The 54,968-nt window shown below is 72.0% G+C and carries 52 protein-coding genes, 1 tRNA gene and 2 pseudogenes (1 of these 55 running past the window's edge); 32 read left to right on the forward strand and 23 right to left on the reverse strand.

Features of this window, described 5'->3' with window-relative positions:
- Window positions 1-193 precede the first annotated feature (193 nt).
- The gene (locus MKK53_RS11305) at window positions 194-1,099 is read right to left on the reverse strand and encodes a helix-turn-helix domain-containing protein (protein ID WP_243928799.1); all 906 of its coding nucleotides are present in this window, start codon (window positions 1,097-1,099) and stop codon (window positions 194-196) included.
- A gap of 255 nt (window positions 1,100-1,354) precedes the next feature.
- On the opposite strand from MKK53_RS11305, the gene MKK53_RS11310 reads away from it, so the two are divergent.
- The 3 genes from MKK53_RS11310 to MKK53_RS11320 all read left to right on the forward strand — a co-directional run bounded on the left by MKK53_RS11310 (window position 1,355) and on the right by MKK53_RS11320 (window position 4,419).
- Complete coding sequence (locus MKK53_RS11310; RefSeq protein ID WP_243928800.1) at window positions 1,355-2,509, forward strand: NADH:flavin oxidoreductase/NADH oxidase; 1,155 nt, start codon at window positions 1,355-1,357, stop codon at window positions 2,507-2,509.
- 70 nt (window positions 2,510-2,579) lie between these two features.
- Entirely contained in the window at window positions 2,580-2,816 is a 237-nt protein-coding gene (locus MKK53_RS11315; RefSeq protein ID WP_243928801.1) for a DUF485 domain-containing protein, read from the forward strand.
- A 13-nt stretch (window positions 2,817-2,829) separates the two neighbouring features.
- Window positions 2,830-4,419 (forward strand): sodium:solute symporter family transporter, encoded by a 1,590-nt coding sequence (locus MKK53_RS11320; protein WP_243928802.1) that lies wholly within the window; start codon window positions 2,830-2,832, stop codon window positions 4,417-4,419.
- 239 nt (window positions 4,420-4,658) lie between these two features.
- On the opposite strand, the gene MKK53_RS11325 is transcribed toward MKK53_RS11320, so the two are convergent.
- Window positions 4,659-4,734, reverse strand: a tRNA-Phe gene (locus MKK53_RS11325).
- A 226-nt stretch (window positions 4,735-4,960) separates the two neighbouring features.
- Here MKK53_RS11325 and MKK53_RS11330 point away from each other — a divergent pair.
- From MKK53_RS11330 to MKK53_RS11340, 3 genes are all read left to right on the forward strand, one after another.
- Complete coding sequence (locus tag MKK53_RS11330; RefSeq protein ID WP_243928803.1) at window positions 4,961-6,283, forward strand: MFS transporter; 1,323 nt, start codon at window positions 4,961-4,963, stop codon at window positions 6,281-6,283.
- A 193-nt stretch (window positions 6,284-6,476) separates the two neighbouring features.
- The gene (locus MKK53_RS11335; RefSeq protein ID WP_243928987.1) at window positions 6,477-7,433 is read left to right on the forward strand and encodes a DUF6925 family protein; all 957 of its coding nucleotides are present in this window, start codon (window positions 6,477-6,479) and stop codon (window positions 7,431-7,433) included.
- 20 nt (window positions 7,434-7,453) lie between these two features.
- A complete protein-coding gene (locus MKK53_RS11340; RefSeq protein WP_243928804.1) occupies window positions 7,454-8,518 on the forward strand; it encodes a HoxN/HupN/NixA family nickel/cobalt transporter in 1,065 nt (354 codons plus the stop codon).
- Between the two features lie 100 nt (window positions 8,519-8,618).
- Here the strand turns inward: MKK53_RS11340 and MKK53_RS11345 are convergent, their stop codons facing one another.
- The 4 genes from MKK53_RS11345 to MKK53_RS11360 form a co-directional block, all read right to left on the reverse strand.
- Window positions 8,619-9,515 (reverse strand): hypothetical protein, encoded by an 897-nt coding sequence (locus MKK53_RS11345; protein ID WP_243928805.1) that lies wholly within the window; start codon window positions 9,513-9,515, stop codon window positions 8,619-8,621.
- Window positions 9,516-9,770: 255 nt separating this feature from the next.
- Window positions 9,771-10,277: a copper chaperone PCu(A)C gene (locus MKK53_RS11350; protein ID WP_243928806.1), complete on the reverse strand. Its 507-nt coding sequence runs from the start codon at window positions 10,275-10,277 to the stop codon at window positions 9,771-9,773.
- A 96-nt stretch (window positions 10,278-10,373) separates the two neighbouring features.
- A complete protein-coding gene (locus tag MKK53_RS11355; protein ID WP_243928807.1) occupies window positions 10,374-11,030 on the reverse strand; it encodes a CpaD family pilus assembly lipoprotein in 657 nt (218 codons plus the stop codon).
- Window positions 11,027-12,610, reverse strand: a complete 1,584-nt coding sequence (locus tag MKK53_RS11360) for a type II and III secretion system protein family protein (RefSeq protein ID WP_243928808.1) — start codon at window positions 12,608-12,610, stop codon at window positions 11,027-11,029. Before MKK53_RS11360 ends, MKK53_RS11355 begins: the two co-directional genes overlap by 4 nt.
- Before the next feature lie 1,751 nt (window positions 12,611-14,361).
- Here MKK53_RS11360 and MKK53_RS11365 point away from each other — a divergent pair.
- The 3 genes from MKK53_RS11365 to MKK53_RS11375 all read left to right on the forward strand — a co-directional run bounded on the left by MKK53_RS11365 (window position 14,362) and on the right by MKK53_RS11375 (window position 17,124).
- Window positions 14,362-14,595, forward strand: coding sequence for a hypothetical protein (locus MKK53_RS11365; RefSeq protein WP_243928809.1), 234 nt, complete (start codon window positions 14,362-14,364; stop codon window positions 14,593-14,595).
- 290 nt (window positions 14,596-14,885) lie between these two features.
- Window positions 14,886-15,908, forward strand: coding sequence for a DUF1521 domain-containing protein (locus MKK53_RS25570; RefSeq protein ID WP_243928810.1), 1,023 nt, complete (start codon window positions 14,886-14,888; stop codon window positions 15,906-15,908).
- Window positions 15,909-16,236: 328 nt separating this feature from the next.
- Window positions 16,237-17,124 (forward strand): response regulator transcription factor, encoded by an 888-nt coding sequence (locus MKK53_RS11375; protein ID WP_279598969.1) that lies wholly within the window; start codon window positions 16,237-16,239, stop codon window positions 17,122-17,124.
- 222 nt (window positions 17,125-17,346) lie between these two features.
- On the opposite strand, the gene sctV is transcribed toward MKK53_RS11375, so the two are convergent.
- From sctV to MKK53_RS11410, 7 genes are all read right to left on the reverse strand, one after another.
- Window positions 17,347-19,485: a type III secretion system export apparatus subunit SctV gene (sctV, locus tag MKK53_RS11380; RefSeq protein WP_243928812.1), complete on the reverse strand. Its 2,139-nt coding sequence runs from the start codon at window positions 19,483-19,485 to the stop codon at window positions 17,347-17,349.
- Window positions 19,482-19,913 carry a tetratricopeptide repeat protein gene (locus MKK53_RS11385; protein WP_243928813.1) on the reverse strand — a complete coding sequence of 144 codons (432 nt, stop codon included), beginning with the start codon at window positions 19,911-19,913 and terminating at the stop codon, window positions 19,482-19,484. Before MKK53_RS11385 ends, sctV begins: the two co-directional genes overlap by 4 nt.
- 4 nt (window positions 19,914-19,917) lie before the next feature.
- Window positions 19,918-20,457 (reverse strand): hypothetical protein, encoded by a 540-nt coding sequence (locus MKK53_RS11390; protein ID WP_243928814.1) that lies wholly within the window; start codon window positions 20,455-20,457, stop codon window positions 19,918-19,920.
- Window positions 20,458-20,497: 40 nt separating this feature from the next.
- Window positions 20,498-21,583 carry a hypothetical protein gene (locus MKK53_RS11395; RefSeq protein ID WP_243928815.1) on the reverse strand — a complete coding sequence of 362 codons (1,086 nt, stop codon included), beginning with the start codon at window positions 21,581-21,583 and terminating at the stop codon, window positions 20,498-20,500.
- A 132-nt stretch (window positions 21,584-21,715) separates the two neighbouring features.
- Complete coding sequence (locus tag MKK53_RS11400) at window positions 21,716-21,928, reverse strand: hypothetical protein (RefSeq protein WP_243928816.1); 213 nt, start codon at window positions 21,926-21,928, stop codon at window positions 21,716-21,718.
- Window positions 21,929-22,032: 104 nt separating this feature from the next.
- Window positions 22,033-22,230, reverse strand: a complete 198-nt coding sequence (locus MKK53_RS11405) for a hypothetical protein (RefSeq protein WP_243928817.1) — start codon at window positions 22,228-22,230, stop codon at window positions 22,033-22,035.
- Between the two features lie 261 nt (window positions 22,231-22,491).
- On the reverse strand, window positions 22,492-23,190 hold the full coding sequence (locus tag MKK53_RS11410) for a nodulation protein NolW (protein WP_243928818.1): 699 nt from the start codon (window positions 23,188-23,190) through the stop codon (window positions 22,492-22,494).
- 301 nt (window positions 23,191-23,491) lie between these two features.
- Between MKK53_RS11410 and MKK53_RS11415 the strand changes: the two genes are divergently transcribed.
- From MKK53_RS11415 to lexA, 12 genes are all read left to right on the forward strand, one after another.
- Window positions 23,492-24,076: a nodulation protein NolB gene (locus tag MKK53_RS11415; RefSeq protein ID WP_243928819.1), complete on the forward strand. Its 585-nt coding sequence runs from the start codon at window positions 23,492-23,494 to the stop codon at window positions 24,074-24,076.
- A 10-nt stretch (window positions 24,077-24,086) separates the two neighbouring features.
- Complete coding sequence (sctJ, locus tag MKK53_RS11420) at window positions 24,087-24,992, forward strand: type III secretion system inner membrane ring lipoprotein SctJ (RefSeq protein WP_409564312.1); 906 nt, start codon at window positions 24,087-24,089, stop codon at window positions 24,990-24,992.
- A gap of 7 nt (window positions 24,993-24,999) precedes the next feature.
- Window positions 25,000-25,563 carry a hypothetical protein gene (locus tag MKK53_RS11425; RefSeq protein ID WP_243928820.1) on the forward strand — a complete coding sequence of 188 codons (564 nt, stop codon included), beginning with the start codon at window positions 25,000-25,002 and terminating at the stop codon, window positions 25,561-25,563.
- Entirely contained in the window at window positions 25,556-26,158 is a 603-nt protein-coding gene (gene sctL / locus MKK53_RS11430; protein ID WP_243928821.1) for a type III secretion system stator protein SctL, read from the forward strand. The genes MKK53_RS11425 and sctL overlap by 8 nt, the downstream gene beginning before the upstream one ends.
- 13 nt (window positions 26,159-26,171) lie before the next feature.
- Window positions 26,172-27,536, forward strand: a complete 1,365-nt coding sequence (sctN, locus tag MKK53_RS11435; RefSeq protein WP_279598972.1) for a type III secretion system ATPase SctN — start codon at window positions 26,172-26,174, stop codon at window positions 27,534-27,536.
- Window positions 27,512-28,027, forward strand: a complete 516-nt coding sequence (locus MKK53_RS11440) for a hypothetical protein (RefSeq protein WP_243928822.1) — start codon at window positions 27,512-27,514, stop codon at window positions 28,025-28,027. The genes sctN and MKK53_RS11440 overlap by 25 nt, the downstream gene beginning before the upstream one ends.
- Window positions 28,024-29,091: a type III secretion system cytoplasmic ring protein SctQ gene (gene sctQ / locus MKK53_RS11445; protein ID WP_243928823.1), complete on the forward strand. Its 1,068-nt coding sequence runs from the start codon at window positions 28,024-28,026 to the stop codon at window positions 29,089-29,091. The genes MKK53_RS11440 and sctQ overlap by 4 nt, the downstream gene beginning before the upstream one ends.
- Window position 29,092: 1 nt before the next feature.
- Window positions 29,093-29,755 (forward strand): type III secretion system export apparatus subunit SctR, encoded by a 663-nt coding sequence (gene sctR / locus MKK53_RS11450; protein WP_243928824.1) that lies wholly within the window; start codon window positions 29,093-29,095, stop codon window positions 29,753-29,755.
- 26 nt (window positions 29,756-29,781) lie between these two features.
- Window positions 29,782-30,057: an EscS/YscS/HrcS family type III secretion system export apparatus protein gene (locus tag MKK53_RS11455; RefSeq protein WP_243928825.1), complete on the forward strand. Its 276-nt coding sequence runs from the start codon at window positions 29,782-29,784 to the stop codon at window positions 30,055-30,057.
- Window positions 30,058-30,065: 8 nt separating this feature from the next.
- Complete coding sequence (gene sctT, locus MKK53_RS11460) at window positions 30,066-30,893, forward strand: type III secretion system export apparatus subunit SctT (RefSeq protein WP_243928826.1); 828 nt, start codon at window positions 30,066-30,068, stop codon at window positions 30,891-30,893.
- A complete protein-coding gene (locus MKK53_RS11465; RefSeq protein WP_243928827.1) occupies window positions 30,890-31,933 on the forward strand; it encodes an EscU/YscU/HrcU family type III secretion system export apparatus switch protein in 1,044 nt (347 codons plus the stop codon). Before sctT ends, MKK53_RS11465 begins: the two co-directional genes overlap by 4 nt.
- Before the next feature lie 139 nt (window positions 31,934-32,072).
- The gene (lexA, locus tag MKK53_RS11470; RefSeq protein ID WP_243928828.1) at window positions 32,073-32,813 is read left to right on the forward strand and encodes a transcriptional repressor LexA; all 741 of its coding nucleotides are present in this window, start codon (window positions 32,073-32,075) and stop codon (window positions 32,811-32,813) included.
- Window positions 32,814-32,879: 66 nt separating this feature from the next.
- Here the strand turns inward: lexA and MKK53_RS11475 are convergent.
- Together MKK53_RS11475 and MKK53_RS11480 are read right to left on the reverse strand one after the other, a co-directional pair.
- Window positions 32,880-34,187, reverse strand: a pseudogene (locus tag MKK53_RS11475) (ComEC/Rec2 family competence protein); the annotation flags it as partial.
- Between the two features lie 266 nt (window positions 34,188-34,453).
- Window positions 34,454-34,816 (reverse strand): hypothetical protein, encoded by a 363-nt coding sequence (locus MKK53_RS11480; protein WP_243928829.1) that lies wholly within the window; start codon window positions 34,814-34,816, stop codon window positions 34,454-34,456.
- Window positions 34,817-34,955: 139 nt separating this feature from the next.
- On the opposite strand from MKK53_RS11480, the gene MKK53_RS11485 reads away from it, so the two are divergent.
- The 3 genes from MKK53_RS11485 to MKK53_RS11495 are packed head-to-tail and all read left to right on the forward strand — an operon-like array spanning window position 34,956 to window position 38,256.
- Entirely contained in the window at window positions 34,956-36,452 is a 1,497-nt protein-coding gene (locus MKK53_RS11485) for a recombinase family protein (RefSeq protein WP_409564313.1), read from the forward strand.
- Complete coding sequence (locus MKK53_RS11490) at window positions 36,449-37,351, forward strand: plasmid partitioning protein RepB C-terminal domain-containing protein (RefSeq protein ID WP_313901544.1); 903 nt, start codon at window positions 36,449-36,451, stop codon at window positions 37,349-37,351. The genes MKK53_RS11485 and MKK53_RS11490 overlap by 4 nt, the downstream gene beginning before the upstream one ends.
- On the forward strand, window positions 37,348-38,256 hold the full coding sequence (locus tag MKK53_RS11495; protein ID WP_243928831.1) for a plasmid partitioning protein RepB C-terminal domain-containing protein: 909 nt from the start codon (window positions 37,348-37,350) through the stop codon (window positions 38,254-38,256). Before MKK53_RS11490 ends, MKK53_RS11495 begins: the two co-directional genes overlap by 4 nt.
- Before the next feature lie 6 nt (window positions 38,257-38,262).
- On the opposite strand, the pseudogene MKK53_RS11500 reads toward MKK53_RS11495, so the two are convergent.
- Window positions 38,263-39,132 (reverse strand): annotated as a pseudogene (locus tag MKK53_RS11500) (ComEC/Rec2 family competence protein); the annotation flags it as partial.
- Window positions 39,133-39,398: 266 nt separating this feature from the next.
- Here MKK53_RS11500 and gltX point away from each other — a divergent pair.
- From gltX to MKK53_RS11520, 4 genes are all read left to right on the forward strand, one after another.
- Entirely contained in the window at window positions 39,399-40,826 is a 1,428-nt protein-coding gene (gene gltX / locus MKK53_RS11505; RefSeq protein ID WP_243928832.1) for a glutamate--tRNA ligase, read from the forward strand.
- A 204-nt stretch (window positions 40,827-41,030) separates the two neighbouring features.
- Window positions 41,031-42,320, forward strand: coding sequence for a citrate synthase (gene gltA, locus MKK53_RS11510; protein ID WP_243928833.1), 1,290 nt, complete (start codon window positions 41,031-41,033; stop codon window positions 42,318-42,320).
- 339 nt (window positions 42,321-42,659) lie between these two features.
- The gene (gene ccrA, locus MKK53_RS11515) at window positions 42,660-43,949 is read left to right on the forward strand and encodes a crotonyl-CoA carboxylase/reductase (protein ID WP_243928990.1); all 1,290 of its coding nucleotides are present in this window, start codon (window positions 42,660-42,662) and stop codon (window positions 43,947-43,949) included.
- Window positions 43,950-44,099: 150 nt separating this feature from the next.
- Complete coding sequence (locus MKK53_RS11520; RefSeq protein ID WP_243928834.1) at window positions 44,100-44,399, forward strand: alkylphosphonate utilization protein; 300 nt, start codon at window positions 44,100-44,102, stop codon at window positions 44,397-44,399.
- A gap of 261 nt (window positions 44,400-44,660) precedes the next feature.
- Here MKK53_RS11520 and MKK53_RS11525 read toward each other — a convergent pair whose 3' ends face one another.
- A complete protein-coding gene (locus MKK53_RS11525; RefSeq protein WP_243928835.1) occupies window positions 44,661-44,837 on the reverse strand; it encodes a hypothetical protein in 177 nt (58 codons plus the stop codon).
- Window positions 44,838-44,993: 156 nt separating this feature from the next.
- Here MKK53_RS11525 and MKK53_RS11530 point away from each other — a divergent pair, with 156 nt between their 5' ends.
- Window positions 44,994-46,283, forward strand: coding sequence for an ArgE/DapE family deacylase (locus MKK53_RS11530; RefSeq protein ID WP_243928836.1), 1,290 nt, complete (start codon window positions 44,994-44,996; stop codon window positions 46,281-46,283).
- A 39-nt stretch (window positions 46,284-46,322) separates the two neighbouring features.
- On the opposite strand, the gene MKK53_RS11535 is transcribed toward MKK53_RS11530, so the two are convergent.
- Both MKK53_RS11535 and MKK53_RS11540 read right to left on the reverse strand, forming a co-directional pair.
- Window positions 46,323-47,384 (reverse strand): SDR family oxidoreductase, encoded by a 1,062-nt coding sequence (locus MKK53_RS11535; RefSeq protein WP_243928837.1) that lies wholly within the window; start codon window positions 47,382-47,384, stop codon window positions 46,323-46,325.
- Between the two features lie 104 nt (window positions 47,385-47,488).
- Window positions 47,489-48,823 carry an aspartate aminotransferase family protein gene (locus MKK53_RS11540; protein WP_243928838.1) on the reverse strand — a complete coding sequence of 445 codons (1,335 nt, stop codon included), beginning with the start codon at window positions 48,821-48,823 and terminating at the stop codon, window positions 47,489-47,491.
- 177 nt (window positions 48,824-49,000) lie between these two features.
- Here MKK53_RS11540 and MKK53_RS11545 point away from each other — a divergent pair, with 177 nt between their 5' ends.
- On the forward strand, window positions 49,001-49,561 hold the full coding sequence (locus MKK53_RS11545; protein WP_243928839.1) for a cupin domain-containing protein: 561 nt from the start codon (window positions 49,001-49,003) through the stop codon (window positions 49,559-49,561).
- Between the two features lie 74 nt (window positions 49,562-49,635).
- Here the strand turns inward: MKK53_RS11545 and MKK53_RS11550 are convergent, their stop codons facing one another.
- From MKK53_RS11550 to MKK53_RS11560, 3 genes are all read right to left on the reverse strand, one after another.
- Window positions 49,636-50,502 (reverse strand): amidohydrolase family protein, encoded by an 867-nt coding sequence (locus tag MKK53_RS11550; protein ID WP_243928840.1) that lies wholly within the window; start codon window positions 50,500-50,502, stop codon window positions 49,636-49,638.
- A 2-nt stretch (window positions 50,503-50,504) separates the two neighbouring features.
- Window positions 50,505-51,812: an MFS transporter gene (locus MKK53_RS11555; protein ID WP_243928841.1), complete on the reverse strand. Its 1,308-nt coding sequence runs from the start codon at window positions 51,810-51,812 to the stop codon at window positions 50,505-50,507.
- A gap of 135 nt (window positions 51,813-51,947) precedes the next feature.
- Window positions 51,948-52,448 carry a hypothetical protein gene (locus tag MKK53_RS11560; protein WP_243928842.1) on the reverse strand — a complete coding sequence of 167 codons (501 nt, stop codon included), beginning with the start codon at window positions 52,446-52,448 and terminating at the stop codon, window positions 51,948-51,950.
- 205 nt (window positions 52,449-52,653) lie between these two features.
- Here MKK53_RS11560 and MKK53_RS11565 point away from each other — a divergent pair, with 205 nt between their 5' ends.
- A complete protein-coding gene (locus MKK53_RS11565; protein ID WP_243928991.1) occupies window positions 52,654-53,412 on the forward strand; it encodes a phosphodiester glycosidase family protein in 759 nt (252 codons plus the stop codon).
- An 86-nt stretch (window positions 53,413-53,498) separates the two neighbouring features.
- Here the strand turns inward: MKK53_RS11565 and MKK53_RS11570 are convergent, their stop codons facing one another.
- Entirely contained in the window at window positions 53,499-54,617 is a 1,119-nt protein-coding gene (locus MKK53_RS11570) for an NADH:flavin oxidoreductase/NADH oxidase (protein ID WP_243928843.1), read from the reverse strand.
- Window positions 54,618-54,817: 200 nt separating this feature from the next.
- On the opposite strand from MKK53_RS11570, the gene MKK53_RS11575 reads away from it, so the two are divergent.
- Window positions 54,818-54,968, forward strand: the 5' portion of a protein-coding gene (locus MKK53_RS11575) for a hypothetical protein (RefSeq protein WP_243928844.1). The gene runs 293 nt beyond the window's last position; 151 of the gene's 444 nt are visible here — the first part of the coding sequence; the start codon lies at window positions 54,818-54,820; its stop codon lies beyond the right edge, outside the window.

Here is a 54,968-nt window from a genome sequence, read left to right on the forward strand (position 1 = left end):
CGGCTCGCGGATGATCGAGCGCGCCCTGGCCCGGGAGATCGGCGGGACCGCCGAGATCGACTACCGCCCCCGGGGCGTGGTCTTCACCGCCGACGCGCCCCTGCTGGAAATCACCCGGGACTGACCCGGCCGCCGGGCGGCGCCCCGGTCCTCCGGCGGCCGGGCGCCCGGGATTGTGGGCGACTTCAGGCGCTCATGCCTGCCCGCCGAGCCGGTAGCCCTTGGGAGTGAGCCCGGTGAGGCGGCGAAACGCCGTCGCGAGGTGGCTCTGGCTCGAGAAGCCCGTATCCAGCGCGATCGAGGTGATGGCGAGGTCGGTCGAGAGCAGCATCGTCTTGGCCCGCTCCACCCGACGGGACAGCACGTATTGGTGGACCGTCGTGCCCCATTGCCGGAGGCAGGCACGGGACAGGGAGCGCGGGGATACGCCGACCTCGCGGGCGATGAGTTCGAGGGACAGGTCCTCCGCGAGCCGCGCCTCGATCAGGTCGCGGACGCGCCCCAACTCGCCCCGATCCAGCACCTCCCGGTCCGGCCCCATCCGCGATGAGCGGCCGTTGGCCGTGTAGCGGCGGACGAGGCGCACGACCATGGCGTGGACCAGCTCATCGACGTAGAGCGCCGAGGAGGGGTCGGGCTCCTCCCGCATGATCTCCAGGATCGACAGCGCCAGCTGCTCCAGGAGCGGGTCGGCCGTGCCCAGCGGAACGTCGAGTTCGACCCGCGGGGCGGCCGCGCTCCACATCTGGCCCGCGGTCTCGTCGATCAGTCCCTGGCGGAGGTGCATCGCCAGCATCTCGGAGCGCCCCCGCCTCTGCCACTCGCTCTCGTCGTGGGCCGGGATCAGGTGGAACTGGCGCGGGCGCAGGGTGCTCGTCTCGGTGGCGCCGCCCCGCCCGATGCGGCGGTGGATCTGCGCGGGACGGTTGACGCAGTAGCCGAGGCAGGGGTTGCCGACCGGGTCGAGCGTCCCCGTCCAGGGCTCCACGGCGACGTGCTGGGCATGGATGTCCCGCCAGCCGCGGCCCGTGCTGCGGGCCAGCGCGATGTTCTTCGGCCAGGAGCCGATGTCACGCGTCCGCATCGTCGTGCCCGTCATGTCCTCGGTCTCACTGACACGCCCCGGCGGCGCCTCCCCGCCCCACGATGTCCGGAATCTGTTCGAACCCGGCGTGAATCTGGAAGAAAGCTTTGAAAGGCTAACGGCAGTCTAGCGCTCGAACAAGTCATCGGCGGGAAACAGGCAGGCATTCAGCTGCCTGTTCCTCGACAGTATTGGCTGATTTTCGAGCACAGCGCTCGCGTCTCCGGCAGGATGCTTGGCGGGACGGGGCGGGTGGGGAGACCGCGGACCATGTCCTCACTGTTCAGCGAACTGCGGGTTCGCGACGTCACCCTGCGCAACCGCATCGCGGTCTCGCCGATGACGCAGTTCTCGTCGCCGGACGGCCTCGTGAACGATTGGCACCTCGCGCATCTCGGCTCGAAGGCGGCCGGCGGGGCCGCGCTCGTGGTGGTGGAGCAGGCGGCGGTGGCGCCGGAGGGCCGGATGTCCACGCAATGCGCCGGCATCTGGAACGACGCGCAGGGCGAGGCCCTGGCCCGCATCGCCCGCTTCGTCTCGTCCGTCGGGGCGGTCCCCGGCATCCAGCTCGGGCATACGGGCCGGCGGGGCTGCGTCGAGCCGCCGTGGAAGGGCGGCGGCCATCTGCCGGAGGACCATCCCGACGCGTGGGAGATGATCGGCCCCTCCGCCGAGGCCTTCGGCGGGGCCATGCCGCGGGTCCCCCGCGCCATGACCCACGAGGACATCGCGACGGTGACGCGCCAGTACGCCGAGGCCGCGCGCCGGGCGCGGGAGGCCGGCTTCGAGTGGCTGGAGATCCACTGTGCGCACGGCTTCCTGCTGTCGAGCTTCTTCTCGCCGCTCGCCAACCGGCGCACCGACGCATACGGCGGCGATTTCGCCGGGCGCAGCCGGTTGCTCGTCGAGGTCTTCGAGGCCGTGCGCGCGGAATGGCCCGAGCGGCTGCCCCTCTCCATGCGGTTCGGCGTCACCGAGTTCGCCCCCGGCGGCCAGACCATCGACGAATCGGTGGAGCTCGCCCGGCTGCTCGCCCCCCGGGGCCTCGACCTCGTGGACGTCTCCTTCGGCGGCAACTCGGGCCGCGCCCAGACCCCGTGGGACGAGGAGGGCTTCATGGTCCCGGCGGCGCAGCGCATCCGGGAGGAGGCGGGCGTCCTCACCGCCGCGAACTGGAACCTCGCCGACCCCGTCTTCGCCGAGGCGATCGTCAAGGAGGGGCAGGTCGACCTCGTGATGCTCGGCCGGCCGATGCTCGCCAACCCCCATTGGCCCGTCTACGCGGCGATGGTCCTGGGCGAGGCGCGCCCCTACGACATGCTGCCGGTCCAGTTCAGCACCTGGCTCAACAAGTATCAGCGCAGCCGCGTCAACAACGGCTTCGGCCGGGTGGTCGCCGATGCCGCCGCGAACGCCGCCGAGTGACCGGCAGGCCCGTGATTGTTCCCCCAGCGCCGGAGATCGACCGATGTCAGCCGACCGAATAGTCGCCGAAGTGGCGAAGAACGATCTGCCCCAAGCCCGCCTCGGCTGGACCATGGCCCTCGTCCAGACCCTGATCTACGGCACCTTCGTCGGCACCTTCATCGTGTCGCCCGCCACCATGACGCGGCCGCTCGCGCCCGGGATGGCCGTGACGGTCGGCACCGTCGGCGGGCTCGCCGCCATCCTGTCCACCATGGTCCTGACGGGGCTCTACGTCCTGCTCGCCAACCGTCTCACCGCGCGCTGAGGAGGCCGACACCATGCCAAGGTCCATACTCGCCACCCTGCTGCTCCTGGGCGCCACCGCCCCGGCGCTGGCCGGCGATTCCGGCGGCGGCGGCCTCAACGCCGCGGCGATCGGGATGTTCGTCGGCATCGTCCTCGTGACGCTGGGCATCACCTACTGGGCGGCGCGGCGCGCCCATTCGGCGGACCAGTTCTACGCGGCGGGGGGCCAGATCTCGGGCTTCCAGAACGGTATCGCGCTCGCGGGCGACATGATCTCGGCCGGCGCGCTGCTCGGCCTCGCCGGGCTGATCTGCTCCTCGGGGTTCGACGGGCTGATCTTCGCCGTCGGCTACGCCACCGGCCTGCCCTTCGTGGTGTTCCTGGTGGCGGAGCGGCTGCGGAAGCTCGGCCGCTACACGGTGGCCGACGTGCTGGCGACGCGCCTGTCGGAGACGCCGATCCGCATCTTCACCGCCATCGCGACGCTCATCATCGTGATGTTCTACCTCATCGCCCAGATGGTCGGGGCGGGGCAGCTGATCCGGCTGCTGTTCGGGCTCGACTACCTCTACGCGCAGATCCTCGTGGGCGCGCTGATGATCTGCTACGTGATGTTCGGCGGCATGGTGGCGACGACATGGGTGCAGATCGTCAAGGCGGCGCTGCTGCTCACGGCCGGCGTCGCGATCACCCTGCTCGTGCTGGCGCGGTTCGGCTTCGATTACGACAGCCTCGTCGCCCGGGCCATCGCGGTGCATCCGAAGCACGCCGCCATCATGATGCCCCAGGTCTATTCGGGCAGCGTCTGGCAGTCGATCTCGCTGGGCATGACCCTGATGCTCGGGGCGGCGGGCCTGCCGCACGTGCTGATGCGCTTCTTCACCGTCCCGGACACCCGTGCGGCCCGCGTGTCGGTGTTCTGGGCCGTGATGTGCCAGAGCGGCTTCTTCGCCCTCATCTTCGTGATCGGGTTCGGGGCGCTGGCCATCGTCGGCGGGGATCCGGCCTATCTCGACCCCAAGGGCGGCATCCGCGGCGGCGGCAACATGGCCACCGTCCACCTGTCCCACGCCCTGGGCGGCGACACGCTCATGGGCCTCGTCTCCGCGGTGGCCTTCGCCACGATCCTGGCGGTGGTCGCGGGGCTGACGCTGACCGGGGCCTCGGCGGTCTCGCACGACCTCTACGCCCGCATCCTCGGCCGGGGCCGGGCGAGCGAGCGCAGCGAGATCCGGGCCTCGCGGCTCGCCACCGTCGCCCTCGGCGTCCTGTCGGTGCTGCTCGGCATCGCCTTCCAGACCCAGAACGTCGCCTACATGATCAGCCTCGCCTACGCGGTGAGCTGCAGCTCGACCCTGCCGCTGCTGATCCTGGCCCTCTACTGGGGCGGGCTGACCACCCGCGGGGCGATCGCGGGGGGCGTGACGGGCCTCGTCGGCGCCGTCCTCCTGACGGTCCTCGGGCCGCCGGTCTGGGTGAAGGTGCTCGGCAACGCCGCGCCGATCTTCCCCCTCGATCCGCCCACCATCGTCACGATGCCGCTGGCGTTCCTGACCGCCTTCGTGGTCTCGGTGCTGGACCGGCGCCCCGCCTCGGCCTCGGTGATGTCCCCCGCCGTCTGAGACCCCGCCTCCGCGGCCTCGCGCTCCCCACGGAGGCGAGGCCGCTTCGTCGCGTGACCGTGAAGGGCGCCGGCCTCGACCGCGCCGGTCGGGGCGTGGCGATGGGCCGGCGGCCAGACGGGACGGGGCCGCAGACCGGCGGCGGGACGCGGGGCGAACAGCGCGCTGCGTGGCGCGGCCGCTTCAGCGTCATCGTGGAGGGGATTGGATTTCCGAGGCGAAAGCGCTGCTCAGAAGAATGGTGCCCAGGGGCGGAATCGAACCACCGACACTGCGATTTTCAGTCGCATGCTCTACCAACTGAGCTACCTGGGCATCCTCGCGTGCCGAGTGCGGCGGCGGCGGACGGCGGGGGTATAGTGAGTGCCGAGGCGCCTGTCCAGCCTCACCGTGCGCTTCTTGTCGGCCATCGCGAAGGGCCGGGATCGGGGCCGCCCTCCCCTTCTCCCGCACGCGCGCTAAGTCGGGCCGACCCCGGTCGTCGGGGGGCCGGTCGCAGCGGCCTCGCGCGGCACGGGCCGGAGCCTCGAACGGAATGGACATGGCCAAGCCCGCCGCCCCGGCGCTTCACGCCCTCGACCGGAAATCGGTCGGCGCGGTCGTCCTCGGCAACGCCCTCGAATTCTATGATTTCACCGTCTACGCCTTCTTCGCGAAGCCGATCGGCGAGGCGTTCTTCCCCTCCTCGGACGCCAGCCACAGCCTGCTCGCCTCCCTGGCCCTGTTCGGGGTCGGCTACGTCATGCGCCCCATCGGCGGGGCGGTGATCGGCGCCCTCGCCGACCGCGCCGGGCGCAAGCCCGCCATGCTCCTCACCATCGCCCTGATGGCGATCGGCATGCTGATCCTGGCCGTGTGCCCCGGCTACGCGCAGATCGGGGGCTGGGCGCAGGCCATCGTCATCGCCGGGCGGTTGATCCAGGGCCTCGCCCTGGGGGGCGAGGTCGGCCCCTCGACGGCCTATCTCCTCGAGGCCGCGCCGCCGCGCCACCGCGGCTTCGTGGCGAGCTGGCAGATCGCCAGCCAGGGCTGCGCCGCCCTGCTGGCGGGGCTGATCTCCACCCTCCTCGCCCTCACCCTCGGGGAGGCCGCCATGGCGGCCTGGGGCTGGCGGGTCATGTTCCTCCTCGGCCTCACCGTCGTCCCGGTCGGCCTCATCATCCGCAGCCACCTCCCCGAGACGGCGGGCGAGGGCGAGGATCCGAAGGCCGCGGGCTCCGCCCGGGCGGTCGTCGGCCGGCTCCTGCGGGAGCACGGGCGGCTGCTCGGCGTGACCTTCCTCGTCATCGCCGCCTCCACCGTCTCGAACGCCGTGGGGACCAACATGCCGGTCTATGCCGGGGCGACGCTGGGCCTCAGCGAGACGGCCGCCACCGCCGTCCCGATCGCCCTGGGCCTCGCCTCGGTGGTCTTCCCCCTCCTCGGCGGCTGGCTCGCCGACCGCTACGGCCGCCGTCCGGTGATGATCTGGCCGCGGGCGGCGATCCTCGTCCTGGCGGTGCCGGCCTTCGTGTGGCTGCTCCGGGCGCCGGGGCCGGCCGCCGTCTACGCGGTGACCTTTCTGCTCTCGGCCCTGTCCTCCATCAACGCCGCCGCCATCATCGTCGGCATCCCGGAGGCCCTGCCGCGCTCGGTGCGCAGCACCGGCCTCGCCCTGGTCTACGCCCTCTCCGTCTCGGTCTTCGGCGGCAGCACCAACTTCGTGATCAACTGGCTGGTCACCACCACCGGGGACCGCCTCGCGCCGGCCTACTACCTCGCCGCCTTCAGCCTCGTGGGCACCCTGGCGGCCCTGCTCCTGCCGGAGACCAAGGACCGCGACCTCGACGCCGAGACCGCCGCCCCGGGCGGCGCCGTGGCCTAGAGGCGGACCTCGGCCCGACCGCCCCGGGCCGGCGGCTCCCGCCGTGTGTGGTATCCTGCCGCCCGGCGGGGCCGGCGTCCCCGTCCGCGCCCGGGGGATCGTGACCGAGCGGGGATCCGCCCCCGGCCGGGGCGGGCCGCGCCCGGCATCCGTCCGGCGCCAGGATGCCCCGGCGGGCGTGACGGGGGTGGCGATGGGCGGGGCTGAGACGGGTTTCGGCGACGGGGCCGTCGGCTCCCTCCTGCGGGCCGCCCTGGGGGATCCCGAGGCCGCCTGGAGCCTCGGCAGCTTCGGCGCCCTCGCCACGTTCCGCCGGGACCGGGACGAGGCCGTCGCCCCGCCGGAGGGCGGGCGGTGCGGGGCCGTGACGGGGCGCGGGGCGATCGCCCTGGCGCCGCCCCCTGGCCTTCGCCCCCTCGCCTATGAAACGGCGTTCGCCACCGGCTGGAGCCACGCCGTCGCCCTGTGCCTGCCGGAGGCGGACTGCGCCATGGCGGGCCGGGGCGTCCTCACGGAACTCGGGCCCGACGGTGGGGCCGCCCGGGGGCGGGATCGCGGGGGGATCCTGTTCGATCTCGGGCTCGGCCTGCGGGCGGCCGATGCCTGCATCCGCACCGCCGACCCGGCCCTGCTGGCCGCCCTGCGCGCCGGGGTCGGCCGGGCGCTCTTCGCCGCCGGCAATCCCCTCGGGGACCTCCTGGCCGCGGCCGGTCCGCACCGGGTCTTCGTCACGCGCGTCGGACGGATCGAGGTGTTCGGCCCGGTGGCGGAGCCGGACCCCACCGCCCCCCGGACCCATATCCTGCCGCAGATCCTGCGCGCCCGCCGCACGCACGCCGCCACGGCGCCGATCCCGGCGGGCCTGGTGCCCTGCGGCGCCCTGCACCCGCCCCATCCCTGCAAGGATGCCCTGGGGCGGACGATCCCCTTCCGGCGGGTGCGGCACGACGCCTTCCAGCGCCTCCTGGACGCCTTCGGTGACCCGGCGCTGGTGGCGGCCAAGCGCGCGGCGGAGGCGGGGCGGGACTTCTCCCCTGGACCCGGCACGAACCGCCGCTACCTTCGGGCGGCGCAGAGGGCCGCCGCGGTCCAGGCGCCCCACCTGCACGGCGCCGATGCCGGGGCCGCCTCCCTCAGCCACGACGCGTGACAGTGGAACACATCCCCCCCGTGACGACCGCCGCCCCGAGCGACGCGCCTGCGCCCCGCCGCGTCCGGCGGCGGCTGGGCCTGCTGGCGGTGCTGCTGGTCGCCGGCAATGCCGGGGCGTGGCTCTGGGCCTGGAGCGCCTTCGCCGGCCGCCCCGCCCTCCTCTCGACGGCCCTGCTCGCCTACGTCTTCGGCCTGCGCCACGCGGTCGATCCCGACCACATCGCCGCCATCGACAACGTCACCCGCAAGCTGATGCAGGCCGGGCAGCGCCCGGTCTCGGTGGGGCTGTGGTTCGCCCTCGGGCACTCCACCGTCGTGGTGGCCGCCGCCGCGGCGGTGGCCCTGGCCACGACGAGCCTGCTCACCGCCTCCGAGGAGTTCCGGCAGATCGGCAACCTGATCGGTACCGGCGTCTCGGCCGGGTTCCTCGTGCTGATCGGCCTCGTGAACCTCGTGGTGCTGGCCGGCGTCTGGCGCAGCCTCCGGCAGGTGCGCCGCACCGGGCGCTACGTGGAGGCAGACCTCGACGGCGTGCTCGCCGGCCAGGGCTTCCTCGCCCGCCTGCTGCGCCCGCTGTTCCGCCTCGTCACCCGCTCCTGGCACATGTACCCGCTGGGCTTCCTCTTCGCCTTGGGCTTCGACACCGCCACGGAGGTGAGCCTGTTCGGCCTTTCGGCGGCCGAGGCGAGCCGGGGGGCCGACCCGTGGTCGATCCTCGTCTTCCCGGCCCTGTTCACCGCGGGCATGGCGTTGATCGACACCGCCGACGGCGTGCTAATGCTCGGCGCCTACAGCTGGGCCTATGTCCGGCCGATGCGGCGGCTGTTCTACAACCTCACCATCACGGCGATCTCGGTGGTGGTCGCCCTGGGGGTGGGGACGCTGGAGGCCCTGAACCTCATCGGCGACAAGCTCGGCCTGGAGGGACGCTTCTGGAGCGGGATCGGTGCCGTGAACGACCATTTCGGCATGCTCGGCTTCGGCATCGTCGGCCTGTTCGCGGGCGCGTGGCTCCTCTCCGCCCTCGTCTACCGCTTCGGCGGCTTCGACCGCGCCGACGTCGTCCCCGTCGAGCCCCGCTAGTCCTTCTTCTGTCATCCAAGGATCACAGAAAATGGTCTAATCCCTTGCCTTTCCCGCATTTTCTTACGCCGAACCGGCATCCACTTCGGCGGAAAATGCTCTAGCGGCCGGCGGCGGGTCCACGCTCCGCGGCGACCCGCCCTGCCCCCTCCCCCGGCACGGGGGCCGGGACGACGGGCTCCGGCGCCGCCTCACCGGCGGCCGGGGAACTCGCGGACCGGTTCGCCGAGAGGAGCAAGGGCAACTCGCCCCGGAAGTAGAACGGGCCGACATGGGTCGCCCGCACCCAGGGCGCCGCGTAGATCCGGCCGCCGATCTCCCGCCACCGCTTGCAGAAGGTCAGGTCCTCCGACAGCAGCCGCCCGTCGGGCTCCCGGTCGAAGGCGAAGTACTCGACCATGATGTCGACGTTCGGCACGAGGTGCCCGTAAGGGGCGGGGAGCGTGGATCGGGCCGCCGGATAGGCCTCCTCCAGCGCCGCGAGCGCCGTGCGGGAGAGCAGCATCAGCCCCGCGCCGCCGGCGTGGATCTCATTGAGCCCGTCCGCGACGAAGGCCTCCCGGCCGTCCAGCCCGTAGAAGATCGCGCTGTAATCGGCCATGTACAGGGCGACCTCGTGGGGCGCGAGATCCGGCTGCCGGCGGGCCGCGTCGACCACCGCCTGCCAGTTGATGTGCTTGGCCGGATAGGGGCCGAGGACCACATCCTGCTGCGCGGCGAACATGCGCACGATGTCGGCCCCCTCGAAGCCGAGATCGGCATCCAGGAACAGCAGGTGCGACAGGTCGCTGTGGTGCATGAAGGCCGCCGCCGCCACGTTGCGCTGCTCGTGCAGCAGGGCCGTGCCGCTCACGTAGAAATAGTCGAAGCCGATCCCGGCCTCGGTGCAGGCCTTCTGCAGGGAGAGCAGGCCGGAGACGTAGGGCATGTAGCAGGCGGCGCCGTAGGCCGGCGTGGCGACGAAGATGCCGGGGCGGACGGAGTCCGGTTCGACCATCGCTGCGAATGCTCCGAATCGGCGGGGTGGCGAGGGGCTGACCGCGCTCTACCGCAGCGCTCTGCCGGCGCCAACACCATATTCGGACAATCGTTTCGAGACTATTCCCACAGATAGATTGTATATCTTGGTATGACTATACTGTAGGTTGCAAAACTTCATGCCCTCCGGGCCGGCTGCGGGGCGGGCTGATTCTTCGCGCCCCGACGCGGGGCTCGGCCCCGCGTCGGCGGAAGGGCTGGCCCTCCCGGCGCCTCAATGATGGTGGGACGCGCCGTGCTCGGTCTCCAGGGCGCCGTCCCCCGGCGCCTTGGCGGCGAGGCTTTCCACCGTGAAGGCCACCGGCACGGCGCCGGCCTTGGCGAAGGTCAGGGTGCCCTTCACGGTCGCGCCCTTCTTCAGCGGGTCCTTGAGGCCGAGGAACATCAGGTGGAAGCCGCCCGGCTTGAGCGCCACCGTCTCCCCCGGCTTGACGACGAGCCCGTTCTCCACGGGGGCCATCTTCATCACGCCCCCCTCCATCGTCATGGAATGGATCTCGACGCTGCCGGCCTCGTCGAAGGTCCCGCCGGTCAGGGTGTCGGGCTCGGTGCCGGTGTTGGTGACGCTGAGATAGCCGCCCGCGACCTTGGCCCCGTTGGGGGTCGCCCGCGACCAGGGATGGCCGATCTTCAGCGAACCGGCGGTGAAGTCCTCCGCGGCGGCGGCTCCGGCCAGGAGCGGCGAGAGGCACAGCAGCACGATTCGGGCACTGACACGCATGGATGGTCCCTCCGTTCGGGCATCGTCCGCCGACGTGGATGCCGGCCCGATGGGTACAGCCCCGCTCGCGGGCGGGTCAACGCCGGGGCCGGCCGGTCAATGCCCGGCCGCGCCGGGGTCGATCACCCCCTGGCCGAAGCCGGGGCCGCCGGGGGGGGTGGTACGGTAGCGCGCGATGGCGAGGCTCGCACGGGCGCCGTCGGCGGGGACGACCGCATCGTTCCCGTGCAGGTCGGCGGGGTCGTTGACCATCGCCGCGAGGTTGCGGCGGTTGGAGCAGCCGAGGGTCGGCTCGAAGTCGTTGTCGTTGACCGAGGGGTCGATGATGGCCAGCGACGGGCAGAGGGGCGCCACGGCGACGAAGCGGGTCGCCAGGACCTCCACCGCGCCGAACGGGGCGGGCCCCGGCACGACCTGGATCTTCAGCGGATCGACGCCGGCCCGGCGCGCCTCCGCCGCGACGGCACGCAGGACGGAGCGATCCCGCCCGTGGAGTTCGAGATGCAGGGCATCGATCCGCCCGCGGCTGACCTCCCCCAGGACGACGGCGAGGCGGCGGAGGGGCAGGCCCCCGCGCCCCACGAGGAGACGCACCGGCTCGCCCTCGACGCGGACCTCCTGGCCGTCGCCGAACGTCGGCGGCGGGGGGCCTGCGAGGGCCGGCGGCGGCGCGGCGGGGGTGCAGGCCGCCAGCGCCGCGAGGGCGATCCCCGCCAGGAGCCGCCGCGCCGGCATCGGACGCCGCGGGCTCATTCGACGCCGAGCCCGGCATCGCCCGTGAGCCCCACCGATCCCTTCCGCGGCGCCCTGCGGCCGGACGGCGCCTTCGTCTGCGCGTTGAGGAGGACGCGCCCGGCATCGGTCGGCGGCGCGATCCGGTCGGTGGGGGCGTCGAGGGACTGAGGCGAGGCCGTGGCCCGCACGATGTAGGGCGTGACGATGATCACGAGCTCGGTCTCCTCCTTCTGGAAGGCGCTGGAGCGGAACAGGGCGCCGAGGATCGGGATGTCGCCGAGCCCCGGCATGCTGCCGATGTTCGTCGTGAAGTTCTTGCGGATCAGCCCGCCGATGGCGAAACTCTGGCCGCTCGCGAGCTCCACGACCGTGTCGGCCGAGCGCGTGGTCAGCCCCGGCACGTTGACCCCGTTCATCGCCACGCCGTTGGCGGCGGTGAGTTCGCTGACCTCCGGCCGGACGTGGATGTTGATGAGGTTGTTCGACAGCACCGTCGGCTGGAATTCGAGGCTCGCCCCGAAGCGCCGGAACTGGATGGAGGTCTGCCCGAGGGCCTGGGCGATGGGGATCGGGAATTCGCCGCCCGCGACGAAGCTCGCCTTCTCGCCCGAGATCGCGGTGAGGTTCGGCTCGGCCAGGATCGAGACGAGCCCGGCCTCGGCCAGGGCATCCAGGGTGGCCGAGACGCTGTTGACGCCGTCCGAGTAGCTGACGCCCACCGAGTTCGTGCGGCCCGTGGTCTGCGCCATGCCGACCCTGCCCCCCGAGACGACGGTGAAGCCCGCGGGGCCGGCGCGGGTGTTGGCGTTGATGTTGATGCCGAACTCCTTGAGCACGCTGCGGCGGACCTCCGCCACGCGCACCTGGAGGTTGACCTGGAGCGCGCCGGTGACCCGCAGGCGGTTCGTCACGGTCGCCCCCTGGCCGAGGAACTGGGCGGTGATCGCCTTGGCGGATTCCACCAGGGCGGCGTTCGGCAGGGAGCCGCTGAGCGCCGCCCCGCCCGGGGTGTAGGTGACGCTGATGCGGTAGTCGCCGATCTCGTTGCGGAGCAGCGTGCGCAGCTCCTCGATCGGCTGGGTCACCGCCACGCCGTATTCGGCGACCGGATCGCCCGCGGCGTCCAGGGCGAACAGGCTCGTGCGGCCGGGCTTCTTGCCGAACACGAAGACGACCTGGTTCGAGGGCGCCTGGATGTCGGCGATGGTCGGATCCGCGATGAAGATCGACGTCGCCGGGCGGTTGAGCCGCAGGGTCTGCCCCCGCGACACGTTGAGGATCAGGTCCCCGCGCGCCGCCGTGGCGGGCCCCCTCGACGCCTGACCCGGATCGGCCGCCGCCGCCGCAGCCGCCGCCTTGGGGCCGGCGCCGGTCTCCGCCGCCGCCGGGGCCGGCTCGGGGTGCGCGCCCGCCCCGGATTCCGGGGGGGGCTCCGCCTTCGGGTGCACCCGGATCGAGATCGCCACCGAGCCGGGATCGTACGGCGGCGGCTGGCCGGGCCCCGAGGGTTCGGCGGCGGCAACGGGTGCCGCCAGGGCGAGGGCCACCCACCCCAGGGCCGCCCCCACCACCCGCCGTCTGGTCCTCGCTCCGAACATCCGCTTTGCCAAGGAGGGTCACCACATGTCGGTTCGGGCGAGCCGCGCGGGCGTCGCCCCCGAGGGCCGGTGCGTCCTGTCGATTCGAACGCAGTCCGTCCGCCGCGGACCATAAGGCACTCGCGCCCGGGGGGAGTGACATATCGATCACGTCTTCGGCTGTACCCATGTAATCGCACGGATGGGTCCGGTGAATTCCATGGTAATTCCACGAATGCGTGTGACTAGAACGTAAATTCTACGAAGAATTGCATTCATATCCGGACAGATTGTCGTCAGGTCGGGCGTGCATCCTTCCGCCGGTGCGGCAGGATGCGGGCGATGACGCTCCCGATCAGGACGAATGCCGGTGCGGAGCGACCGTCCCCCGATCCGCACGAGTCGGCCGCCGACGGCAGGACGCGCAAACACGGGCCGTGGCTCGGCCTGCTCGGCGCGGCCGACCCGAAGGACGAGGCGGCCCGTACCCACGCCTCGACCCACCGCCCCGCCGATGCCAACCACCCCGATGCCAGCCATGCCGGGGCCATGCACGCCGGGGCCAGCCTCGCCGGGGCCATGCACGCGAAGGGTGGGGGGCTCGGTGCGGTGCCGGAACCCGGTATCCGGCCGAGTCCGCCCCCCGATCCCCATGCCGGTATCGCGGCGGCTGCGGGCGGGCCGATGGCCTTCGGCAGCGTGGAGCTGAGCGCCATCCTCGCCTCGGTCCTGCGTCTGAACCCAACGAGGCCGGAGGCGTCCGGAGGGTCCGAGGGGCCGTCCCGAGCCGCCCCGACGCGCGAGCGGATCGCGGACGCACGGCCCTCCCCCGGCGATGGAACGGCCGCGCCGGGCGGCCCCCTCCCCCAAGGGGCGCCGCCCCCCGCCGGGGACGGGATGGTGGCGGCCCAGGCGGCCCGGGGGGCGGACCCGCAGGGGCTCGCCGTCGCATCGGGGGCAGGCGCGGCGCCGCCGCGGGAGGAGGCCCCGGACCGTCCCCCCGAGCGACCGGCACCGACGGGCGCCCCTGCCCCCGGCCGCGTCCCGGAGCCGGTCCGTGAGGGCGGGGCGGCGGAAGAGCGGGCACCGGTCCTGCAGGCCGCGAATTCGGTCCCCCCGGGGCAGGAGCGCCCCCCGGCCGCGCCGGAGCCCCCTTCGGCCGGTGGGGTGGACCTCCCCGCCACGCCGGCCCCTCCGGGCGATTCGCCGGAGGGCACGGAGGCTCCCCCGTCGCCCGGCCGCGCCCCCGCCGAAAACCCCGCGGCCGGCGGGGCGGACCTCCCCGCCGTGCCGGCTCCTCCGGGCGGCTCACCGGAGGGCACGGAGGCGTCCCCGTCGCCCGGCCGCGCTCCCATCGAAAACCCCGCAGCAGGTGGAGCAGACCTCCCCGCCGGGCCGGCGTCTCCAGGCGATTCGCCGGAGGGCACGGAGCCGACCCCATCGGCCAGCCGCGCCCCCGCCGAAAATCCTGCGGCCGGCGGGGCGGACCTCCCCGCCGCGCCGGCGTCTCCAGGCGATTCGCCGGAGGGCACGGAGGTGACTCCGTCGCCCCGCCGCGCCCCTGCCGAAAACCCTGCGGCCGGCGGGGCGGACCACCCCGCCGCGCCGGCCCCTCCGGGCGGCTCACCGGAGGGCACGGAGACGACCCCGCCGGCTGGTCGCACCGCAGCCGGACTGCCGCCGACCCGAGGGGCTGACCGCCCCGCCGGGACGGCGCATTCGCCCGCGGGGGGGACCGCCGTCGCCGTTCCTCTGCCGATGATGGGGGGGCCATGGCGGGGTCTGCCTGGGGCGCGGGCGGGCCGGGGGGCCTGTCCCTGCCCTTCACAGGCGACCCCCACGACCTGCACCGCCGCCGCCGACGGCGCGGGATGTCGGGCAGCGGCTGGTGGGCGGTCCTGGCTATCTTCGGCTGGCGCCGCCAGCGCGATCCCGTGCCGGACGACGAGGCCGAGCCGGACGGGGATGGGGACACCCCGCCCCACGGTCCGCACCGCGCCCCCTGAACGCCCGGCCGCCACCGGGCGGCCGGGGCTTCGCGCCGGATCCATCCGGCATGGGGGCTCGGGCGCGCTGTTCACCGTGGAGCGCGGCGGGAGGCGGCCGCCCGATCCCGTTGTCCCGGAAGAGTTTTTGGGCGGGAACGCCAGCGGCATCTGTGGAAACCCGCTCCGGGCCCGCACGAGTGCCGCCCGTTCGTCAGGTTCGCGACAGCTCGGGATCCTACCCCTCGTCCCCGGTTGAATGTGTTCAGGGCGACTCGGTCGCCATCGGTTCCGGCCGCCGGGGAGCGCAGGTGGATGCGGCCCTGATCTCAGGCGGCTTCTCAGGGCATATCGATCGGAGGATTTTCATGTCTGCTGGCGTCAATACGAACAGCCTCAGCAACACGACCCTGACTTCGTCCGCCACCTCTCGGACCGACGTGGCGCTTGCCGCACAGACGTTCCTGGATGCGCTCCACGTCGCGGTGCCCGATTTCTCCCTTCCCAGCGACAACATGCTGGCCAGCGCCATGAAGAGCAGCCGGAGCCCGGCGGAAAAAAGCGCCGCCCTCGGCAAGTTCGCCGACAGCTTTCAGGCTTCTCAGCCGAGCACGGTGCCGAGCGAGGCCAGCGACGGAACGGGAGCCAAGGCGGCGGCCACCCCGAAGGGCCTCGTCAGCGGCTTCAAGCAGCTCGCCAGCCTGATCTCCGGATCGGTGCTGGACGAGAACACCAAGAACGTCATGCTCGACGACATCGCGAACCTCATGACGAAAGCGGTGGCGAGCGCCAAAAGCGGCAGCACCCTGACCATGTCCGAGCCGAAAGGGACGGTTTGGAAGAAGGAAGACAACAACGGTCAGCCTTTGCTCCGGCTGGGCGATGCCTACTCGATCAAGCTGAACGAGTCGGACCAGTCTTTCGAGATTTCGAGCCTCAAGGACAGCCGGAAGATCAGGGTGTGGGGTGATCCCCACGTCGATATCGGCGCCGACAACGTCAACGATTTCAATTTCAAGAAGGCACTGACCTTCCAGCTCGACGACGGAACGAAGATCACGGTCGATACGGTGCCGGCCGGCAACGGCGAGACCCTGTCATCGAGCCTCACGATCACCAATGGCGACAACGCCTTCGAGGTCACGGGTCTCGCCGGCGATGCCGACGGCAAGAACAACCTGAAAGTCGTCCAGTCGCAGAACGGCGTCGTCCTCGACCAGCAGAAGGACGATGGGGCGACCACGATCTACGAGCGCGCCGGCAACTGGGAAACCGTCGACGGCAGAAAAGTCACGCAGGACACCATCAAGGCGGTGGAAGCGACGGCCACCTGATCCGCCCGGGGGGCTCCGGAAGCGGAACGACAGAACACGTCCGGGCACGCTCCGGCGTGACCGCGAGGGCGGGACGGCGATGCCGTCTCGCCCTTTTTGTCGTCGGCATGGCGTCCCACCGCGGAGCGCCGGGCGTCCCACGCCGCGCCCAATCGCTCCGGACGAGTCCCCCCGGTGCCGCGCGAGTCCCGAGATGTTTCGGCGTATTCCTGAGGCCCACAGAGTATGTCTTAAGAATCAGTTGCAATCGATCCGAGTGTCTGAAAATGTGGTCGCGCTAATGTGATCCGTACCATCTCGTTGCAACCGTAAGTTAGGCGATTTCTCCATGCGAGTACTAATCGTCGACCCAGATTTTGCTTTTGCAAAGTCAATAATGGGTGCGTTGCGGAGCGAATATTTCGTGGCCGATCACGTCACGACACTGGGGGAAGCCCGTGATGCGGTGGGCGTTGCTCAATACGATGTGATTCTCACCGAACGCCTGCTGCCGGATGGCGATGGCCTGGATTGGGTGCGGGAGCGCCGCCGGGCGGGGAGCACCGCGCCGATCCTGATTCTCAGCGCCACGCTGGGAACGGTCGAGCACCGGGTGGAGGGTCTGAACGCCGGCGCGGACGACTACATCCCCAAGCCGATCCCGTTGGACGAGCTGGTGGCCCGCATCCGGGCCGTCCTGCGCCGCCCGGCCTCGACCCTGGATCTGGTCCTGCGGGCGGGCAACATCGCGTTCGACCCGGCGACCCGGGAGGTCCGCGTGGCGGGCAGGCCGCTCCGGATGCCGCGCCGGGAGACCTGCGTCCTGGAGATGCTGATCCGGCGGGCCGGGAAGACCGTCACGAAGAACGTCCTCGAAGAGGGCCTGTACAGCTTCGAGGACGACGTGTCCTCGAACGCCATCGAGGTCGGGATCTACCGCCTGCGCGGCCATCTCCAGGGTGCCGGCGCCACCGCGAAGATCCGCACCCTGCGCGGGACCGGTTACGTGCTCGAGGCCGAGGACGACGCGTCGGACGAGGTTCCGAACGCCGTGCTGCTGGCGGCGCAGGTGGCGGTGGCCATGTCGTCCAGGCACGGGGCGGCCAGAACGCGCATTCCGGTCATCGCCGCAGGCCTCGTCCCCGCCCCGAAGCCGGAAGCGCGGGTGGCGATCCTCGCGGCCGCCCTCGCCCTGAGCATGACGCAGTTCGCCAAGGCGGAAGGCAGCGCAGCCTGACGGTTCGACCGAGACGTCCGCGCCGCCCTCCGCCCTCGCGAGGGGAGCGACCCGGGGTGACGGGAGGTCTCAGGATATCGCGCCTCCCTGGATCGCCTCGCCGCGCTCGCAGAGACGGGGTCGGATGACGGCGGGCGATCCGTTCCGCCCGACCCGTCCCGCCAGATATCGCGGGGCGCCCCAGCCCGAGGCCCCCACGGCGTCCCCCGCGCGTCGGGCGCGTCACTCCGCGGCGGCCAGGGTCTCCTGCGGCGGTGCCTGCTGGCCCTGGAAGCGGGCCGCCTCCCTCGCGGCGTGGGCGCGCGCGAGGCTGATCGTGCCCACCGGCCGGATGGAGAACTCCTCGGCGAGGTCCTGATACGACAGGACCGTCATGTCGATCCCGTTGCGGAACAGGAAGCCGCGCACGAAGCGGCGGATGTCCATGGCGGTGACGAGGACCGGGCGCCCGGCCTCGCTCTCGCCGATGCGCCGGCCCGCCTTCTGGACGAGCTCGCGCACCTGCGTGAGCAGGGCCTCCGAGGCATGGTCCTCCAGCACCAGATAGGGGCCGACCGCCGTGTCGCGCACCGCGGCGCGAATCGTCTCCTCGGCCTCGCGCTCGAAGACGTAGGCGGCCACCACCTTGTGCGGGTTCGCGTGCCGGTGGCAGATCTGGCGCTTGAGGCCGGTTCGCACGTATTCGGCGAGCAGGCGCGGGTTGGCTTCACGCTCGCCCCATTCGGCGAGGGCTTCCAGCAGCAGCCGCGTGTTGCGCACGGGGATGCCCTCCTCCAGCAGCCGCCGAATCACCTCGGCGACCCGCGGCACCGGCACCGCGCGCAGCGCCTCCTTCACGAGGTCGCCGTAGCTCGCTTCCATGGCGGCGAGGAGGGTGCGCGTCTCCTGGATGCCCACGAACCGGCCGGTGTGCCGCATCAGCACCTGGCGCAGGCGCGTGCCGATCACCCCCGCCGCATCGAGGTAGCCGATTCCGGCTTCATCGAGGCTCGCCCGCCGCGCCGCCTCGATCCAGACCGGCGCGTCGGCCCCGGCCTCCCGGGTGTAGGGGACGCCGGACAGCTCGAGGTTGGCGAAGTCGTCGTCGAGCAGCAGCTGGTCGGGGAGGATGTGGCCGCTTTCGACCGGCACGCCCTCGACGTCGATGCGGAAATCGCCGTCGGACAGGGCCGGATCGAAGGTCGAGCCCACTTCGGGGATCGCCACGCCGAGGTCGGTGGAGACCTGGGCGCGCAGGCGGGCGATCGCCTTGGCGAGGGCCGCCGTGTCGATCTGCCCGGTGAGGCCGGGCGCGAGGGTGAGCATCACTGGCACCACCTCCACCGGCAGGGCGGGCTTGGCGGGGCGGGCGGCCTCCTCGGTCCCTGTGCCCTCGTCGGCCGGGGCCTCCTTGCGCCGGGGGGAGGCGAAGCTCCCCGCCGCGAAGGCGGCCGCGAGGATGAGGAAGACCGGCATCGGAAAGCCCGGAATCGCGGCCATCCCGAGCAGCACGGCCGCGGAGAGCCGCAGGGCGCGGGGGTCGGCCGTCAGCTGCTCGGCGATGTCCCGGCCGAGGGCGATGTTCCGCCCGCCGGTGACGCGCGTGACGATCGTTCCCGCGGTGAGCGAGAGCAGCAGCGCCGGGATCTGCGCGATCAGGGCGTCGCCGATCGAGAGCAGGGCGTATTCGTGCAGGGCCTCCGACACCGGCATGCCGCGGGTGAGCGTGCCGATGGCCAAGCCGCCGATCAGGTTGACGGCGATCACCACCAGCCCCGCGATGGAATCGCCTTTCACGAACTTCATCGCGCCGTCCATGGCGCCGTAGAGCTGGCTCTCACGCTCCAGCGTCGCCCGGCGGGCGCGGGCCTGGGCCTGATCGATGTCGCCGTTCCGCAATTCGGCGTCGATCGCCATCTGCTTTCCGGGCAGCGCGTCCAGGGTGAAGCGGGCGCCGACCTCGGCCACGCGCTCCGCCCCCTTCGAGATCACGATGAACTGCACCAGCGTGATGATCAGGAAGATAACGAGGCCGACGATCAGGTTCCCCGAGATCACGAACTCGCCGAAGGTGCGGATGATGTCGCCGGCTTCGCCCTCCGCGAGGATCAGCCGCGCCGTGGTGATCGTCAGCGAGAGCCGGAACACGGTCGAGATCAGGATGATGCCCGGCAGCGACGAGAATTCCAGCGGGCTCAGCATGTAGAGCGCCACCATCAGCAGCAGCACGGCGAAGCCGAGGTTGAACCCGATCAGCGTGTCCACCACGATATGCGGCATCGGCAGGACCATCATCGCGATCGCGAGGATCACGACGAGGGCGATCGCCACGTCCGGGCTGGCCGGCAGCCGCCGGAGGAACGACGCGGTGGCGGCGATCATCGGCGGGGCTCCTCCGACCGGCGTTCCGCCACGAAGGCGCGGAACAGCGCCCGCCCCTCCTCCAGCCGGCCCGCGAGGCGCAGGGCTTGGCTGCGCAGCAGCATGAGCGGGGGCGCCGCCGCGCCGGCCTCCAGCTCAGCGAGGCGGTCGAGGGCGGCGAGGGCTTGGCCGCCGCTCCCGCTGCGGACCAGGGCGTAGGCGAGGAGGCGCAGCACCTCGGTGTCGGCGGGGGCCTCCCGCAGGACGAGGCTCAGCAAGGTGACCGCCTGCTCGGCATCGCCCACGCCGAGGGCCGTGTAGGCCATCGCGCAGAGCAGGTCCCGCTGCTCGCGGGTGATCAGCGGGCGGCCGTGCTCGGCCGGCGAATCCGCCTTCGCCGGGGGGCCGGGGGCGCCGTCGAGGCGCCGCGCGATCGGGGCGAGGGACATCGGCCTAGTCCTGGACCAGCGCGTTGCGGGCGGTGCGCAGGAGGGCGAGCCGGTGCAGTTCCCTGTGGATGACCCGCGCCCCCGCCAGGGCGATGCCGTCGTCCGGCTGGCCCGCGAGGCCGTCCGCGAGCCCTTCGAGCAACGTCCTGTGCCGTTCGGCGCGCAGCACCTCGGGGTGGCGCAGCCGTGGCATCACGAATCGGAACAGCGTGTGCGAGAGGTTGGCGCCTTCGAGCCCCTCCGCGCCCTGCTCTGCGCCGCCCCCGGCGACCGCGCGCTGGGCCTCGCTCAGGCTGAGGCGGGTGACGGCGTCGATGCCCCCCGCCGCCAACACCGCATCGACGGCGGCGTCGAAGGGGACGTCCTCGCCCGGCGCCAGGGGGGGACGGTCGTCGCGGACACCGCCCCGGCCGACGATCGATCCCGGGTCGAAGGCCGGCGCCGCCCTGCCCCTGCCCGGGCCGGGGATCCGTTCCGTTCCATCGGGCTTGCCCGGTCCGGCCGTCCCCGGCGGGAGGGCGGAGCGGCGCGGCAGACGGGCCATGTCGGGTCCTCGAAGCTTTTCGGCCGGCACCGCGATCCGATCAGAAGCGCATCGCCACGAGTCGACCCTGGTGCTCGAGCATCACCCGGTCCTGCTCGATGGAATGGATCGCCCAGCCGCCATCGACGATCGCGCCGACGAAATAGCGCTGCCCGTGCAGCATGATGTAGGGATCGCTGCCCCGCCAGACGCCTTCGATGCTGAGCGAGGCGGGCAGCTTTTCGGTCTTGACGGCGACGCTGTTCACCAGGGCGACCTCGCCGAGGAATCGCTCGTCGAACGACCGCTGCAGGCTCTCCCACCGGCCCGAAAGGGCGGGCTCGACGGAGCCGCTCGCCGTGACCGCGCCGCTGCCGGCGTCGATGCGCACGGCGACGAGGCCTGCCTCGCGCGCCTGGCGCTGCAGGTCGGCGGCGGCCGCGCCGATGGCGGTTTCCGGCCGGGGTGGGGGGACGAGCGCCGGGCGGGGGCGATCCGGGGCGGCGGCGTCCCCGGGCCTCCCGGCCGGCTTCGGACCGGCCGGAGGGGCGGATTGCGGCATGGCCGGGGCGGCGGCGCGGATCCGCGGGATCTCATCCCCGGCCGACACGTCCGCCGGGACCGCCGCATCGGCGATCGGCCCGGGGAAGGCGAAGATGAGGGACAGCGCGAGCAGCCCGCCGGTCGCGACGCTGGGCAAAGCGGCGTGGCCGAACCGTCGGCGCAGCCGCCCGAGGGGACCGTCGCCCGCGCGGACGGCGTCGCTTGCGGGGAGGTCGGCGCCCGCGGGGATGTCGGCGCCCGCGGCGTCCCGCTCCCGCCACGCCGTCTCGATTCCGCCGATCGCGATGGAGGCCGGCAACCGGACGGTCCGCGCCGAGCCGGGCGGCACCGGCCCCACGCCGGAGATGGAGACTCCCTCCGCCAGACCCTCCACCCGCGCCGTCGCCCCGCGCAGCACGATGGCGGCGTGGCGGGGTGCGAGGCCGGGCTCCATGAGCACGAGGTCGGCGCCTTCGTCGCTGCCGATCACGTACCGGCCCTCGCCGATATCCTGGATCACCCCCCGGTACAGCCCGCTTCCGACCTCGACCGTATGCGACGATGAAAGCGTCTCGGGAGTTGCGGTTTCGGTTGCGCGCGCCACGGCTCTCTCACGTCCTTTCGCGGTTCTTGCGCCCCCGGCCGTCCACGGCCGAGGATGCCTCCGTCCCCGACCGGATGAGGTCCGGGACGGAGGCCGTGCGGGGGGCGCCGCGACGCCCCCGGCCGAACCCGCTTACTGCGAGGCTTCCTTCTTGGCGGCGGCCTGCTCGGTTCCGAGGATGGCCGCGACCTTGCGCATTTCGATCTGCTTCCTCTGCTGTTCGCGGCTCACCTCCTCCAGCGCCGCGAGGTTCTTCGCGAAGTCGTCCCCGGTGCTGCTGATGGTCGCGCCGCTCGCCTGATTCTGGAGGTATGATTCGCCTGCCTGTCCGACGCTCGAAGCCATGTCTATATCCTTTTTTTCAACGAATAGATTGGAGGATTAGGGTCGATCTACCCGATTCGCCTGTGGTGACGCGTCGAGATGTGATGCTTGCTCCATCGGTGGAACTATTCGGACTCTTCGTCGAAATCCGCCATCGATTCTTCCGAGTCGTCGTCGCTGGCGGTGACGATCGACATGGCCATATTGTCGAGGATCTTTCCGAAGGCCTTGGCGTTCCGTTCAGCTTTCTCGGCCGCGTCAGCGGCGTGTCCGGTCGCGCCGCCGACGGCACCGCCCGCGGGGTTCCCGATCGCACCAGACATCGGTTGCTCCTGTTGAGGGCGGGGGTGGCGGCAGCCGAAGCTGACGACCCGTCCGACCGGTTCGTGAGGGGCGTTCCAGGGATCGTCGGGACGCGCCGGATGCCGCATCCGAACGGGCCCTGTTGACCCGGTGGCTCCGCCCACGCGCCGCCCGGTTCGCACCGGGGGGCGGGTGGGCATCGCCACTGGTCGGGACCCTAGGAAGTTCACCTGTCGAGAACCTGACGAGGCCGCGCGCCAGCCGTCGCCCATTCGGGCTCTTCAGCGACGGGCCGCGCCATCCGGGCGCGGGGGCGCGTCCGCCCCGGGCTCGACGGTCGATCCGGGCCGGTCGTCGCGGATCACCGTCGTCTGGCTTCCCCTGAACACCGTGAGCGGCTGGAGCTTGGCGGGGAGGGCTTCCCGCGGTTGCGACGGCTTCGGCCGGGCCTGCTCCTCGGCCGCGAGGCCCGCGAGCGTCTGCTCCACCAGCGCGACGTAGCGCGGCGGTCCCGACACCATCGCCACGCCCTTGCCCGGCGTGGGCCGCACCGGGAAGCGCGGATCGCTGATTCGGAGCGAATCGAGGGCGCCCGTCAGCGCCTCGTAGCGGACCTGGCCCAACACGAGCAGCTGCGTCCTGGTCTCCCTCGCCGAGGTGATGGAGAGAAGGCTGCCGTCGTAATACCATTCCAGATTGTAGGTCCCGGCGAGCCGGTCGAGGAACGCCTGCGGCGAACCCTCGGGCATCCGCCCCTGGATCTGCCCCTTCACTTCGGGGCTGATGCTGACCTTGAGGTTCAGGTTGGCGCCGAATTCCTGGAGCGCGGCGGCGAGATCCTGATCGATCACCGTATAGCGGTAGACCGTATTGGGCAGCCGCAGCGGGGCGGCGGCGCAGCCGAGCCCGCCGACGGCCATGCTCCCGAGGACCACGGCGCAGGCGGTGAAACCGCGGCCGAACCGGTCGGATCGTGTCATGCCCAGAACGCTCCCTGCCGCCCTACCGCCCGGATGACCTTGCCGACCGGATGCCCGGCGGCCCGACCGGCGCCCCGCCGGCATGCTCGCACCTGACCGGTGGCGCGAGGTCATTGTGACAACGGCCGTTCGTTGTCGAGCGGGCCGCCGCGGCAGGGAAATCCGGCCTAGGCCAGGAATGCAACGCTTCGCTGACGGGCGCCGCCCGTCAGGTTCCGGTCAGCTTGGGCCCCTAGCCTCACCCACGGGACCGGCGGCGGACGATCCGTTCGGTGGTTCAGATCAGGCGGAGGCGTGCGGCATGGCGATCGAGGCGATTGCACCCAGTCTCGGCGGGGCCGGCATGGTTCCGTCCGCCCCCGGTGCGGCCGGCTTCGGCGGGCATGGCGCGGATGCGGCCCAATCCTTCGAGAGCCTGCGCCCGGCGGGTGCCGGGGCGGTGCCCGAGACGCGCCCGGCCGGCCCCGGCGGCCCGGCCGAGGCGCCGCCGCGCGCCCCGGCCGCGGCGGAGGTCAACGCCAGGCCGCGCCGGAGCGAGCCCTCGATCGGGGACCGGGTGCTCGACCGGCTGAACGCGGTGCAGAAGGGCGATGCGGCCACGAAGGGCGCCGGCCCGGCGGCATCCGCCTTCGGGTACGGGCAGGCGCCGCAGGTCGCGCGGGTCGAGCCGGGGCCGGCGGCGATCCAGCTGCGTCCCGCGCCGGCGGAAGGGCCGGCGGGCGCCGGACCTTCCGGGGGGCAACCGGACGGGTTCCGGCCCGCCGACTTCACCGACATGCTGAACCAGCTCCGGCAGGTCAGCAGCCACGTGGTGCAGGTCTCCGTGGTCACAAAGACCACGGGCAGCTTCACCGGCTCCCTCAACAAGCTGCTGTCCCAGGGCTGACCGCGTCCCGATGACGACGACCGACCGCACCGGAGCGCCGTCGATCCCATCCCCGGCGGGCCCTCGCCCGACCCGGCGCGGCCGGTGGTTGCGCGGCGTCGCGCTCCTGGCGGCGCTGGCGCTCGGGGGCTGCAAGACCGACCTCTACACCAAGCTCTCGGAGCGCGAGGCGAACGAGATGGTCGCCCTGCTCCTCGACCGGGGCATCGATGCGGCCCGGGTCGCCGTGAAGGACGGCACGAGCACCGTGCAGGTCGATCAGGCCCGCTTCGCGCACGCGGTCGAGATCCTGAAGGCGGGCGGCTACCCGCACCAGACCTTCGCCACCCTGGGGGAGGTGTTCAAGGGGGGCGGCCTCATCGCGTCGCCGACCGAGGAACGGGCGCGCTACATCTACGCCCTGAGCCAGGAGCTGTCGAAGACCGTCTCCGACATCGACGGGGTGCTCTCGGCGCGGATCCACGTGGTCCTGCCCAAGAACGATCTGCTCAAGCAGGATGCGACGCCCTCCTCCGCCTCGGTCTTCATCCGCTACGACCAGGCCGCCCCGGTGAAGGCGCTCCTTCCGCAGATCAAGATGCTGGTGGCCAACAGCATCGAGGGGCTGAACTACGAGAAGATCGCGGTCGTCTTCGTGCCGGTGGAACGGCCCTCGCCCGACCGGGAGGCCATCCTCCGGCCGCTCCAGGCGGAGGCCCAGGACCAGGGCTCGGGGTGGCTCGGTGCCGCGCTCGCGGTGGCGGGGGTCGGGGGCGTCCTGGCCCTGGCGGGGGGCGGCTTCTGGTATCTCCGGCGGCGGCGCGGGGCGGAGGAGGCGCAATACGGCGCCCTCGAACCCCTCGACGCCCCAGACGCGGCGCTGCCGCCGCCCGGCGCGAAGCCGGCGGCGCCTCCGGCCCTGAAGCGCGTGGCCTGAGGGGCGGATGGCTGTTCCCGCGTCGCACGGCGTGCCGATCCATCCCGACCGGGTGCGCGCCGCCCTGGACGGACGGCTGACCGATGCCACGGTCGCCCGCCTCCTGGCCTGCGACCGCCTGCGGGGGCGCATCGCAAATCACCTCGGGGCCGACGGGGCCGGGCCGGGGGCGCCGGCGTGGCTCATCGCCGATCCGGCCGAGGCGGCCCGCCGGGCGGGCGCCGTCCTGCACGGGCGGGCGATCCGCAGCGTGCTCACGGGCCCCGCGGTCGCGGCCCTGGTGGCGGCGATCGGACGGGAGGCCCATCTCCTCGGCCTGCGCCACGGTGCCGACGCCCGCCCCCGCGACCATGGCGGCGACCTCGCCGGGGCGATCCTGCGCGAGGGCGAGGCCTGCCTCGGCGCATGGCTGTGGCGCCGGCCCGGGCCGCTCCGCGCGGCGATCCTCCTGGGGCTGCCGCCGGGCACGGCCATCGAGGCGGCGGCGGACGGGTTCGAGGCCGAGGCGGATGCGGTGATGGACGCCGTCGCCCGCTCCTATGCCCCCGCGGAGGGCGGCACCGGTGACTGACGCCGCCCCGCCCGCGCCGCGCCTGCGGCCGACCGGCCCCGTCGTGCCGGCCGGCGAGACCGGGCTGTGGGGCGAGGCCGCCCAAGCCCTCGCGGCCGCGAGGGCGCATGAGGCCGAGGTGAGGGAATGGGCGCGCGAGTTCCTGGAACAGGAGCGGGCGCGGGGCCATGCGGAGGGCCGCGCGGCCGGCGCGGAGGAGGCGGCGCGCCTCGTGGCCGAGACGGCGGCGCGGGCCGCCGATCACCTCGCGGCGCTGGAACGGGACCTGCCCGCCCTCGTCCACGGCCTCGTCGCCGGGATCGTCGGCGCCTTCGAGCCGGGCGACCGCATCGCCCGGGCGGTCCGCCACGCCCTGGACCGGCTCCGGCCCGACGCCCAGGCCGTCCTGCGGGTCTCGCCGGGCGAGATCGAGCCCGTGCGGGCCGCGCTGGAGGGGCCCGACGGTCTGCCCCTGCGGATCGAGGGGGACCCGAGCCTCGCGCCGGGGGAGTGCACCCTGCGCAGCGCGGTCGGCCGGGTGGAACTCGGCGTCGAGGCCCAGCTGCGCGCCCTGCGCCGGGGGCTCCTGAAGGTCGAGGACGGGCCCCGCCCATGAGTGGCTGTCGCCCATGAGCGTCCGGAGAGAGCCGGCCCCCGCACCGGACGGGCGGGCGGATGCCGGCCTGGCGGATGTGATGCCGCGTCTGCGGGAGGCCGTCCGCACCCTCGACATGCGGCCGGTGCGCGGTCGCATCACCGCCGCCGTCGGCACGATCATCCACGCCGTCGTCCCCGGCGTGCGCATCGGCGAACTGTGCCGGCTCGAGGATCCGCAGGGCGGCTTCAGCCTCGAAGCCGAGGTGGTGGGCCTGAACGAGGACACCGCGATCCTCACCCCCATCGGGGCGCTCGAGAACCTGTCCTCCCGCACCGAGGTGCTGCCCACCGGCCGGATGGTGGAGGTCCCCGTGGGGGAGGCCCTCCTGGGGCGCATCCTCGACAGCCGCGGCCTGCCCCTCGACGGCGGCGCCTCCCTCCAGGGCGCCCCGACGCGCTCCCTGCGCGGCACCGCGCCGAACCCGCTGGAGCGGCAGCTCATCTCCAAGCCGATGCCCCTCGGCGTCAGGGTGATCGACGGCCTGCTCACCGTGGGCGACGGGCAGCGGCTCGGCATCTACGGCGAGCCGGGCGGGGGCAAGTCGTCCCTCCTGGCGCAGATCGTGAAGGGCGCGCGGGCCGATGTCTGCGTCGTCGCCCTGATCGGCGAGCGCGGGCGCGAGGTGCGCGACTTCGTCGAGCGCCACCTCGGCGCCGAGGGCATGGCCCGCAGCGTCCTGATCGTGGCGACCTCGGACCGCGCGGCCATCGAGCGGATGCAGGCCGCCTACGCCGCCACCGCCATCGCCGAGCATTTCCGCGATCAGGGCCGCCGGGTGGTGCTGCTGATGGATTCCGTCACCCGCTTCGCCCGTGCCCTGCGCGAGATCGGGCTGGCGGCGGGCGAGCCGCCGACGCGGCGGGGCTTCCCGCCCTCGGTCTTCGCCAGCCTCCCGGGCCTGATGGAGCGGGCGGGGCCCGGCGCGACGGGCTCGATCACCGCCTTCTACACCGTGCTCGTGGAGGGCGACGGCAGCGGCGACCCGATCGCCGAGGAGACCCGCGGCATCCTCGACGGCCACATCGTGCTCTCGCCGAGCCTGGCCGCGCAGGGCCATTACCCCGCCGTCGATGTCCTGGTCAGCCGCTCGCGCGTGATGAACGCCGTGGCCGCGCCGGCCCATGTGAAGGCCGCCGCCCGGTTCCGCGAATTGCTGGCCCGCTATCAGGAGGCCGAGTTCCTCGTGCAGGTCGGCGAGTACAAGGCGGGCTCCGACCCGCTCACCGACACCGCCATCGCGCGGATCGGCGACCTCCGGGCCTTCCTGCGGCAGGGGGAGGCCGAGACCACCAGCTTCGAGGAGAGCGTCGCATGGATGCAGCGGCTCATCGCGTGAGGCCGGTCGATCTGGCGCGCCTCGCGACCCTGCGGGGGCGCCGGGAGGAGGAGGCGCGCCGGGTCGTCCGCGCCCGCGCCGCCGCGCGGGAGGAGGCGGAGGCGCGCACGGCCGACGCCGTGCGGGAGGTGGCCGCCCGGGAGGCCGCCCGCGAGGCGGGCGAGCGGGATTTCCACGCCCGGCTCGAGGAGGCCGCGCCCGTCGGCCTCACGGTGCTCGTGGAGGGCCGCCTGCGCATCGCGGGGTTGACCGAGGAGGTCGCCGCCGCCCGCACGGCGGTGGAGGCGCGCGAGGCGGAGGCCGAGACGGCGCAGAACGCCCTCGCGCGGGCCCGTGCGCGACACGCCGCGCGGATGGGGGAGACGCGGCGGTGGGACCGGGTGCGGGCCCGCATCCTGTCGGCCCGCCGCGCGGCGAGCGAACGGGCGGAGGAATCCGTGGCCGAGGACGAGACCTCGGACCGGCTCGGCGCCGCGAAGGTCCGCGCGTGAGGGCCGCCCCGTCGCGCCGGCGCTTCACGCCGCGGACGCGGATCGGCCTGGCCGTGCTCCCCCTGGTCAACCGGCTCGCAACGCCGCGGGAGGCGCTGTCGGCGGTGGTCGAGGGGGTGGCGCTCCGCCTCGCCCCCGCGGGCATCCGGCCCTGCCCGGCCGCGCCTGCGCCGGATGCGATGGAGATCGTCTTCGGCCTCGGCGGGGACGACCGGGTCGCCCTGCGCCTGCCGGCGGCGATCCTCGACCGGCTCGTGCGGGCGGTGCAGGCGGATCTCGCCACGGTCCCGGCCGGCCCGCTCCTCGTCGAACTCGCCCTCGCCCCCCTCCTCGACGCCGCGGAGCGGATCGCCTGGACGGGCCTTCACGTCGTCGCGCTGGCGGCCCCCGCGAGCCGGCCCGGCGCGGTGACGCTCCTCCTCGACGGGGCGCTCGGCGACGCGGACTTCGCGGCCGAACTCGACCTCGACCCGTCCGGGGAGGAGGGTCGGGCGGCGGTTCTGGCGCTGGTCGAGGCGCTGCCGGCGCAACCCGCCTCCCTGGCCGACCTGCCCGTGCCGGTCGCCGCCGTCGCCGGGCATACGCGGCTGACCCTGCGCCACCTCGCCGGGCTCGCCCCCGGCGACGTGGTGCTGCCCGACCTTTGGCACCTCGACCGGGGCGAGATCCGCCTCGTCCTCGGCACGGGCCACGCCGCGACGGCCGACCGGCACGGGGCGACATTGACGACCCCGTTCCGGCCGATCCCGGCCGGGGGGGAGGGAACCGGGGACACCACGATGGCACAGGGGACGAGGAAGGCCGGGGCGCCGGCCATGGGGGGCGAGGCGGAGCTCGACGCCGTGGGCGTGACCCTGGCCTTCGAGCTGGGGCGGCGAACCGTCACCGTCGGGGAGCTCAGGGGCATCGGCCCCGGCCACGTCTTCGATCTCGGGCTGGCACCGGACGAGGCGGTCGATCTCGTGGCGAACGGGGCGCGGATCGGGCGCGGCGAGATCGTCAAGCTGGGCGAGCGGCTCGGCGTGCGGGTCGTCCGCCTGTTCGGGCAGGATCGGGGCGCCTGACATGGGCGAGGTCCACCCGAGTATCCTCGCCCTCCTCGCGACCACGCTCGGGCTCGGGTCGCTCGCCTTCGTGGTGGTGACGACCACGGCCTTCATGAAGATCGCGGTGGTGCTCTTCCTGGTGCGCAACGCCCTGGGCACGCAGCAGATTCCGCCCAACATGGTGCTCTACGGCGCGGCGCTGATCCTCACCGTGTACATCTCGGCGCCGGTGGCCGAGAAGGTGTTCCAGGCGGCCTCCGAGCCCCAGCTGGCCTACCAGTCCGTCGAGGACTGGCTGGCGGCGGCCCGCCGGGTGCAGGAGCCGATCCGCGCGTATCTCGGCCGCTTCGCCAGCCCCGAGCAGAGCCAGTTCTTCCTCGACGCCACCCGGCGGGTCTGGCCCGAGGAGGCCCAGGAATCCCTGGTGCCGGACGACCTGCGGATCCTGGTGCCGTCCTTCCTGATCTCGGAGCTGAAGCGCGGCTTCGAGATCGGCTTCCTGCTCTACCTGCCGTTCATCGTCATCGACCTCGTGGTGACGACGATCCTGATGGCGATGGGCATGTCGTCGGTCTCGCCGAACACGATCTCGATCCCGTTCAAGCTGTTCCTGTTCATCGCCATCGACGGCTGGTCGCGGCTGCTGCACGGCCTCGTGCTGAGCTACGCGATCGCCCCCTGAACCCCACCGCGAGAGGAGAGACTGGCATGGATGGCGCCAGCGTCCAGATGTACATGAGCAACGCGCTCGCCCAGTTCATGATCCTGGCCCTGCCGCCCCTCGGCGCGGCCCTCGTCGCCGGGCTCGTCGTCGGCCTTCTCCAGGCCGTGACGCAGATCCAGGACCAGACCATGCCGCAGACGGTGAAGCTGCTGGTGGTCATCGCGGTGCTGGCGCTGTTCGCCCCCGTCCTCTCCGCGCCCTTGTTCGCGGGGGCCGCGCAGGTCTTCACGGACTTCCCCTCCCTGACACGGCGGGGCTGAGGCCGCCCGTGCCGACGGCGCTCGATCCCCAGACCTACGCGGCGATCACGGCCCTCGTCATCGAGGTGCTGCGCTGGGTGCCGGTCGTCGCCCTGGGGATGGGCCGGCCGGTCGGCCTCCTCCTGATCCTGCCCGTCTTCACCCGCGCCGAGATGGGCACCATGGTCCGCCTCACCTTCGCCCTGACCTTGACCCTACCGGTGGTCGGCGCCTTCCAGCGCAGCCTCGGCCCCGGGGAGATCCCGGTCATGCAGCTCACCGGGCTCGGGCTCAAGGAGCTGTTCGTGGGCTTCCTGATCGGCTTCCTCCTGGGGGCGCCGTTCTGGGTGCTCTCGGCGGTCGGCGAACTCATCGACAGCCAGCGCGGCAACTCCAACCCGGCCGGGCCGAACGACCCCTCGACCAAGTCGCAGAGCTCCGCCCTGGGCCTGCTCCTCGGCCTCCTGGCGATCACGATGTTCGTCGCGGCGGGCGGGCTGAACGCCGTGGTGGAGGTGCTCTACGGGAGCTACGCCCTCTGGCCGATCGGCCATGCCCTGCCCAACACCGATATCGCCGCGATGACGGAGGTGGGCCGCGTGGTCGACCGCATCATGCGCATGGCGGTGCTCATCGCCGGGCCGGTGATCGCGCTGATGCTGCTCCTCGACCTCTGCGCCGCGCTGCTCGGCCGCTTCGCCTCGCAGCTCCAGCTCAACGACCTCGCCCCGACGCTGAAGAACGTGGCGGCCGTGCTGTTCCTGCTCGTCTACGTGAACGCCCTGTTCGCGTATGTCGGCGCGGAGGTGGCTACGACCCGGACCCTCGCCGCCCGGCTCGGACAGTTCCTGCGGTGAGCGGCGACTCGAGCGAGGAGAAGACCCTCCCCCCGAGCCAGAAGAAGCTCCGCGACGCCCGCAAGAAGGGGCAGATCGCCAAGAGCAAGGATCTCGTCGCCGGGCTGGGGCTCGCCGCCGCCTCGCTGTACCTGATGGCGCGGGGCGGCGCCCTGACGGACCGGTGGCGCGAGGCCATGGTCCAGGTCTTCACGGTGCAGAACGAGCCGTTCTCCGTGGCGGTGCCGCAGGTCGCCGCCGGCCTCGCCGATCTGGCCATCGCCATGGTCGTGCCGATGCTCGCCTGCGTGCTCGCCGCGGTGGTCGTCGGTAGCGTCATCGCCAATCAGGGGGTGGTGCTCTCCTTCGATCCCCTCAAGCCGAAGCTCGACAGCCTCAACCCGATCGCGGGCTTCAAGCGCCTGTTCGGCGTGAAGGGCGTGGTCGAGCTCGCCAAGTCGCTGGTGAAGGCGCTGCTCCTGGGGGGCTCCCTGTTCGTCGTCCTGCGCGGGACCTGGCGGACCCTGGTCCTGATGCCGACCTGCGGCCTGAACTGCTTCAGCCACGTGATCGGCACCCAGACCAAGCTCCTGCTCGGGATCGGGGTCGGCGCCTTCCTCGCCGCGGGCGTCGCCGACGTGCTGATCCAGCGCTGGCTGTTCCTGCGCGACATGAAGATGAGCCTGAGCGAGCAGAAGCGGGAGTTCAAGGAGCAGGAGGGCGATCCCCATGTGCGGGGCGCCCACCGCCGCCACCGGCAGGAGGCGGCCGGGCTACCCCGCACGGGGCTCGCGCGGGCGACCGTGCTGGTGGTGGGCCGCGGCGTGGCGGCCGGGCTCCGCTACGTCGCCAGCGAAGGCGGCGTGCCGATCATCGTCTGCCGGGCCCGGGGCGCGAAGGCCGAGGCGATGAAGGCGGAGGCGGCCCGGCGCCAGATCCCCCACTATGCCGACGAGGTGCTCGCCAGCGCCCTGGCCCTGAAGGTCCAGCCGGGCCACGGCCTCCCGAACCGCTATTTCGACCGCGGGGCGAAGGCGATCTACTCGACCATGTCGCAGTGAGGCCGGCGCCGCGCGCCACGGCCGCGGCCCCGGACATGCCGCCGCGGCCGAGCTTGTCACTTGCGGAACACTTGCGGAACGCTTAACCTGTTCGCGATTTGTTTCAGTGCGCCCGCCGCCATTCTGCGAGACCCGAACGATGCTCACGCGCAAGCAGCTGGACCTCCTGCGCTTCATCCAGCAGCGGATGCAGGAATGCGGCGTGCCGCCCTCCTTCGATGAGATGAAGGACGCCCTCGACCTCAAGTCGAAATCCGGCATCCACCGTCTGATCACGGCCCTGGAGGAGCGCGGTTTCCTGCGCCGCCTGCCGAACCGCGCCCGGGCGATCGAGGTGATTCGCCTGCCGGACGCCCTGGGCCGCGGGGCCGAGGCCGCGGAGGCGGCCGCCGCCGCCGCGCCCGAGCCGCGGCGCTTCACCCCGAGCGTGGTGGAGGGCGGGCTGTCGAAGCTCCCCCCGGCCGCCCCGGCCCAGCCCCGGGCCTACGAGGAGTTCCGCGGCGTCTCGATTCCCGTCATGGGGCGGATCGCCGCCGGCACGCCCATCGCGGCGATCCAGAACCAGAGCCATACGGTGACCATGTCGCCGGACTTCCTGGCCGGCGGCGAGCACTACGCCCTGGAGGTGCGCGGCGATTCGATGGTCGATGCCGGCATCCTCGACGGGGACCTCGTGGTGATCCGCAAGCAGGAGACCGCCAACACCGGCGACATCATCGTCGCCCTGATCGATGACGAGGAGGCGACCCTGAAGCGGCTGCGCCGCCGGGGCTCCTCCATCGCCCTCGAAGCCGCGAACCCCGCCTACGAGACCCGCGTGCTCGGCCCCGACCGGGTGCGGATCCAGGGCCGGCTCGTGAGCCTCGTGCGCCGGTACTGAGGCCGGGGCCGGGGAGCGGCCCCCAGGCCCCCGCGAAGGGCGCCGTCCTCCGGGATCCCGGGCCCTTCACGGGTCCGGGGCCGGCATCGGGGGGCGCCAGGGGGGCGTGCGGCCGTCCGGGTGGGCGTAGGTCGCCGTGACTCCGGCGGGGTGCAGCCTCAGGGAGGCGGCGCCGCGGGACGAGAGGTTCCGCCGGTCGACGATCACCGGGGCCGCGCAATCCGGGGGGGCCGCGAGGGCGCTGATCAGCACCGCGGCGCGGGCGCAATCCTCGGGGAAGGCCCGGCGATCCTGGACCAGGGCCACGGCCCGGCCGTCCGGCATAATGGCGGTGCAACCGAGGCGGTCGCAGCGCCCCTGCGGCGGGGCGGCCAGGAGGTCGCTGGCGCGGCGTCCGTCGCCGTCGGCCTTCAGCCATTGCTCCAGCACGAAGCCCGAGGGCTTGCCGAGCACGGCGAGCCGCCCGTCCGCCCCGCGCAGGGCGGCTCCGGTGCCCTGGCGATCCACGTAGAGGTCCTGCCGCGGCGGGAAGGCCGCCAGGGCGAGCCCGGCCAGGGCGGGGACGAGGGCGAGGCGGCGCAGGCCCGTGGCGGGCAGGGTCGCCAGGAGCAGCGCCACCGCGAGCAGCAGCAGGGCCCCCGTCCCGAAGGCGGGGACCACGACCACCGCCCGGCCGAACCCGGCGATCCATTCCGAGATGGCGAGCATGCCCGCCACCGCCTGCCCCATGACCCACCAGACCGGGCGGTCGAGGGCGAAGGGATAGGCCAGGGTGCCGAGGACGGCGCAGGGCATCACCACCAAGGACACCAGGGGCAGCGTCAGGGCGTTCCCGAGGACGCCGAAGGGCTGCACCGTCTGGAAGTGGTAGGTGGCGAAGGGCGCCGTGGCGACCTGGGCCACGAGGGTGGTGGCGAGCGTGCCGACGATCCCCCGGGCGACGAGGCCGGCGGCCCGGGCGAGGCGCCCCGCCCCGGGGCTCGCGAACAGCCGCCCGTCGATGAGCCGGGCGCAGGCGACGAGCCCCGCCACCGCCCCGAAGGACATCTGGAAGCTCGGGCCGAGGAGGGCCTCCGGCTCCCGCCCGAGGCAGATCAGCGTGGCGAGGGCGAGGTTGCGCATGGACAGGGCGGGCCGGTCCACGAGGATCGCCCCGAGCATGATGAGCGTCATCACGAGGCTGCGCTCGGCGGCGATGTCCCAGCCGGAGAAGGCGCAATAGGCGCTCGCCCCGGCCATGGCGGCCGCGGCGGCGATCTTCTTGACCGGCCAGAACACCGCGCAGTGCGGCACCAGCGCGAGCGCCGCCCGGACGATCCAGAACACCACGCCCGCCGCCAGCACCATGTGCAGACCGGAGATCGAGACGACGTGGTTGCGAGTTGGCCGGCATAAAAAGTCGAGAACGGCCTGGTGTTCTAGCTCGGCATCTTCGCATCCAGCGGAATGCTTCAGGCCCGTTTGCCCAAGCAACGTGAGCGTCGCACGAACGCTGCGTTCACGCTGGGAGCTAGTGAACCTGCCGCTTGGACCGGGCAGCCCAACTTCAACACGACGGGCGTGGCGGGAAGTTGGAACTGTACGCTACGCTTGTCGGATGTTCGTCCTACCTACGTTGGTCCGGCCAGCGCGAGCGACGGTCAGCTATTCGACTTATCGTCCGGTGTCATTGAGTCCAAGACCGCGAGGGCTTCGCGAAGCCGCTCACGGGCTTCCTCCACCCGGGCGAACGCAATCCGGTCCCTTCGCCCGACGGAGGCGAGAAATGCTTCGAGCATTTCGGGGCAATGTTGGACAAGGCTGCGGAAATGGTGGCCCCGCGGGGCGCAGGTTCCGGAGAACCAGTTCTTCACGGTCCGCTCGCCGGCCCCGGTCCATCGTGCGACTTGCTTGACCGATGCCGGGCGTTCGCCCGGCGCACCTCTAAGCACCGTAGACACCATCGCGGCAAACGAGACCTCGTCTTCGCCCCGAAGGAACTTGCCCGTCTTCGGAAAGGACATTCCACGCTCCTGTGCCTAGCTACGCCAAGACGCGGATTTTGGCCGGTGTCCCGGCTGCAAGGTTGCTAGGGAGCGGGGCGTGGGTCTGGGTAGGACAAGGGGCAACTCAGGAGACGAGGCCGCCCCGGCGGTCGCCTACGTGCGCATGTCGACCGATCTCCAGCGGTACTCGACCGAGAACCAGCTGGAACGCATCCGCCGCTTCGCTGAGGCTCGGGGCTTCGAGATCGTCAGAACCTACGAGGATGCCGGGCGCAGCGGCCTAACCATGGATGGACGCGAGGCGCTGCAGCGGCTGATGGCTGACGTCACGTCTGGCGCCCCCGATTTTCAGGCCATCCTCGTCTACGACGTGAGCCGATGGGGACGCTTCCAGGACGCAGACGAGGGAGCCTACCACGAACATGTATGCCGCCGCGCCGGCATTACCGTGCACTACTGCGCCGAGCAGTTCGACAACGACGGCAGCATCGGCTCCACCCTGCTCAAAGCGGTAAAGCGCGTGATGGCGGGGGAGTACAGCCGTGAGCTGTCAGTCAAGGTCTTCGCCGGCCAGTGCAGACTGGTCCAGCGCGGCTATCGGCAGGGCGGGATGGCTGGCTACGGCCTACGGCGGCTCCTCGTCGACGAGCATGGGGGCGTCAAGGCCGAACTCGCTCAAGGTGAGCGGAAGAGCCTTCAGACCGACCGCGTCGTCCTCGTCCCCGGCCCGGACCAGGAGGTGGCGACTGTACGGCGCATGTACTGCTTGTTCACGTCCGGCGTAGGCGAGCGCGAGATTGCCGATGGGCTCAACCGCGACGGGATCGCAACGGATCTCGGTCGTGCTTGGACGAGGGGCACAGTCCACCAGGTACTTACGAACGCAAAATACGTCGGCGATAACGTCTTCAACCGCGTGTCCTGCAAGCTGAGGCAGCGCCGGACTGCGAACGACCCCTCGCTGTGGGTTGTAGCCAAGGGCGCCTTCACGCCCCTGGTAGAAACCCATGTCTTCGAGCGCGCCAGGGCCATCGTCGAGGAACGATGCCGCCGGTTCGATGATGGGGAACTGCTGGCCCTGCTGACGGAACTGCTGCGCGCCACGGGGGCCCTTTCGAGCCTCGTCATCGACGAGCGCGACGACATGCCATCGAGCAGCGTCTATAGGCGCCGCTTCGGGAGCTTGCTGCGGGCCTACCGGCTCGTTGGCTACGGACCGGACCGCGACTACCGCTATCTAGAGGTCAACCGTCGCCTGCGCTCCCTTCACCCCGAAGTGGTTGCGATGATCGTGGCGGGGCTGGAAGGCGCAGGGGGCGAGGTCCTCCGCGATCCAGCGACGGATCTGCTTACGTGCAACGGCGAGTTCACCGCCTCGGTTGTGATCGCTCGGTATCAAGAGACCGCGGCCGGCTCGGCGCGATGGCGGATACGCCTTGATGCTGGCATCGCCCCCGACGTCACCGTCGCCGTGCGCATGGGGCCGGAGAACGCCGCGCCACTCGACTACTACGTCCTGCCGCGCATCGACATGATGGAGCCGCGCCTCCGCCTTGCGGAGTGGAACGGGCTCTTGCTCGACGGCTACCGATTCGACGACCTCGGATTCTTCTTCTCGCTGGCCGCCAGGGCCACGCTTACGGAGGCGGCATGATGGAGGAAGTGGTCAGCAGGCGGGTCGCCATGATCCCGATCGACAGGATCACAGTGCTTAATCCTCGTGCCCGCGAGAAGCGCAAATTTAGGGAAATCGTCGAGAACATCGGCGCAGTGGGCTTGAAGCGCCCGATAACCGTCACTCGCATTCCGTCGGGTGACGGATCCGCAGCCTATGGTGTCGTGTGCGGCGAGGGGCGCCTCAAGGCTTGCGTCGCCCTCGGGCAGACAGAGGTCGCTGCCGTGATTGTAGAGGCCAGCGAGCAGGACTGTCTGGTTATGAGCTTGGTTGAGAACTGCGCCCGGCGGCAGCACCGCCCCGCGGACCTCCTCCACGACGTCGGAACCATGCGGAAGCGCGGCTACTCTGACGCTCAGATCGCGGCCAAGATCGGATGCACGCAGCAGTGGGTCAACATGGTCGGTGGCCTGATCGAGCGGGGCGAGGAACGCCTCCTTGCCGCGGTCGAGAACGGCGTCCTACCGCTGAGTGTCGCCGCGGAAATCGCGCGGACCGACGAAGAGGGTATGCAAGGCCTTCTCACGCAGGCCTACGCTGAGGGTAAGCTATCTGGTGGCAAGCTCGTCAAGGTGCGCCGCCTCCTTGATGCCCGTAGCAGACGGGGGCGCAAGGCTGACGACAACCCCTATGGCAAGAAGCAGCAGCCTCGGCGTCCAACCTCGACTGCCGCACTGCTACGCGTCTTCCAGCAAGAGGCTGACCGTCAGCGGGTCTTTGTAAAAAAGGCCGAGGTTACGCAGTCCCGGCTGATGTTCGTGGTCGAGGCCCTGCGTCGGCTCAAGGAGGACGGAAACTTTGTAACCCTGCTCTGCACCGAACGCCTCGACAGCATGCCGGCCGACCTCGACGCCCGCGTCTCCCGGAGGCTGGCATGAGCGCGGTCGAGAAACGTAACTTTATACTTGGGTTCGAGCCCGAGTTGCTCGTCGTGCCAATCGCCGCGCTGATGCCAGTCAAGACGCTGCGGCCAACGTTGAAGGCGAGCCACAAGTACGCTCAGATAGCCCAATCCATCCGGGAGATCGGCCTAGTGGAGCCGCCAGTCGTCGCCCGCGATCCCGCAACCCCGGGCCGTTACCTCCTCCTCGATGGCCACCTTCGGGTGGAGATCCTCAAGGACGAGGGCCGGACCGACGTCGAGTGCCTTGTGTCTACGGACGACGAGGCTCTGACCTACAACCGTAGCGTCAACCGGATCTCACCGGTGATGCAGCGAGCCATGATCCTGCGGGCCTTGGAGCGGGGCGTGCCAGAGGCGAAGATCGCCGCCGCCATGTCCCTGGAGGCGGCCAGCGTGAAGCGGCGCGTGAAGATGCTCGACGGCATCTGCGCCGAGGCCGTTTCGCAGCTCAACGATAGGCACTGTCCACTCTCAGTGTTCGACATCCTTCGGAAGATGAAGCCACTGCGCCAGATGGCCGCCGCCGAGTTGATGGTCCAGCACAACAATTTTAGCGTGGCCTACGCGTCCGCCATACTGGCTGGCACCCCGCTAGCGGATCTCGTTGTCGGTTCGAAGCCGACACCCAAGAATGTAACCCCGGCCGCGATGGCGCGGCTGGAGCGGGAGCTGGACAACCTACAATCAGCCGTAGGCGAAGTGCAGGAGTCGTTCAGTCGAGACAACCTGCACCTGACGGTCGCCAAAGGATACCTGAAGAAGCTACTCGCTAATCGTTCGATGTATCGATTTCTGACAGACAACTATCCGGAACTGCTGGAGCAGTTCCAGACGATTGCGGACGTAACGTCGACCCTACCTGCAGATACAGCGGCTTAAGGCCCTTGAAGACGTTACCACGTGGTAGATGCCGGCCGCGCGCAGGGCGTCGTTGGCCGCGGGGCCGATGAGCCCGCGCTTGCCCGTGACGAGGGCCGCGGCGACGGCGCCGGGCTGGCCGCCGGAGCCGTCGGCGATCCGCCGGGTCAGGCTGTTGCGGGCGTCGTCCAGGGCGGCGGCGAGGCGCAGCCCCAGGGGCGGATCGGCGGCGGGCCGCACCGCGATCGCGCCCACCAGCGAGCCCACCGCGCCGATGCCCTGGAAGTAGGCGTCCCGGGCGAAGTCGTAGCCGCCGGGCCGGGCCGCCTCGGGCGGGGGCAGCAGCCGCGCCGTGGCGCTCAGGGCGTCCCCCGGCCGGAGCGGGGGCGCCTTGCGGACGGTCACCCGCACCCGGTGCGGGCGCGTCTCCGGGGGGAGCGTCCCGAGGGTCTCGACCCGCAGGATCAGCCGCGCGCCCTCCTCGCGCTCCTCCAGGGCCTCGATCACGCCGGCCAGGGGCGCGACGAGCGTCCGCGTCAGCACGGGCGCGGCGACGCGCTGGACCCGCCACGCGGCGGCGGCGAAGCCGAAGCAGCCGAAGGCGAGGCCGAGGCTCAGGGCGAGCAGGCCCGGCCGCGCCCCGAGCCGCCCGGCGAGGGCGAGGCAGGCCGCCCCCGCGATCAGCGGCGCGGGCAGAAAGGGGGACCCGTCGGCGGCGGCGAAGAAGACGAGGATGCCGGCCCCGAAGGCGACGGCGAGCCAGGGGAAGAGCCGCCGCTGCCCGGCCTCCCGGGCGAGGGCGTCGAGGAAGCGGCCGCGCAGGGCGAGGAGCGCCCGGTCGGACACGCGGACGAGGGAGGCCGAGCCCCCGATCGTCCCCGCGCCGATCCCCCGCATCCCCGCCACCCGCGTGCCCGCCCACGATGCCGCAGGCGCCGCCGGATTCCTAACCCGCCGCAGCGCCCGGGGGACAGCCTTCGGACCGGAATGAAGCGATCTCACCCCCAGGGCACTTGACCCGGCGGGCGGAGCAATGCCCTGTCGGCCCGAGCGATCCGCACCGAGGCGACGACGCGAGCGGGGATCGATCCCCCGCCGCCGCGCTTTCCACCGCAATCCGGGCCCCGGCCGCCGCCGACCCCTCCGCCAGTCCGAAAATACAGATGTCGTCAGCCGTCGTCACGCGCTTCGCCCCCTCCCCCACCGGCTTCCTGCATATCGGCGGGGCGCGCACCGCCTTGTTCAACTGGCTCTACGCCCGCCACCATGGCGGGCGGATGCTGCTGCGCATCGAGGACACGGACCGCGAGCGCTCGACCAAGGCGGCGATCGACGCGATCCTGGAGGGCATGGCCTGGCTCGGCCTCGACTGGGACGGCGACGTGGTGTTCCAGTTCGCCCGGGCCGAGCGCCACCGGGAGGTGGTGGAGGGCCTGGTGGCGGCCGGCCGCGCCTATCGCTGCTACGCCACGCCGGACGAGCTGACCCAGATGCGCGAGCAGGCCCGCGCCGAGGGCCGCCCGCTGCGCTACGACGGGCGCTGGCGCGACCGCGACCCGTCCGAGGCCCCCGAGGGCGTGCGGCCGGTGATCCGCCTGAAGGCGCCGACCGAGGGCGAGACGGTGGTGGACGACGCGGTGCAGGGCCGCGTCACCTGGGCGAACCGCGATCTCGACGACCTCGTCCTGCTCCGCTCGGACGGGACGCCGACCTACATGCTCGCCGTGGTGGTGGACGACCACGACATGGGCGTCACGCAGATCATCCGCGGCGACGACCACCTCACCAACGCCGCCCGGCAGAGCCAGATCTTCGCGGCGCTCGGCTGGGAGGCGCCGCGCATGGCGCACATCCCGCTGATCCACGGGGCGGATGGGGCCAAGCTCTCGAAGCGCCACGGGGCGCTCGGCGTCGAGGCCTACCGCGACCTCGGCTACCTGCCCTCGGCCCTGCGCAACTACCTCGTCCGGCTCGGCTGGAGCCACGGCGACCAGGAGGTGTTCTCCACGCAGGAGATGGTGGCGGCCTTCGACCTCGGCGCGGTGGGGCGCTCCCCCGCCCGGTTCGATTTCGCCAAGCTCGCCAACCTCAACGGCCTCTACATCCGCCAGAGCGCGGATGCCGACCTCGTGGCCGCCATCGAGGCGATCCTGCCCCATGTCGGCGGGGAGCGCGGCATCCCCTCGCCCCTGCCCGGCGACCTCCGGGACGCCCTGACCCTGGCGATGCCGGGGCTGAAGGAGCGGGCGAAGACGCTGATCGAACTCCTCGACAGCGCCTACTACCTCACCGCCGCCCGGCCGCTGGTGCCGGACGAGAAGGCCCGCGCCCTCCTCTCCGACGAGGGCCGCGCCCGGATCGCCGCCGTGCTGCCGGCCCTCGAGGCCCTGCCCGACTGGAGCGCGGCGGCCACCGAGGGCGCCGTGCGCCAGCACGCCGAGGCCACCGGCTGCAAGCTCGGGCAGGTGGCCCAGCCCCTGCGGGCGGCCCTCACCGGGCGCACGACCTCCCCGCCCCTGTTCGACGTGATGGCCGTGCTGGGCCGCGCCGAGAGCCTCGCCCGGCTGGGCGATCAGGTGCCGCAGGGCTGAGGCGGCCGGAACACCCTCCGGCGGCCCGTTTTTCGCATTGCGGGGGGCGGGCTTTGTCACCCGCCCCGTTGCCGCTGCAGTGCCGTTCGGCTAACCGAGGGTTCTGTGAGCAACTGCAAAAACTGCGGTGCGCTCATCGGTCCGGGGTCGCCTCGGGGGAGCGGGTCCGGCCTCGTCACGTCCCACTAGAAGGGTCCACGTCCCATGAGCGCCACCAGCACCATCACCGTGGACGGAAAGCAGATCGACCTGCCGGTGAAATCCGGCACGATCGGGCCGGACGTCGTCGATATCGGCAAGCTCTACGCGCAGACGGGCGCCTTCACCTTCGATCCCGGCTTCACCTCGACCGCCTCGTGCGAATCGAAGATCACCTACATCGACGGTGACGAGGGCGTGCTGCTCTACCGCGGCTACCCGATCGAGCAGCTCGCCGAGCAGGGCGACTTCCTCGAGACCTGCTACCTGATGCTGTTCGGCGCCCTGCCGACCGAGGCCCAGAAGGCCGACTTCGATTACCGCGTCACGCGCCACACGATGGTGCACGACCAGATGAACCGGTTCTTCACCGGCTTCCGCCGCGACGCACACCCGATGGCGGTGATGGTCGCCTCCGTCGGCGCCCTCTCGGCCTTCTACCACGACTCGACGGACATCACCGACGAGAACCAGCGGATGATCGCCTCCATCCGCATGATCGCCAAGATGCCGACGCTCGCGGCCATGGCCTACAAGTACTCGATCGGCCAGCCCTTCGTCTATCCGAAGAACGATCTCGACTACACCTCGAACTTCCTGCGGATGTGTTACGCGGTGCCGTGCGAGGAGTATGAGGTCAACCCGGTCTTCGCCAAGGCGCTGGACAAGATCTTCATCCTGCACGCGGACCACGAGCAGAACGCCTCGACCTCGACGGTGCGGCTGGCGGGCTCCTCGGGCGCCAACCCCTTCGCCTGCATCGCGGCCGGCGTCGCCTGCCTCTGGGGCCCGGCCCATGGCGGCGCCAACGAGGCGGCGCTGAAGATGCTGATGGAGATCGGCACCCCCGAGAGCGTCGGCAAGTACGTCGCCAAGGCCAAGGATAAGAACGATCCGTTCCGCCTGATGGGCTTCGGCCACCGGGTCTACAAGAACTACGACCCCCGTGCCCGCCTGATGCAGAAGGTGACGCACGAGGTCCTCAAGGAGCTCGGCCACCAGAACGACCCGCTGCTGGAAGTGGCGGTGCAGCTGGAGCAGATCGCCCTCAAGGACGAGTACTTCATCGAGAAGAAGCTCTACCCGAACATCGACTTCTATTCGGGCATCACCCTGAAGGCGATGGGCTTCCCGACCGACATGTTCACGGTGCTGTTCGCCGTCGCCCGCACCGTGGGCTGGATCGCCCAGTGGGCCGAGATGATCGAGGACCCGATGCAGAAGATCGGCCGTCCGCGCCAGCTCTATGTCGGCCCGGCCAAGCGGGACTACGTGCCCCTCGACGCCCGCAGCTGAGGCGTCGCACCCCGGATGACGGAAGGCGGCCCCCGGGCCGCCTTTCTTCGTTCGGGGCCCCTCCTTCGTCCATCACGGCCTCCGCGGCCGACGGAAAGGGCCTTTCCCCCGCCGTTGGCGCGACGGACTGCCTCCGGAAGGCGGCCGAATAATCTTGATCCACCGGAAAAATGGATTTTGAAGATGCGTCCCGTCCCCTTCGGACGGGCCGTTCTTTGGGCGGGCGCGGCGCTTTCTCAGACTTTCGGCCCACTTGGACGCCTCCGGCATCGCCGCTATAGCCAGACACTGAAGAACCGCGGCGCTGCAATAAGACCGCGTGTGAGCGAGGAGATCGAGATGGCGGCGAGCGCTGCGGTCCAGCCGGCGGGCAGCGAGGTCAAGGACCTCTACGAGATGGGTGAGATCCCCCCGCTCGGTCACGTGCCGGCCAAGATGTATGCCTGGGCGATCCGGCGCGAGCGCCACGGGCCGCCGGAGCAGTCGCACCTGCTCGAAGTGCTGCCGGTCTGGGAGATCGGCGACGACGAGGTGCTGGTCTACGTCATGGCCGCCGGCGTGAACTACAACGGCGTCTGGGCCGGCCTCGGCGAGCCGATCTCGCCCTTCGACGTGCACAAGGGCGAGTACCACATCGCCGGCTCCGACGCGTCGGGCATCGTCTGGAAGGTCGGCGCCAAGGTGAAGCGCTGGAAGGTCGGGGACGAGGTCATCGTCCACTGCAACCAGGACGACGGCGACGACGAGGAGTGCAACGGCGGCGACCCGATGTTCTCCCCCACCCAGCGGATCTGGGGCTACGAGACCGGGGACGGCTCCTTCGCGCAGTACTGCCGGGTGCAGTCGCGCCAGCTGATGCACCGGCCCAAGCACCTCACCTGGGAGGAGGCGGCCTGCTACACCCTCACCCTCGCCACGGCCTACCGGATGCTGTTCGGCCACGCCCCGCACACCGTGCGGCCGGGCCAGAACGTGCTGATCTGGGGCGCCTCCGGCGGCCTCGGGGTGTTCGGCGTGCAGCTCTGCGCGGCGTCCGGTGCCAACGCCATCGCGGTGATCTCGGACGAGTCGAAGCGCGACTACGTGATGAGCCTCGGCGCCAAGGGCGTCATCAACCGCAAGGACTTCGACTGCTGGGGCCAGCTGCCGAAGGTGAACTCGCCGGAGTTCCACGCCTGGACCAAGGAAGCCCGCAAGTTCGGCAAGGCGATCTGGGACATCACCGGCAAGGGCAACGACGTCGATATCGTGTTCGAGCACCCCGGCGAGGCGACCTTCCCGGTCTCGGCCCTCGTGGTGAAGCGCGGCGGCATGGTGGTGTTCTGCGCCGGCACCACCGGCTTCAACATCACCTTCGACGCCCGCTACGTGTGGATGCGCCAGAAGCGCATCCAGGGCTCGCATTTCGCCCACCTCAAGCAGGCGTCGTCGGCCAACCAGTTCGTCCTCGACCGGCGGATCGACCCGTGCATGAGCGAGGTGTTCCCCTGGGACAAGATCCCCCAGGCGCACACCAAGATGTGGAAGAACCAGCACCCGCCGGGCAACATGGCCTGCCTCGTCAACTCCCCCCGCGCCGGTCTGCGCACGGTGGAGGACGTGATCGAGGCCGGTCCGCTCAAGCGGTAAGCCGCGCCCTGGGGCAGCGCCGCCCGGTGCGGTGCTGCCCTGCGCCCCTTCGCCTTGCCCCCTGCGCGGCCGGGCGCGACAACGGCCACGCTCGGACAGCCGGCCCCGCCGATTCGGCGTGAGAGGCCGGCGCCGGGCGGGGGCAACGACGTGACTGGCGACGACGAAACCTACGTGTATGACGAAGCGACCGGGGAGTGGCTGCCCCCCGGCGCGGCGGGGGCCGCCCCCGCCCGGGCCGAGGTGCGCGACGCGGCGGGCAACATCCTCGCCGACGGCGATTCGGTGACGCTGATCAAGGACCTGAAGGTCAAGGGCACGAGCCAGACCCTGAAGCAGGGCACGGTGATCCGCACGATCCGCCTCACGGACGACCCCGAGGAGATCGACTGCCGCCACGACACCATCAAGGGCCTCGTGCTGCGCACCGAGTTCGTGCGCAAGCGGTAGGCGGGCGCGGAGGGATGCGGCCTCAGGCCGTGTCACCGGCGGGGGTGATTGCCGGCATCACTCCCACCTTCGCCCGAAAGTCCGATCGGAAGTCCGCGCGCCCTTCCGTCTTCGCGAGCGAAGCGAAGCAATCCAGGGGAGCGGGACGCTTCAGGACTCAGCGCGTCCCTGGATGGCTTCGCCGCGTTCGCAGAGACGGGGTTCGGATCCAGGCGGGCGTTTCCAAGCCTGCCCGACCTGTCCGGCCGCCCCTGGTGGCGTCTACCGCCGCCGGGTCTCTTCCTGCGGCAGGTGGCGGGCGTAGGATTCTTCCTTCTCCGCGCGCTCGCGAATCATGTCCGCGTAGGCCTGCCGCATCTCGGGCGAGACGGTGACGCTCTTGCCCTTGCTCGGCTTGCGCTTGGGTGCCTTCTTGAAGGTGTCGCCCGTCTCGGCCATGCCCGCCCCCCGATCGCCCACCGGCGAGGATCGCAGCCAATGCAGGGATCGTGCGATTCCGCAAGGGGCGAGCGCCGCGATGACCGGGCCTGCGCCCGGCGGCGTTGACAGGGCCGGCCGGCCGGGCTCCCCTCGGGGCGACAACCGGGAGTGCCCATGCCCCTCGACCCGACGCTCGCCGCCGAGATCGCCGCCGCCGTCGCGGAGGGCTTCGACGGTCAGGTCGCCCACACCCAGGCGCTGGTGCGCTTCGCCTCCCTGCGGGGCGAGGAGCAGGCCTGCCAGGATTACGTGTTCGATGCGTTCCGCGCCCGGGGCTACGCCGCCGAGCGGTTCGCCATGGACCGGGCGGCGCTGGCCGGCCATCCCGGCGCCGGGCGGATCGACGCCCGCCACTCGGACGCGCCGGTCGTCGTGGGCCATCACCGGCCGCAGGGGCAGGCGGGCCGCTCGCTGATCCTCCAGGCCCATGTGGACGTGGTGCCCCCAGGCCCCCTCGACCTCTGGACCCACCCGCCCTTCGACCCCGTCATCGAGGGGGACTGGCTGTATGGCCGCGGGGCGGGCGACATGAAGGCCGGGCACGCCGCCAACCTCTTCGCCCTCGACGCCCTGGGGCGGCTCGGCCTCCAGCCGGCCTCGGCGGTGACGATCCAGTCCGTGGTGGAGGAGGAATCCACCGGCAACGGCGCCCTGGCGGCGCATCTGCGCGGCTACCGGGCCGACGCGGTGCTGATCCCCGAGCCTGAGGACGAGGGCTTGGTGCGGGCCAATACCGGCGTGATCTGGTTCACCGTCGAGGTGCGCGGCAAGCCGGTCCACGTCCGCGAGATGGGGGCGGGCGCCAACGCCATCGACGCCACGTGGCGGGTGGTGGGCGCCCTGCGCGAGGTCGAGGCCCGCTGGAACGACGAGCGGGCCCGCCACCGGCATTTCGAGGACGAGGCGCACCCGATCAACCTCAACATCGGCCGGATCGCCGGGGGCGACTGGGCGTCCTCGGTGCCGGCCTGGTGCAGGGTGGAGTGCCGCATCGCCCTCTATCCGGGCCGGGACGCCGCGGAGGCCGCCGCCGAGATCGAGGGCGCCGTCGCGGCTTTCGCGGCGGGTGACCCGTTCCTCGCGCAGAGCCCGCCCCTCGTGACCTTCAACGGCTTCATGGCCGGGGGCTACGTGCTGGAGGAGGGTTCGGAGGCCGAGGCGGTGCTGTCCCGGGCGCACGGGCGGGCGACCGGCACCGCCCTGCGCAGCTTCATGTCCCCGTGCTACCTCGATACCCGCGTCCACGCCCTCTACGAGGGCGTTCCGGCCCTGTGCTACGGCCCGCGGGCCGAGAACATCCACGGCTTCGACGAGCGCGTCAGCCTCGCCTCGATGCGGCGGTCCACCACGGCGATGGCCCTGTTCGTGGCGGAATGGTGCGGGGTGGAGAGGCGGCCGGGCTGAGGCCCGCCGGCCCCCGCCCGCCCGGATGCCCTCCGCCCATCAGGGGATCAACCGGTCGGCCCGAAGCCGGGCGAACAGGTCTTCGAACGCATCGTCCGTGGGCTGGTAGGCGGTGAAGCCGAGCCGGCGGCTGCGGCTCATGTCGGTGACCACCTCGATGGGGCGCCCGAGGTCGGCATCCGTGTGCCAGGCCGAGGCGAGCTTGGTGAGGTCGGGCTCGGCGAGGTCGTGGCGGGCGGCGATCTCCCGCCAGCGGGGCCCGTCCTCGGCCATGCGCGGCGCGAGGGGTCGGTGGGTGCCGTCGAAGGGCACCGCCTCGATCCCGAACCACTGCGCGATCCGCCCCCACATCCAGCTCCAGCGGAAGACGTCGCCGTTCACGACGTTGAAGGCGAGGTCGGCGGCCTTCGGCTCGGTGGAGGCCCAGAGCAGGTGCCGGGCGAGCAGCCCCGCATCGGTCATGTCGGTGAGGCCGTTCCACTGGGCCGCCGAGCCGGGGAACAGGAAGGGCTGGCCGGTCTCCCGGCAGAGGGTGGCGTAGCAGGCCAGGGTCGTGCCCATGTTCATGGCGTTGCCCACCGCCTTGCCGATGATCGTGTGCGGGCGGTGCACGCTCCACGTGAACCCGTCCCGCGCCGCCGCGGCGAAGAGGGCGTCCTCCTGGGCGTAGTAGAAGTTCTCCACCGGCAGGCGGCCCTGCTCCTCACGGAACGGCGTCTGCGGAAGGGTGCCCTTCCCGTAGGCCTCGAACGGCCCGAGATAGTGCTTCAGCCCGGTCACTAGGGCGGCGTGGCGCAGGCTGCCCTGCGGACGCAGGACGTCGAGCACGCCCGCGATCATCGCACCGTTGACGCGGATCATCTCCGCCTCGGTATCCCGGCGCTGCCACGTGGCAAGGACGAGATGGGTCGGCGCGAGGCCCGCGAGGGCCTTCTCCAGGGAGGCGCGGTCCTGAAGGTCGGCGGCGACGGGCTCGACACCCTCCTGGGCGGTGGGGTTCCGGGCGAGGCCGGCGACGCGCCAGCCCTCGGCCGCGAAACGTGCCGCCGCGGCGCTGCCGACGATGCCGCTCGCGCCGACGATGAGGACGGTGTTGGTCATCGGGTACCCTGTGCTGCCTGCCGGGACCGGCCGATGGGGGCCGGTCCCGTCCGCCGACAACGCCCGGGCGGGGCGATGTGTCCGCCGGGGGGCGGGAGGCGGCCTCAGGCCGCCCGGTCGATCGCCGCGCCCAGCACCGCGACGATCTCGCCGATCTGCTCGCGCGAGACGATCAGGGGCGGCGACAGGGCGACGATGTCGCCGGTGACGCGCACGAGGAGGCCCCGCTGGAAGCAATCCACGAACACCTCGTAGGCCCGCTTGCCCGGCGCCTCCGGCCGGGCCGCGAGCTCGATCCCCGCCACGAGGCCGATGGAGCGGATGTCGATCACGTTCCGGCGCCCGCGCAGGTCGTGGACCGCGCTGGCCCAGTCGTCGGCGAGGTCGGCGGCGCGGGTCAGGAGGCCCTCGTCCCGGTAGATGTCGAGGGTGGCGAGGCCGGCGGCGCAGGCCACCGGGTGGCCGGAATAGGTGTAGCCGTGGAACAGCTCGATCCCGTCCGGGCCGGTCATCAGCGCGTCGTGGACCGTGCGGCTGGCGAACACCACGCCCATCGGCACCGTCCCGTTGGTGAGGCCCTTGGCGGCGGTCACGAGGTCGGGGGTCACGCCGAAATAGTCGGCGGCGAAGGGCGCCCCGAGGCGGCCGAAGCCGGAGATGACTTCATCGAAGATCAGCAGGATGCCGTGCTTCGTGCAGATCTCGCGCAGGCGCTCCAGGTAGCCCTTCGGCGGGATCAGGACGCCCGTGGAGCCGGCCACCGGCTCGACGATGCAGGCGGCGATGGTCTCGGCCCCGTGCAGGGCGACGAGGCGCTCCAGGTCCTCGGCGAGGTCGGCCCCGTGCTCCGGCTGGCCCTTCACGAAGGCGTTGCGGGCGGGATCGTGGGTGTGGCGCAGGTGGTCCCCGCCCGGCAGCTGCGGGAAGGCCCGGCGGTTCGAGACGATGCCGCCCACCGTGATCCCGCCGAAGCCGACCCCGTGGTAGCCGCGCTCCCGGCCGATCAGCCGGGTCCGCGTCCCCTGCCCGATCGCCCGCTGGTAGGCGAGCGCGATCTTCAGGGCGGTGTCGACCGATTCGGAGCCGGAATTGGTGAAGAACACCCGGTCGAGGCCCCCGGCCGGGCCGCCCGGGGCGATCTCGGCGAGGCGCTCGGCGAATTCGAAGGCGATGGGATGGCCCATCTGGAAGGTCGGCGCGAAATCGAGGGTGGAGAGCTGGCGCTCCACCGCCGCGGCGATCCCCCGCCGCCCGTGCCCGGCATTCACGCACCACAGGCCGGCGGTGCCGTCGAGGACGGTGCGGCCGTCATCGGCCGTGTAGTGCATCCCCTCCGCCGCCACGAGGAGGCGCGGGGCCGCCTTGAACTGCCGGTTGGACGTGAACGGCATCCAGAAGGCGTCGAGGGAGGGGGTGTTGCGCAGGGGATGGTCGGTCATGGGGTGCGCTCCGGCCGGGGACGAGGCAAAGGGGGGGACGAGCAACGGGGACGGCGAAGGGGATACCTTCCGGGCCGGCGCAACAAGTCCTTTTCTGCAGCGCGATAACCCCTTGTCACCCCTGCGCCGTCGGCGGCACTGTTGCGGGATCGGCAACACCAGCAACGGACCCGTCCCATGAGCGTCGATGTCGGCGAGCGGCTGCGGTTCGTGCGGGTGCGGCACGGCCTGTCGCAGCGGACGCTCGCCAAGCGGGCGGGGGTGACCAACTCGGCGATCTCGCTGATCGAGGCGAACCGGGTGAACCCCTCGGTGGGCGCCCTCAAGCGCATCCTCGACGGCATCCCCCTCGGCATGGCCGAGTTCTTCGCCATCGAGCCGGAACCCGAGCGCAAGGCGTTCTTCGCCGCCGACGAGCTGACCGAGATCGGCCGCCGCTCGGCCAAGGGCGGCATCTCCTTCCGGCAGGTCGGCGAGAACCTGTTCGGCCGCAAGCTGCAGATCCTGAAGGAGCGCTACGAGCCCGGGGCCGACACCGGCCGGGTGCCCCTCAGCCATGACGGCGAGGAGGGCGGCATCGTCCTGAGCGGCCGGCTCGAGGTCACGGTGGGCGAGGAGCGCCGGATCCTCGGGCCCGGCGACGCCTACAGCTTCGACAGCCGCCGCCCCCACCGGTTCCGCTGCGTCGGCCCCCACCCCTGCGAGGTGGTGAGCGCCTGCACGCCGCCGAGTTTCTGAGGGCTCGCCGCCGCCGTCGTCGCCATCGTCGCCGCACGCGGCCTGACGGCGGTGGCCGGCAGGGGCGGCCCGCCTCAGAACCCGTAGAGCCGCGCCGGATTGTCCACGAACAGCATCCGCCGCCGCGCCTCGTCGGGCACCCACTCCGCCATGAGGTCGAGGAGCGTCGAGAGCTTCGGCGGGCCGTCCCAGGCGGCGACGTGGGGCCAGTCGGAGCCCCAGAGGCAGCGCTCCGGCGCAGCCTCGTTGAGGGCGCGGGCGAACGGGATCGTGTCCGCGTAGGGCGGCCCCGCGACGGAGACGCGGAAGGCCCCGGACAGCTTCACGTAAGACCCGTCCCGCACCAGCCCGAGGAGGGCCTGGAAGCCCGGATGGTCCACCCCCGCCGAGGCCGGCATGTGGCCCATATGGTCGAACACCAACGGCACCGGCAGGCGCGCCAGAACCGGCGTGATCGCCGGCAGGTCCCGGGCGTCGAAGAGGAACTGGAGGTGCCAGCCCATCTCCCGGGCGAGCGCCCCGTAGCGCTCCAGCTGGTCGAGCCCGACGCCGCCCCCGAACAGCACGTTGAGGCGCAGGCCCACGACGCCGGCCTCCTTCAGGGCCGCGAGCTCCCCCTCGGGCAGGCCGAGGGGGATGACGGCGATGCCGCGCAGGCGGGCCCGGTTCGCCCGCAGGGTCTCCACCATCAGGCGGTTGTCGGTGCCGTGGACGCTGACCTGCACGAGGACGCCGTGGGCCATGCCGGTGGCGTCGAGCATCCCGAGGTAGCGCTCGGCCGGCGCGGCGGGCGGGGTGTAGCTCCGCTCCGCCACGAGGGGGTAGGCGGGGGGCAGGCCGATCACGTGGGCGTGGGTGTCGATTGCCCCCGGCGGCACCGCGAAGCGGGTCGGCCCGGCGGGGTGCGGGTCGGGGGCGGGGCAGTCCCGGATCTCGGCCATGCTCAGGTGTCCGCGTGCAGGAGCCGGCCCCGGGTCTCCGGCAGGGCGAAGGCCGCGAGGAAGAAGATGCCGTAGGCCAGGACGGCGAACAGGGCGATGGCGGAGGCGAGGCCGACCCGCTCCGACAGGAAGCCCACCAGGGCCGGGAACAGGGCGCCGACGCCCCGGCCGAAATTGTAGCAGAAGCCCTGCCCCGAGCCGCGCAGGCGGGTGGGGTAGAGCTCGGTGAGGAAGGCGCCCATCCCCGAGAAGTAGCCGGAGGCGAAGAAGCCGAGGGGGAAGCCCAGCACCCACAGCATCCCGTTCGACAGGGGCAGCTGCGTGTAGGCGATGACGACGGCGATGGCGCCGAGGGAGAAGATCAGGAACAGCGGCCGCCGGCCGAGCCGGTCGGCGACCCACGCGCCGACGAGGTAGCCGGTGAACGAGCCGACGATCAGCGCCGCGAGGTAGCCGGTGGAGGAGACGATCGACAGGTGGCGCTCGGTGGTGAGGAAGCGCGGCACCCAGGTGGTGATGGCGTAGTAGCCCCCCTGGCAACCCGCCGCCGCGAGGGAGGCGAGGATGGTGGTGCCGAGGATCGGGCCGGAGAAGATCTCCCAGATCTTCGGCCGGTCGCCCGTGGCCGCGGCGGCGGCGCGGGTGCGGGCGGCGACCTCGGGCTCCTTCACGTGGCGGCGCAGGTAGAACACGAGCAGGGCCGGCAGGGCGCCGACGGCGAACATCCAGCGCCACGCCTCCTCGGGGGGCAGGGCCGAGAACAGCACCGCCTGCGACAGCACCGCGAGCCCCCAGCCGATCGCCCAGCCGGACTGCACCGAGCCCACCGCCCGGCCCCGGAACTCGGCGCGGATGGTCTCGCCGATGAGCACGGCGCCGGCCGCCCACTCGCCGCCGAAGCCGAGGCCGAGCAGCGCCCGGGCGACGAGGAGCTGTTCGAAGTTCTGCACGAAGGCGCAGACCAGCGAGAAGAACGAGAACCACAGGATCGTGATCTGAAGGGTCAGCACCCGGCCGATCCTGTCGGCCACGAAGCCGGCGATCCAGCCGCCCAGGGCCGAGAACAGGAGCGTCACCGTGGCGGCGAGGCCGGCGGTGCCGGGATCGACCTTCCACAGGCTGATGATCGTGCCGATCACCAGCGGGTAGATCATGAAGTCCATGCCATCGAGGCACCAGCCGGCGGCGCAGGCCCAGAAGGTGTGCCGCTCGGGGGGCGTCATGGACCGGTAGAAGGCGGTGAGACTCGCGTCGCGGATCTCGACCGTCCCGGCGCCGGGCGCCGCCCCCTGCCCACCGATCGTATCCATGATTCACTCCCCCGTTCGGGGGGGAGTATCGGCCCGCATCTTCGGGCTGTCCAACGGCGCGTGGCCTCCGCCCAAAGGAAAAGGGCCACCCTGGCGGGCGGCCCTTCTACCTTCCGAAATCCGGACGGCGTCGCGTCAGTAGCAGCGCTCGACCAGGACGCGGCGGTAGCCGTAGGGCGTCCACCGCACCCGCGGGACGGTGTAGCAGCCGCCGCCGTAGCCGTAGTCGCCACCGTAGTAGCCCACCGGGGCGTAGCCGCCGCCGTAGCCACCGTACCCGCCGTAGCCGTAGCCCGGATACCCGTAGCCATAGCCGCCGTAGAGGCCGCCCGCGGCGAGGCCGAGGCCGAACCCGGCGAGGCCGAAGCCCAGGCCGCGCCCGTAACCGCCCCGATAGCCGTAGCCGCGATACCCACCGTAGCCGCCGCGGAAGCCGCCGTAGCCACCCCGGAAGCCCGCACCGCGGAACCCGCCGCCGAAGCCGCCGCCACGGAACCCACCGCCGTGGAACCCGCCGCCGAAGCCGCCGCCGCCGTGGAACCCACCGCCGCCGAAGCCGCGGGCGTCGGCGCTCACCGGCGCGAGCGCCAGGGCGCCGGCCGCCAGTAGCGCAGAACCGAGCACTGCACCCTTCATCTCACGTCTCCAAGAAATCGATTGCCCCTTCGACCCTGAAACGTGCGGGGCCGTGAAACGGTTCTGTCGCGATGCGCGGCAGGCGGTCACGGTCCCGTGCTCGCCGCCCCCCGCCCCTCAAGCGTGGCCGTGCTCGAAATCCGCCGTTTTCCTGCGCCAGGGGGCCTCTCCGACACGGCAGAGGGACAGGCGTAGCTCTTCCATGATGCGTTCGATGGTGCTTCGTCCGGCCGGGGCCGCGCTGCTCGCCGGCCTCGCCCTCCTCCCGGCCGCGGCGCGTGCGGCGGCGTCCGATCCTGAGCCCTGCCGCCCGGTGGCGGCGCAGGGCGAGAGCTTCACCGTCTGCACCGTCGATCTGCGGCGGCGGCGGGTGAAGCTGTTCTGGCGCCGGGCCGACGGGCAGGCCTACGCGTCCCTGCCGGCGCTGGCCGAGGCGCAGGGGGCGGGCCTCGCCTTCGCGATGAACGGCGGCATGTACGACAAGGATCAGGCGCCGGTGGGCCTCTACGTCGAGGACGGGCGCGAGCTGCACCCGGTCTCGACGGCGGACGGGCCCGGCAACTTCCACCTGAAGCCGAACGGCGTCTTCTACGTGAAGGGCGAGCGGGCCGGGGTGCTCGACACGCCCCGCTACCTCAAGGCCCATCCCAGGCCCGATTTCGCCACCCAGTCGGGGCCGATGCTGGTGATCGACGGGCAGATCCACCCGAAGATCTCGGCCGACGGGCCATCGCAGAAGATCCGCAACGGCGTCGGCGTCCGCGACGGAGGGCATGTGGCGGTCTTCGCCATCTCCGAGCGGCCCGTGAGCTTCGGCGCCTTCGCCCGCCTGTTCCGGGACGACCTCGGCTGCCGCAACGCCCTGTTCCTCGACGGGTCGGTGTCGAGCCTCTACGCGCCGAATCTCGGCCGGTCGGATCTCGGGCGGTCGCTCGGGCCGCTGATCGGGGCGGTGGCGCGATAGGCGTCCCGTCCGTCCCGTCCCCTTCCTCCCCCCTCAGCGGGGCCACTCTCCCCCGCTGAGGGGGGAGGGTGGCGGCTCGCGGGGGTCTAGCGCTGCCCGAAGGCCGTATCCTTGAACAGGTCCTTCAGGTGGTGGGGCTGGGAGCGCCAGTACTGCTTGGGCGCCCGGGCCTGCGCGCCGAGTTCCGCCGCCGCGTGCCAGGGCCAGCGGGGGTCGTAGAGCATCGCCCGCGCCAGGGAGATCGCGTCCGCCCGGCCCTCGGCCAGGATGTCCTCCGCCTGCCGGGGCTCGGTGATGAGCCCCACGGCGATGGTGGCCAGGCCCGTCTCGGCCTTGATCCGCTCGGCGAAGGGCACCTGGTAGCCCGGCCCGAGCTTGATCGCCTGCTTGGGCGAGACGCCCCCGGTGGAGACGTGGATCGCGGGGGAGCCCGCCCTCTTCAGGGCCTGGGCCAGCTCCACCGTCTCGCCGATGTCCCAGCCGTCCTCGACCCAGTCCGTCGCCGAGACGCGCAGCCAGACCGGAGCGCCCGCGGGCACCACTTCGCGCACCGCGTCATAGACTTCCAGCGGGAAGCGCATGCGGTTGGCGAGGCTGCCGCCATACGCGTCGGTGCGCTTGTTGGCGACGGGCGAGAGGAACTGGTGCAGCAGGTAGCCGTGGGCGCCGTGCAGCTCCACGGCCTCGATCCCGAGGCGCACGGCGCGCTTGGCCGTGGCCACGAACTCCCCGCGCACCCGCTTCAGGTCGGCCGCGTCGAGGGCGTGCGGCGGCACCTCGCCCTCCCCATGGGCCACCGCCGAGGGTGCCTCCGTGCGCCAGCCGTAGGGGTGCTCCGGCGGGATCTGCTTGCCCCCGGACCAGGGGGCGTCGCTCGATGCCTTGCGCCCGGCATGGGCGATCTGGATGCAGACCGGGACCGGCGCGTACACCCGCACCGCGTCGAGCACCCGGGCCAGCGCCCGCTCGCAGCCGTCGTTGTAGAGGCCGAGGTCCCAGGCGGTGATGCGCGCCTCCGGGGAGACGGCGGTGGCTTCGAGCGTCAGCAGCCCCGCCCCCGACATGGCGAGCTGGCCCAGATGCATCATGTGCCAGTCGGTCGCCTCCCCGTCCCGGGCCGAGTACTGGCACATCGGCGCGATCAGGATGCGGTTCTCGAGGGTGAGGGAATCGAGCGTCAGGGTCTCGAACAGGCGTGCGGTCATCGGGGGCCTCCGGGCATGGTCGCAATCTGGCGCAGGCCGGCCCCGGGTGCCAGGGCCGGGGGGCGCCGCGGTGCGGCAGAGCAGCCATGCCCGGCCGCGCCGGGAACTCGCCCCCCTGCGACCGGTTTTGGACCCTGTCGCCGCGATGCGGTGACCTTCGCGAGCCGCCAGAGGGGGCGAGGTCGCACAAGGTCCGGATCATGAATCTCAAGATTGTCGCCGCCCCGTTCATCCTCGTCGCCGGCTGCGCGGCCTTCGCGGGTGCCTCCCAGGCCCAGCCCGCCGCCTTCGGCGGGCCCAAGATGCTAATTCACGGCAATTATTGCGGGCCGGGCAACAACGCCCCGCTTC

The organism is Methylobacterium sp. J-076, from assembly GCF_022829405.1.
In the GTDB taxonomy this organism is placed as follows: domain Bacteria; phylum Pseudomonadota; class Alphaproteobacteria; order Rhizobiales; family Beijerinckiaceae; genus Methylobacterium.

What these genes read in the sequence shown, in the direction of transcription:
- MKK53_RS11305 (WP_243928799.1), bottom strand. Translation starts at nt 1,099, where the DNA reads ATGACGGGCACGACGATGCGGACGCGTGACATCGGCTCCTGGCCGAAG.
- MKK53_RS11310 (WP_243928800.1), top strand. Translation starts at nt 1,355, where the DNA reads ATGTCCTCACTGTTCAGCGAACTGCGGGTTCGCGACGTCACCCTGCGC.
- MKK53_RS11320 (WP_243928802.1), top strand. Translation starts at nt 2,830, where the DNA reads ATGCCAAGGTCCATACTCGCCACCCTGCTGCTCCTGGGCGCCACCGCC.
- MKK53_RS11330 (WP_243928803.1), top strand. Translation starts at nt 4,961, where the DNA reads ATGGCCAAGCCCGCCGCCCCGGCGCTTCACGCCCTCGACCGGAAATCG.
- MKK53_RS11335 (WP_243928987.1), top strand. Translation starts at nt 6,477, where the DNA reads ATGGGCGGGGCTGAGACGGGTTTCGGCGACGGGGCCGTCGGCTCCCTC.
- MKK53_RS11345 (WP_243928805.1), bottom strand. Translation starts at nt 9,515, where the DNA reads ATGGTCGAACCGGACTCCGTCCGCCCCGGCATCTTCGTCGCCACGCCG.
- MKK53_RS11350 (WP_243928806.1), bottom strand. Translation starts at nt 10,277, where the DNA reads ATGCGTGTCAGTGCCCGAATCGTGCTGCTGTGCCTCTCGCCGCTCCTG.
- MKK53_RS11355 (WP_243928807.1), bottom strand. Translation starts at nt 11,030, where the DNA reads ATGAGCCCGCGGCGTCCGATGCCGGCGCGGCGGCTCCTGGCGGGGATC.
- MKK53_RS11360 (WP_243928808.1), bottom strand. Translation starts at nt 12,610, where the DNA reads ATGTTCGGAGCGAGGACCAGACGGCGGGTGGTGGGGGCGGCCCTGGGG.
- MKK53_RS11365 (WP_243928809.1), top strand. Translation starts at nt 14,362, where the DNA reads ATGGCGGGGTCTGCCTGGGGCGCGGGCGGGCCGGGGGGCCTGTCCCTG.
- MKK53_RS11375 (WP_279598969.1), top strand. Translation starts at nt 16,237, where the DNA reads ATGCGAGTACTAATCGTCGACCCAGATTTTGCTTTTGCAAAGTCAATA.
- sctV (WP_243928812.1), bottom strand. Translation starts at nt 19,485, where the DNA reads ATGATCGCCGCCACCGCGTCGTTCCTCCGGCGGCTGCCGGCCAGCCCG.
- MKK53_RS11385 (WP_243928813.1), bottom strand. Translation starts at nt 19,913, where the DNA reads ATGTCCCTCGCCCCGATCGCGCGGCGCCTCGACGGCGCCCCCGGCCCC.
- MKK53_RS11390 (WP_243928814.1), bottom strand. Translation starts at nt 20,457, where the DNA reads ATGGCCCGTCTGCCGCGCCGCTCCGCCCTCCCGCCGGGGACGGCCGGA.
- MKK53_RS11400 (WP_243928816.1), bottom strand. Translation starts at nt 21,928, where the DNA reads ATGGCTTCGAGCGTCGGACAGGCAGGCGAATCATACCTCCAGAATCAG.
- MKK53_RS11405 (WP_243928817.1), bottom strand. Translation starts at nt 22,230, where the DNA reads ATGTCTGGTGCGATCGGGAACCCCGCGGGCGGTGCCGTCGGCGGCGCG.
- MKK53_RS11410 (WP_243928818.1), bottom strand. Translation starts at nt 23,190, where the DNA reads ATGACACGATCCGACCGGTTCGGCCGCGGTTTCACCGCCTGCGCCGTG.
- MKK53_RS11415 (WP_243928819.1), top strand. Translation starts at nt 23,492, where the DNA reads ATGGCGATCGAGGCGATTGCACCCAGTCTCGGCGGGGCCGGCATGGTT.
- sctJ (WP_409564312.1), top strand. Translation starts at nt 24,087, where the DNA reads ATGACGACGACCGACCGCACCGGAGCGCCGTCGATCCCATCCCCGGCG.
- MKK53_RS11425 (WP_243928820.1), top strand. Translation starts at nt 25,000, where the DNA reads ATGGCTGTTCCCGCGTCGCACGGCGTGCCGATCCATCCCGACCGGGTG.
- sctN (WP_279598972.1), top strand. Translation starts at nt 26,172, where the DNA reads ATGAGCGTCCGGAGAGAGCCGGCCCCCGCACCGGACGGGCGGGCGGAT.
- MKK53_RS11440 (WP_243928822.1), top strand. Translation starts at nt 27,512, where the DNA reads ATGGATGCAGCGGCTCATCGCGTGAGGCCGGTCGATCTGGCGCGCCTC.
- sctR (WP_243928824.1), top strand. Translation starts at nt 29,093, where the DNA reads ATGGGCGAGGTCCACCCGAGTATCCTCGCCCTCCTCGCGACCACGCTC.
- MKK53_RS11455 (WP_243928825.1), top strand. Translation starts at nt 29,782, where the DNA reads ATGGATGGCGCCAGCGTCCAGATGTACATGAGCAACGCGCTCGCCCAG.
- lexA (WP_243928828.1), top strand. Translation starts at nt 32,073, where the DNA reads ATGCTCACGCGCAAGCAGCTGGACCTCCTGCGCTTCATCCAGCAGCGG.
- MKK53_RS11480 (WP_243928829.1), bottom strand. Translation starts at nt 34,816, where the DNA reads ATGTCCTTTCCGAAGACGGGCAAGTTCCTTCGGGGCGAAGACGAGGTC.
- MKK53_RS11490 (WP_313901544.1), top strand. Translation starts at nt 36,449, where the DNA reads ATGATGGAGGAAGTGGTCAGCAGGCGGGTCGCCATGATCCCGATCGAC.
- MKK53_RS11495 (WP_243928831.1), top strand. Translation starts at nt 37,348, where the DNA reads ATGAGCGCGGTCGAGAAACGTAACTTTATACTTGGGTTCGAGCCCGAG.
- gltX (WP_243928832.1), top strand. Translation starts at nt 39,399, where the DNA reads ATGTCGTCAGCCGTCGTCACGCGCTTCGCCCCCTCCCCCACCGGCTTC.
- gltA (WP_243928833.1), top strand. Translation starts at nt 41,031, where the DNA reads ATGAGCGCCACCAGCACCATCACCGTGGACGGAAAGCAGATCGACCTG.
- ccrA (WP_243928990.1), top strand. Translation starts at nt 42,660, where the DNA reads ATGGCGGCGAGCGCTGCGGTCCAGCCGGCGGGCAGCGAGGTCAAGGAC.
- MKK53_RS11525 (WP_243928835.1), bottom strand. Translation starts at nt 44,837, where the DNA reads ATGGCCGAGACGGGCGACACCTTCAAGAAGGCACCCAAGCGCAAGCCG.
- MKK53_RS11530 (WP_243928836.1), top strand. Translation starts at nt 44,994, where the DNA reads ATGCCCCTCGACCCGACGCTCGCCGCCGAGATCGCCGCCGCCGTCGCG.
- MKK53_RS11535 (WP_243928837.1), bottom strand. Translation starts at nt 47,384, where the DNA reads ATGACCAACACCGTCCTCATCGTCGGCGCGAGCGGCATCGTCGGCAGC.
- MKK53_RS11540 (WP_243928838.1), bottom strand. Translation starts at nt 48,823, where the DNA reads ATGACCGACCATCCCCTGCGCAACACCCCCTCCCTCGACGCCTTCTGG.
- MKK53_RS11545 (WP_243928839.1), top strand. Translation starts at nt 49,001, where the DNA reads ATGAGCGTCGATGTCGGCGAGCGGCTGCGGTTCGTGCGGGTGCGGCAC.
- MKK53_RS11550 (WP_243928840.1), bottom strand. Translation starts at nt 50,502, where the DNA reads ATGGCCGAGATCCGGGACTGCCCCGCCCCCGACCCGCACCCCGCCGGG.
- MKK53_RS11555 (WP_243928841.1), bottom strand. Translation starts at nt 51,812, where the DNA reads ATGGATACGATCGGTGGGCAGGGGGCGGCGCCCGGCGCCGGGACGGTC.
- MKK53_RS11560 (WP_243928842.1), bottom strand. Translation starts at nt 52,448, where the DNA reads ATGAAGGGTGCAGTGCTCGGTTCTGCGCTACTGGCGGCCGGCGCCCTG.
- MKK53_RS11565 (WP_243928991.1), top strand. Translation starts at nt 52,654, where the DNA reads ATGCGTTCGATGGTGCTTCGTCCGGCCGGGGCCGCGCTGCTCGCCGGC.
- MKK53_RS11570 (WP_243928843.1), bottom strand. Translation starts at nt 54,617, where the DNA reads ATGACCGCACGCCTGTTCGAGACCCTGACGCTCGATTCCCTCACCCTC.